This window comes from Cesiribacter sp. SM1, from assembly GCF_020178975.1.
Classification (GTDB): Bacteria; Bacteroidota; Bacteroidia; order Cytophagales; family Cyclobacteriaceae; genus Cesiribacter.
The window spans coordinates 115,343-173,013 of record NZ_JAHXBU010000046.1; the positions used below are offsets into that span (position 1 = coordinate 115,343).

At 48.1% G+C, this 57,671-nt stretch carries 51 protein-coding genes (2 of these 51 running past the window's edge); 18 read left to right on the forward strand and 33 right to left on the reverse strand.

All coding sequences use genetic code 11. The annotated features are described in order from the left end of the window. Positions 1-106, reverse strand: the start of a protein-coding gene (locus KWJ01_RS10580) for a DUF4136 domain-containing protein (RefSeq protein WP_224996409.1). Its footprint begins 485 nt before the window's first position; 106 of the gene's 591 nt are visible here — the first part of the coding sequence; the start codon lies at positions 104-106; its stop codon lies beyond the left edge, outside the window. Positions 107-233: 127 nt separating this feature from the next. Next, positions 234-812, reverse strand: a complete 579-nt coding sequence (locus KWJ01_RS10585) for a DUF4136 domain-containing protein (protein ID WP_224996410.1) — start codon at positions 810-812, stop codon at positions 234-236. A 249-nt stretch (positions 813-1,061) separates the two neighbouring features. On the opposite strand from KWJ01_RS10585, the gene KWJ01_RS10590 reads away from it, so the two are divergent. The 3 genes from KWJ01_RS10590 (at position 1,062) to KWJ01_RS10600 (ending at position 3,668) form a co-directional block, all read left to right on the forward strand. After that, positions 1,062-1,715, forward strand: a complete 654-nt coding sequence (locus tag KWJ01_RS10590; RefSeq protein WP_224996411.1) for a DUF4290 domain-containing protein — start codon at positions 1,062-1,064, stop codon at positions 1,713-1,715. 3 nt (positions 1,716-1,718) lie between these two features. After that, positions 1,719-3,035, forward strand: a complete 1,317-nt coding sequence (gene murA, locus KWJ01_RS10595; RefSeq protein WP_224996412.1) for a UDP-N-acetylglucosamine 1-carboxyvinyltransferase — start codon at positions 1,719-1,721, stop codon at positions 3,033-3,035. A gap of 111 nt (positions 3,036-3,146) precedes the next feature. Then, on the forward strand, positions 3,147-3,668 hold the full coding sequence (locus KWJ01_RS10600; protein ID WP_224996413.1) for a DUF421 domain-containing protein: 522 nt from the start codon (positions 3,147-3,149) through the stop codon (positions 3,666-3,668). Positions 3,669-3,693: 25 nt separating this feature from the next. Here the strand turns inward: KWJ01_RS10600 and KWJ01_RS10605 are convergent, their stop codons facing one another. After that, positions 3,694-4,080, reverse strand: coding sequence for a MotA/TolQ/ExbB proton channel family protein (locus KWJ01_RS10605; RefSeq protein ID WP_224996414.1), 387 nt, complete (start codon positions 4,078-4,080; stop codon positions 3,694-3,696). A gap of 223 nt (positions 4,081-4,303) precedes the next feature. Here KWJ01_RS10605 and KWJ01_RS10610 point away from each other — a divergent pair, with 223 nt between their 5' ends. The 5 genes from KWJ01_RS10610 to KWJ01_RS10630 all read left to right on the forward strand — a co-directional run bounded on the left by KWJ01_RS10610 (position 4,304) and on the right by KWJ01_RS10630 (position 7,901). Further along, the gene (locus KWJ01_RS10610) at positions 4,304-5,440 is read left to right on the forward strand and encodes a sensor histidine kinase (RefSeq protein ID WP_224996415.1); all 1,137 of its coding nucleotides are present in this window, start codon (positions 4,304-4,306) and stop codon (positions 5,438-5,440) included. Further along, positions 5,430-6,137, forward strand: a complete 708-nt coding sequence (locus KWJ01_RS10615; RefSeq protein ID WP_224996416.1) for a LytTR family DNA-binding domain-containing protein — start codon at positions 5,430-5,432, stop codon at positions 6,135-6,137. Before KWJ01_RS10610 ends, KWJ01_RS10615 begins: the two co-directional genes overlap by 11 nt. A gap of 204 nt (positions 6,138-6,341) precedes the next feature. After that, positions 6,342-6,740 (forward strand): heme-binding protein, encoded by a 399-nt coding sequence (locus tag KWJ01_RS10620; protein ID WP_224996417.1) that lies wholly within the window; start codon positions 6,342-6,344, stop codon positions 6,738-6,740. Positions 6,741-6,906: 166 nt separating this feature from the next. Continuing rightward, positions 6,907-7,347, forward strand: a complete 441-nt coding sequence (locus tag KWJ01_RS10625; RefSeq protein ID WP_224996418.1) for a GNAT family N-acetyltransferase — start codon at positions 6,907-6,909, stop codon at positions 7,345-7,347. Between the two features lie 101 nt (positions 7,348-7,448). Beyond that, the gene (locus tag KWJ01_RS10630) at positions 7,449-7,901 is read left to right on the forward strand and encodes a DUF1569 domain-containing protein (protein ID WP_224996419.1); all 453 of its coding nucleotides are present in this window, start codon (positions 7,449-7,451) and stop codon (positions 7,899-7,901) included. Positions 7,902-7,922: 21 nt separating this feature from the next. Here KWJ01_RS10630 and KWJ01_RS10635 read toward each other — a convergent pair whose 3' ends face one another. The 10 genes from KWJ01_RS10635 to KWJ01_RS10680 form a co-directional block, all read right to left on the reverse strand. Further along, positions 7,923-11,252, reverse strand: a complete 3,330-nt coding sequence (locus KWJ01_RS10635) for a right-handed parallel beta-helix repeat-containing protein (RefSeq protein WP_224996420.1) — start codon at positions 11,250-11,252, stop codon at positions 7,923-7,925. 415 nt (positions 11,253-11,667) lie between these two features. Then, positions 11,668-13,218: a right-handed parallel beta-helix repeat-containing protein gene (locus tag KWJ01_RS10640; protein WP_224996421.1), complete on the reverse strand. Its 1,551-nt coding sequence runs from the start codon at positions 13,216-13,218 to the stop codon at positions 11,668-11,670. A 118-nt stretch (positions 13,219-13,336) separates the two neighbouring features. Then, on the reverse strand, positions 13,337-14,119 hold the full coding sequence (locus KWJ01_RS10645) for an SDR family oxidoreductase (protein ID WP_224996422.1): 783 nt from the start codon (positions 14,117-14,119) through the stop codon (positions 13,337-13,339). Positions 14,120-14,122: 3 nt separating this feature from the next. Beyond that, complete coding sequence (locus KWJ01_RS10650; RefSeq protein WP_224996423.1) at positions 14,123-14,956, reverse strand: amidohydrolase; 834 nt, start codon at positions 14,954-14,956, stop codon at positions 14,123-14,125. 42 nt (positions 14,957-14,998) lie between these two features. Further along, the gene (locus tag KWJ01_RS10655; protein ID WP_224996424.1) at positions 14,999-15,856 is read right to left on the reverse strand and encodes a fumarylacetoacetate hydrolase family protein; all 858 of its coding nucleotides are present in this window, start codon (positions 15,854-15,856) and stop codon (positions 14,999-15,001) included. Positions 15,857-15,962: 106 nt separating this feature from the next. Further along, positions 15,963-16,739, reverse strand: coding sequence for an SDR family NAD(P)-dependent oxidoreductase (locus KWJ01_RS10660; RefSeq protein ID WP_224996425.1), 777 nt, complete (start codon positions 16,737-16,739; stop codon positions 15,963-15,965). A 248-nt stretch (positions 16,740-16,987) separates the two neighbouring features. Beyond that, the gene (locus tag KWJ01_RS10665) at positions 16,988-17,584 is read right to left on the reverse strand and encodes an START domain-containing protein (protein ID WP_224996426.1); all 597 of its coding nucleotides are present in this window, start codon (positions 17,582-17,584) and stop codon (positions 16,988-16,990) included. A 1-nt stretch (position 17,585) separates the two neighbouring features. Continuing rightward, positions 17,586-17,777 carry a hypothetical protein gene (locus tag KWJ01_RS10670; protein WP_224996427.1) on the reverse strand — a complete coding sequence of 64 codons (192 nt, stop codon included), beginning with the start codon at positions 17,775-17,777 and terminating at the stop codon, positions 17,586-17,588. A gap of 260 nt (positions 17,778-18,037) precedes the next feature. Continuing rightward, positions 18,038-18,766: a diiron oxygenase gene (locus tag KWJ01_RS10675; protein ID WP_224996428.1), complete on the reverse strand. Its 729-nt coding sequence runs from the start codon at positions 18,764-18,766 to the stop codon at positions 18,038-18,040. A gap of 185 nt (positions 18,767-18,951) precedes the next feature. Beyond that, positions 18,952-19,602, reverse strand: a complete 651-nt coding sequence (locus tag KWJ01_RS10680) for a hypothetical protein (protein ID WP_224996429.1) — start codon at positions 19,600-19,602, stop codon at positions 18,952-18,954. Positions 19,603-19,806: 204 nt separating this feature from the next. On the opposite strand from KWJ01_RS10680, the gene KWJ01_RS10685 reads away from it, so the two are divergent. The 4 genes from KWJ01_RS10685 (at position 19,807) to KWJ01_RS10700 (ending at position 24,197) form a co-directional block, all read left to right on the forward strand. Then, positions 19,807-20,058: a hypothetical protein gene (locus tag KWJ01_RS10685; RefSeq protein ID WP_224996430.1), complete on the forward strand. Its 252-nt coding sequence runs from the start codon at positions 19,807-19,809 to the stop codon at positions 20,056-20,058. Positions 20,059-20,352: 294 nt separating this feature from the next. Next, positions 20,353-22,551 carry a radical SAM protein gene (locus KWJ01_RS10690; protein ID WP_224996431.1) on the forward strand — a complete coding sequence of 733 codons (2,199 nt, stop codon included), beginning with the start codon at positions 20,353-20,355 and terminating at the stop codon, positions 22,549-22,551. 57 nt (positions 22,552-22,608) lie between these two features. Next, a complete protein-coding gene (locus KWJ01_RS10695) occupies positions 22,609-22,857 on the forward strand; it encodes a VF530 family DNA-binding protein (RefSeq protein ID WP_224996432.1) in 249 nt (82 codons plus the stop codon). A 98-nt stretch (positions 22,858-22,955) separates the two neighbouring features. Next, complete coding sequence (locus KWJ01_RS10700) at positions 22,956-24,197, forward strand: DEAD/DEAH box helicase (protein WP_224996433.1); 1,242 nt, start codon at positions 22,956-22,958, stop codon at positions 24,195-24,197. 103 nt (positions 24,198-24,300) lie between these two features. Here the strand turns inward: KWJ01_RS10700 and KWJ01_RS10705 are convergent, their stop codons facing one another. Beyond that, positions 24,301-25,485, reverse strand: coding sequence for a porin (locus KWJ01_RS10705; protein WP_224996434.1), 1,185 nt, complete (start codon positions 25,483-25,485; stop codon positions 24,301-24,303). Between the two features lie 571 nt (positions 25,486-26,056). On the opposite strand from KWJ01_RS10705, the gene KWJ01_RS10710 reads away from it, so the two are divergent. From KWJ01_RS10710 to KWJ01_RS10725, 4 genes are all read left to right on the forward strand, one after another. Continuing rightward, positions 26,057-26,560: a phosphoheptose isomerase gene (locus KWJ01_RS10710; protein ID WP_224996435.1), complete on the forward strand. Its 504-nt coding sequence runs from the start codon at positions 26,057-26,059 to the stop codon at positions 26,558-26,560. Between the two features lie 155 nt (positions 26,561-26,715). Continuing rightward, the gene (locus tag KWJ01_RS10715; protein WP_224996436.1) at positions 26,716-27,105 is read left to right on the forward strand and encodes a VOC family protein; all 390 of its coding nucleotides are present in this window, start codon (positions 26,716-26,718) and stop codon (positions 27,103-27,105) included. Positions 27,106-27,277: 172 nt separating this feature from the next. Further along, positions 27,278-31,015, forward strand: a complete 3,738-nt coding sequence (locus KWJ01_RS10720; RefSeq protein WP_224996437.1) for a metallophosphoesterase — start codon at positions 27,278-27,280, stop codon at positions 31,013-31,015. A gap of 83 nt (positions 31,016-31,098) precedes the next feature. Continuing rightward, positions 31,099-32,436, forward strand: a complete 1,338-nt coding sequence (locus tag KWJ01_RS10725; protein WP_224996438.1) for a sodium:proton antiporter — start codon at positions 31,099-31,101, stop codon at positions 32,434-32,436. A gap of 91 nt (positions 32,437-32,527) precedes the next feature. On the opposite strand, the gene KWJ01_RS10730 is transcribed toward KWJ01_RS10725, so the two are convergent. Next, positions 32,528-33,856 carry an erythromycin esterase family protein gene (locus KWJ01_RS10730; RefSeq protein WP_224996439.1) on the reverse strand — a complete coding sequence of 443 codons (1,329 nt, stop codon included), beginning with the start codon at positions 33,854-33,856 and terminating at the stop codon, positions 32,528-32,530. 479 nt (positions 33,857-34,335) lie between these two features. Then, positions 34,336-36,561 carry an amino acid permease gene (locus KWJ01_RS10735; RefSeq protein ID WP_224996440.1) on the reverse strand — a complete coding sequence of 742 codons (2,226 nt, stop codon included), beginning with the start codon at positions 36,559-36,561 and terminating at the stop codon, positions 34,336-34,338. 355 nt (positions 36,562-36,916) lie between these two features. Between KWJ01_RS10735 and KWJ01_RS10740 the strand changes: the two genes are divergently transcribed. Beyond that, positions 36,917-38,191 (forward strand): outer membrane beta-barrel protein, encoded by a 1,275-nt coding sequence (locus tag KWJ01_RS10740; protein ID WP_224996441.1) that lies wholly within the window; start codon positions 36,917-36,919, stop codon positions 38,189-38,191. Between the two features lie 64 nt (positions 38,192-38,255). Here KWJ01_RS10740 and KWJ01_RS10745 read toward each other — a convergent pair whose 3' ends face one another. The 9 genes from KWJ01_RS10745 to KWJ01_RS10785 form a co-directional block, all read right to left on the reverse strand. Then, the gene (locus tag KWJ01_RS10745; protein WP_224996442.1) at positions 38,256-38,585 is read right to left on the reverse strand and encodes a DUF2493 domain-containing protein; all 330 of its coding nucleotides are present in this window, start codon (positions 38,583-38,585) and stop codon (positions 38,256-38,258) included. A gap of 702 nt (positions 38,586-39,287) precedes the next feature. Beyond that, positions 39,288-40,412: a DNA polymerase III subunit beta gene (dnaN, locus tag KWJ01_RS10750; RefSeq protein WP_224996443.1), complete on the reverse strand. Its 1,125-nt coding sequence runs from the start codon at positions 40,410-40,412 to the stop codon at positions 39,288-39,290. 143 nt (positions 40,413-40,555) lie between these two features. Continuing rightward, positions 40,556-41,497, reverse strand: a complete 942-nt coding sequence (locus KWJ01_RS10755; RefSeq protein ID WP_224996444.1) for a hypothetical protein — start codon at positions 41,495-41,497, stop codon at positions 40,556-40,558. Beyond that, positions 41,494-43,212, reverse strand: a complete 1,719-nt coding sequence (gene gldG, locus KWJ01_RS10760; RefSeq protein WP_224996445.1) for a gliding motility-associated ABC transporter substrate-binding protein GldG — start codon at positions 43,210-43,212, stop codon at positions 41,494-41,496. Before gldG ends, KWJ01_RS10755 begins: the two co-directional genes overlap by 4 nt. Before the next feature lie 8 nt (positions 43,213-43,220). Further along, positions 43,221-43,949: a gliding motility-associated ABC transporter permease subunit GldF gene (gene gldF / locus KWJ01_RS10765; RefSeq protein ID WP_224996446.1), complete on the reverse strand. Its 729-nt coding sequence runs from the start codon at positions 43,947-43,949 to the stop codon at positions 43,221-43,223. Beyond that, positions 43,946-44,872 (reverse strand): gliding motility-associated ABC transporter ATP-binding subunit GldA, encoded by a 927-nt coding sequence (gene gldA, locus KWJ01_RS10770; protein ID WP_224996447.1) that lies wholly within the window; start codon positions 44,870-44,872, stop codon positions 43,946-43,948. Before gldA ends, gldF begins: the two co-directional genes overlap by 4 nt. A 35-nt stretch (positions 44,873-44,907) precedes the next feature. After that, on the reverse strand, positions 44,908-45,600 hold the full coding sequence (locus tag KWJ01_RS10775) for an SDR family oxidoreductase (RefSeq protein ID WP_224996448.1): 693 nt from the start codon (positions 45,598-45,600) through the stop codon (positions 44,908-44,910). Positions 45,601-45,676: 76 nt separating this feature from the next. Then, a complete protein-coding gene (locus KWJ01_RS10780; RefSeq protein ID WP_224996449.1) occupies positions 45,677-46,207 on the reverse strand; it encodes a DinB family protein in 531 nt (176 codons plus the stop codon). A gap of 2 nt (positions 46,208-46,209) precedes the next feature. Continuing rightward, positions 46,210-47,028 (reverse strand): purine-nucleoside phosphorylase, encoded by an 819-nt coding sequence (locus tag KWJ01_RS10785; protein ID WP_224996450.1) that lies wholly within the window; start codon positions 47,026-47,028, stop codon positions 46,210-46,212. 195 nt (positions 47,029-47,223) lie between these two features. Between KWJ01_RS10785 and KWJ01_RS10790 the strand changes: the two genes are divergently transcribed. Beyond that, the gene (locus KWJ01_RS10790) at positions 47,224-47,748 is read left to right on the forward strand and encodes an NADPH-dependent FMN reductase (protein ID WP_224996451.1); all 525 of its coding nucleotides are present in this window, start codon (positions 47,224-47,226) and stop codon (positions 47,746-47,748) included. Positions 47,749-47,944: 196 nt separating this feature from the next. Here KWJ01_RS10790 and ftsZ read toward each other — a convergent pair whose 3' ends face one another. The 8 genes from ftsZ to mraY all read right to left on the reverse strand — a co-directional run. After that, complete coding sequence (gene ftsZ / locus KWJ01_RS10795; protein ID WP_224996452.1) at positions 47,945-49,477, reverse strand: cell division protein FtsZ; 1,533 nt, start codon at positions 49,475-49,477, stop codon at positions 47,945-47,947. Between the two features lie 21 nt (positions 49,478-49,498). After that, on the reverse strand, positions 49,499-50,812 hold the full coding sequence (gene ftsA, locus KWJ01_RS10800) for a cell division protein FtsA (RefSeq protein WP_224996453.1): 1,314 nt from the start codon (positions 50,810-50,812) through the stop codon (positions 49,499-49,501). Positions 50,813-50,823: 11 nt separating this feature from the next. Beyond that, on the reverse strand, positions 50,824-51,567 hold the full coding sequence (locus tag KWJ01_RS10805; RefSeq protein ID WP_224996454.1) for a cell division protein FtsQ/DivIB: 744 nt from the start codon (positions 51,565-51,567) through the stop codon (positions 50,824-50,826). A 10-nt stretch (positions 51,568-51,577) separates the two neighbouring features. Then, positions 51,578-52,990, reverse strand: coding sequence for a UDP-N-acetylmuramate--L-alanine ligase (murC, locus tag KWJ01_RS10810; protein WP_224996455.1), 1,413 nt, complete (start codon positions 52,988-52,990; stop codon positions 51,578-51,580). Then, entirely contained in the window at positions 52,987-54,096 is a 1,110-nt protein-coding gene (murG, locus tag KWJ01_RS10815; protein ID WP_224996554.1) for an undecaprenyldiphospho-muramoylpentapeptide beta-N-acetylglucosaminyltransferase, read from the reverse strand. The genes murC and murG overlap by 4 nt, the downstream gene beginning before the upstream one ends. Before the next feature lie 81 nt (positions 54,097-54,177). Beyond that, the gene (locus KWJ01_RS10820) at positions 54,178-55,332 is read right to left on the reverse strand and encodes an FtsW/RodA/SpoVE family cell cycle protein (RefSeq protein WP_370634711.1); all 1,155 of its coding nucleotides are present in this window, start codon (positions 55,330-55,332) and stop codon (positions 54,178-54,180) included. 11 nt (positions 55,333-55,343) lie between these two features. Continuing rightward, complete coding sequence (gene murD, locus KWJ01_RS10825; RefSeq protein ID WP_224996457.1) at positions 55,344-56,699, reverse strand: UDP-N-acetylmuramoyl-L-alanine--D-glutamate ligase; 1,356 nt, start codon at positions 56,697-56,699, stop codon at positions 55,344-55,346. 5 nt (positions 56,700-56,704) lie between these two features. Then, on the reverse strand, positions 56,705-57,671 hold the 3' portion of the coding sequence (mraY, locus tag KWJ01_RS10830) for a phospho-N-acetylmuramoyl-pentapeptide-transferase (protein WP_224996458.1). The gene runs 269 nt beyond the window's last position; 967 of the gene's 1,236 nt are visible here — the last part of the coding sequence; the start codon falls outside the window, past its right edge; the stop codon is at positions 56,705-56,707.

Genomic DNA, 57,671 nt, shown 5'->3' on the forward strand with positions numbered 1-57,671 from the left:
AATCTACACCTGGCACTTTTGCAGTGTTAACCCCCGGTGTTCTTGAACAGGTTGCCGCCAGCAGCCCAATCATCAAAACAAGAAAAAAGGTGCTTCTTAGAATCATTGTACCTACCTGTATGCACTAACCCAACTGCATCTGCCGAACTGCTGATACCGGTAAAGCAGAATACCGGCGCCTCTGCAGGTAACTAACGCCAATGCAGAAGAAATCAATAAAAGGAGTTAACTCACTAGCCCCGGGGCTCTACCGGATACTCTTCAAAAATATTATCAACATAGGAACGGATAGAACTCTCCAGCTCCATGGGATCTACCGGGGTACTCGACCAGCCTCTCCAGATGATCTGTCCGGTTTCCCTGTTGATTACATCCACCACAAAAGTACCCTCGGTGTACTCCACTTCCTGTATGCCATAGCCGGTAAAGGTAGGGTAATTGGCATAGCCAGGATAGTAATAGGTACCTAAAGTAGCCGGGCTGCGGAAGCCGGCACCATAATAAGGATATGTTGTTGCAACCGGTGTTCTTCTTAATTCCTCCTCCTGCTCGTACATAGATTTGACCAGAACCAGCAGATCGGGATTCTCACGGTCAAGGCGGTAACCCCGCGCCTGCATTTCCTCGTTAACTTCGCGTATTACGGTTTCATCAAACACTACCCTGCTGGAAGCAGTATCGCCGCTTGGCAGATAGGCATAGGTCTGAAAATTAGTGAAGTCAACATCAGCTGCCTCATCTGTGCGTACCGATGGACTGCAGGCAGCCAGTGCCAGTAGAATAAATGCAACAAATCCAGAAAAATACTTCATCACTTTTAGCTTAAAGAACTAACTTCGCCTGTTTATTTGTATTATTTTGTACTGGGCAGGCACTTCCCATCAGTTTCTACAATCCTGTAGCACATAAATTGTTCTTAAATATTAAGAAACTTATTTTGACGTACGCATCAGGTATAGGCTGCCTCCTTTTTACATTAGAAAACCTTTCTTTACCTTAGTAGCGGGTTGCAACAGGTTTTAGAAACCAAACAACCTTGCTGAAAACTGATTATCTATTTTATGATCGAAGCTGTAAAACAATTAAGCTATAATGCCAAGCGCCCCAATATCATCCTGAAGGATTATGGCCGCAACATCCAGAAAATGGTGGAGTGGATTAAGGGGATCGAAGACCGTCATCAGCGCACCCGTTATGCATATACCCTGGTGGAAATGATGAAGCAGATCAACCCCATCATGAAGGAGTCTGAAGAGTATAACCAAAAGGTTTGGGATGATCTTTTTATTGTTGCAGGATTTGACCTGGACATTGACAGTCCGTACCCTAAACCTGCCCCTGAAAACATTGGCCGTAAGCCCCGCCTGCTGGAGTACTCCACTAATAAGATCAGGATTCGCCACTATGGCAAAAACATAGAAGTGCTTATCGATAAAGCCATAGAGCTGGAAGACGAAGCCGAACAGGAAAATGCGGTGGTAACTATTGCCCGCCTGATGAAGAGTTTCCACTACATCTGGAACAAAGAAACAGTTGACGATGCACTGGTACTGAATAACATTGACCAGCTTAGCCGCGGTAAACTTAAGGCCCTTACAGACCGCTTGAAAGAAGAAGGCATGCCACAGCAAAACCAGCGCCGCAGCAATGGCGGCAATGGCAGCAAACACAGTGGCGGAGGTAGAAAGAATTTTTCCAATAAAAGACGCAAGTAAAGAATGTCTGCACTACGAGTTGTAGGGGGGCAGCGCCTAAGTGGCGAAATAGTACCCCAGGGAGCTAAAAACGAAGCACTGCAAATCCTTTGTGCTGTGCTGCTTACCGAAGAGCCGGTAACCATTCATAAAATTCCCGATATTGTTGATGTAAACAAGCTGATTGAGCTTTTGGGCGACATGGGCGTGCAGGTAGAACGGCTTGGAGCCGAGTCTTACCGTTTTACGGCCAAAAGTGTAAACCTGGAGTACCTGGAGTCTCCGGAATACCGCAAGAAAGCAGCTTCACTCCGTGGCTCCATTATGGTGCTCGGGCCGCTTTTAGCCCGTTTCGGCAAAAGCCGCATACCAAAGCCGGGGGGCGATAAAATTGGCCGCCGCCGCCTCGATACCCACTTCCTGGGTTTCCAGAGCCTGGGCGCCAAGTTCAATTACGAGGCCGACAGCCAGTTTTATAACATTGATGCCAGCAACCTTAAGGGCACCTATATGCTGCTCGATGAGGCCTCAGTAACCGGTACTGCCAACGTAATTATGGCAGCCGTGCTGGCACAGGGTAAAACCACCCTCTACAATGCTGCCTGCGAACCATACATTCAGCAGCTTTGCGCCATGCTTAACCGCATGGGTGCAAAAATCAGCGGTATTGGCTCTAACCTGCTGTACATAGAGGGCGTTGAGCGCCTGGGAGGTACCGAGCATACCATGCTGCCCGATATGATCGAGATTGGTAGCTTTATTGGTATGGCCGCCATGACCGGTTCAGAGATTACCATCAAAGATGTACGGATAGATATGCTGGGCATGATCCCGGATGTATTCCGTCGCCTGGGCATACAGCTGGAGATTCGCGGTGACGATATTTATGTGCCCGCACAGGAGCACTACCAGATCGATACCTTTATTGACGGCTCTATTATGACGATTGCCGATGCCCCCTGGCCCGGCTTTACGCCAGACCTGCTCTCCATTGTGCTGGTTACTGCCACACAAGCCAAAGGCACGGTGCTCATACACCAGAAAATGTTCGAAAGCCGCCTGTTCTTTGTAGATAAGCTCATGGATATGGGTGCGCAGATTATCCTTTGCGACCCGCACCGCGCTACCGTAATAGGCCTGGACCGAAAGTATACGCTTAAAGGCATTAAAATGACCTCTCCTGATATACGTGCCGGCGTTGCCCTGCTTATTGCAGCCCTATCGGCCAAGGGAGAAAGCATTATTTATGCTGCAGACCAGATTGACCGTGGCTACTCACACATTGTGGAGCGCCTGCAAAAACTGGGTGCCAAGCTTGAGCGCATCGATGCAGATGCATAAGTTTTGCACAACAAAGCTTTCAAATGATTTTACGCTTTGCATAACAACCGGCCCCAGGGCCGGTTTTTTGTTTAAACAGCTGTCTAATTAGAATAACAAGCATACCAGCCAATGAAAGAAACAGATCCTTTTTCATTTGATGGAGAAATGGTAATATGGGGTTTAGCCAGTGCCTCGCTGGTTTTTATACTTGTTATTGGGCTTACCCGTCTGTTTGGTCTTAGAAGCTTTGCCCGTTTAAGTACTTTCGACTTTGCCTTTACACTGGCCAAAGGTGCACTTATTGCAAGCATTGCCCTGAATGACGACATAGGCTTTTTTGAGGGTGCCGTTGCCCTGCTCACCATCTACCTCTTTGAATGGGCAACGGCTTCACTGCGCAACCGCTTTGAGCTGGTAAACAAACTGGTGAGCAACAAGCCGGTATTGCTCATGTATAAGGGAGAATACCTGATGAAAAACATCAATTCAACACGGGTAAGCCTCGATGATATTCATTTTGCCATGCGGCAGGCCAATGTTCAGCAGTTTGGCGAGGTAAAGGCAGTAATTGCAGAGCCAACCGGCCAGATAAGTGTCCTGACAGGCGAGCCTGCAACTGTAGAAAAGTTATTGGAGGGTGTAGTTCGCTAAGCGAAATCAGGCCGGCGGCTGTTCATCAGCTGATGGTTCCGGTATTGGAGCGCCTGGCTTTAAGATCCAGCACAAACCAGATCAGGTGCGCAATAAGGAAAATGATGACCCCATAAAGGGTAGTTATAGAAGAAACCTTTATTCCACCAGCTAGCATTTGCTGCGAAATCCCTCCTTCCATCTGCGATATATACTTCATTGCCTCATACAAGCCTAACAGTTGCCCAAATACGCCTATCACAAGGGCCAGCATACCAAAGAACCTGATGTAGTATAAAGTAGCGGGATTGTATGCGGCACTTTTACCATACACCTGGGAGATGCCCCTGGCTGCAAAGTAAAACATAACCAATGCCATGATTGTAATAAGGCTCATAAATTCCCATCCACCTTCAATAAAGAGATTAAACATGTTGATAATAGGTTAGTGAAACATTCTTTCACAACTATACGAAAGCCCTTCTAACAATCTTCAGCATGTCGGCCAAGAGCAACAAAAAGTCGATAGATCACCAGCATGGGAGGATGGACTTAAATCCGGGAGATTGCAAACCACCGTCGATAAAGGGCAGCCTATCGACTTTTGATGAATATAAGCTTAAAATTTCGCAAATTAGGAGTAGAACCTATCCTGAATGCCGCAGAAAGCTCTACATCAACTGATAAGCACTCCTGGTGGCAAGCTCCTGCGCGGCAGGCAGCTTGCCCCGCGGCTGCTGCTACACCTCCTTTTCTGGTGTGTAGCGGCGGCATTTCTGCTTTATTTTTTCGGACACTATACCGATAACTACCGCTACACCTCCATATTCGTTTGCCTGCTGATGCCCATTGCCATTGGCACCACTTACCTCATCAATTACTTCCTGATACCAACATACCTGCTTCAGAAGCGCTACCTGCGTTTTGCCTGGTATTTTATATTTGCCCTGATCATCTCTATATGGGGCGAAATGCTGGTGGTAATGTGGGCACTCATAGTTCTGGCCGACTACCAGTACAGCAATATGGCGCCCCTCACCGCAGACATATTCTTTCTGGGTGTAGCACTCTACTTTGTCGTATTGTTCAGCACTTCTGTTAAACTCTTACAATACTGGTACCAGGGCCAGCAACACATCAGCGAGCTGCGCAGCAAGCAGCTGGAGTCGGCCCTGAAGCTGCGGGAAGCTGAGCTGCAGTTGCTCAAGGGCCAGATCCATCCTCATTTCCTGTTCAACACATTAAACAACCTGTATGGGCTGGCGCTGGAAAAATCAGGCCTGATGCCGGATGCCATCCTGCGCCTGTCGGGACTGCTGGATGCCCTGCTCTACCGCAGCCAGGACCAGCTGGTGCCTTTAACTACAGAACTAAAGCTGATAGAAGATTACGTAAGCCTGGAAAAGCTGCGTTTTGAAGACAGGCTGCAACTGGAGTGGCAGGTACAGGGCCCTGTGGATGCTTATGCCATTGCCCCTTTCCTGCTCTTTCCCTTCATTGAAAATGCTTTCAAGCACGGCTTCTCCGAAAACACCGGGCAGCTAGAGCTGCAGGTGGAGGCCCGGGTAGATAAAGGACAGCTCTGTTTCAAAGCCAGCAATTCTGTTGTACCTGCTGCAGTTCCGGCAAATGCTTCTCCCGCAGGTGGCATTGGATTGCAGAATGTGCAGCGACGGCTGGAGCTGCAGTATCCTCAAAAGCACCGCTTACACATTCAGCAGCGGGCAACCAGCTACCAGGTAGAGCTGCTGCTATCTTTAGAAACGCTAAATACCGAAGCCTATGCAAGCTGAACCCACCATACAATGCCTGCTGGTAGATGACGAGCCCATTGCCCGCAGGGTAATAAAGAGCCACCTTTCGAAAGTTGATGGCTTTTCCGTTGCCGGAGAATGTGGCAGTGCAGTGGAATGTTTCAGCTTGCTGCAGCGGCTGCAGCCCCACCTCCTGTTCCTGGATATACAGATGCCCCAGCTTAACGGACTGGTTTTCTTAAGGTCGCTCCGGCAGCAGCCTAAGGTAATCCTGGTATCGGCACACCGGGAGTATGCCCTGGAGGGCTTTGAGCTAGATGTGGTGGATTACCTGCTGAAGCCTGTATCGTTTGAGCGTTTTCTGATGGCCCTGGACAAATTCCGTCAGCGAGTAAGCCTCCCGGGCATAAAAGAAGATGAACCAACAACACCGGAGCATCTCTTCATCAGGGCAGACCGCAAAACGGTAAAGCTGGTACTGGAAGAGGTGCGTTACATAGAGAGCATGAGCGATTATTTGAAGATACACACCCGCGAGGGTATGCTCCTGACCAAAGAAAAGATCAGCAATATTGAGCAAAAACTCCCCTCCCACTTCTTACGGATACACCGTTCATTCATCCTCAACACACAACATCTGCAGGCCTTTACGCACGATACTGTAGAAGTAGCCGGCAAACAGCTCCCCATCAGCCGCAGCTTCCGGCAGGAGGTACTGGATAAGTTAAACCCATGAGTGCATGCAGGAGCAGCCTCACCTTTATCATCAGAAAGGGATCTATGAAGCTTTGAGCAACTAAGGGCCGAGTTTGACCTTTTGCTGTAAAAGAAAAATTACATTCAGCCAACAAAACATGCCCTGCCGTTGTATTTAACTAGCTGACCAACAGCAGCAGCTTTTTTTCATATTCTCAACACTTTACCTTTTACCCTAAACACCATGAACATTACCTTATCACAAGCGGAAAAAATCATTTCAGCAGCCAAAGAGAAAGCTACAGCCATAAACACCCTGATGAACATTGCTGTAGTAGACGCAGGTGCAAATCTGGTGGCATTCGCCCGTATGGATGGTGCCTGGCTTGGTTCTGTAGACATTGCTATAAAAAAAGCCAAAACTGCCCGCTTTTTTGATATGAATACAGGTGATATTGGAGGCCTCTCACAACCGGGAGGTTCTTTATATAATATAGAACATTCCAACAATGGTCTGATTACATTTCCCGGAGGTATTCCGCTTAAAAACGCCTCCGGAGATATCATTGGTGCCATTGGCGTAAGCGGCAGTACCGTTGAGAACGATCATGCTGTAGCAGCAGCCGGTACAGCTGCAATTTAAACTTACCCAACCCATATTGAGAGGTTGGTTAGCATTAACCGTCCTTTTTTTTTGCATTAGCTTTTTAAGCAGACTTCTCCTGCAGATTCACCATATCGCCCCGGCATAAATCTGGGTTAGAATTTTTATATTGCCCTAAGCAAACGGCCAGCAGCATTAGAAAGTCATGATCAGGGAATACACCAGTAAAGATAAAGAGCAGATCCTGGAACTGCTGCGGCTTAACACGCCGCAATACTTTGACAGATCTGAAGAAAGCGACTTTGTGGAGTATCTTGACCTACGTGTGGAGAGCTATTTTGTAGTAGAGGACCAGGGGAAGATCATTGGCTCTGGTGGTATTAACTTCCTTGATGACAATACGGAAGCCAGGATATCCTGGGACATCATTCACCCAGATTACCAGGGGAAAGGAGTAGGCAAACAGCTAACCCTTTTTAGAATTGAAGAGATAAAGAAAATAGATGCTGTACGCCTGATCAAAGTCAGGACCACACAACTAGTCTATCGATTCTATGAAAAAATGGGCTTTAGGCTGGAAAAAATTGAAAAGGACTATTGGGCGAAAGGCTTTGACCTTTACCAGCTTATTATTCCATTACAGTAATCTGAATTACAGGCCTCTTCAGCATCCTGAAGCTGAAAGACTTTCTCTTTTTAATTTGCAAATCCACTGTAAAAGTCAGACATACAAAACACCCCCAGCCAGTGAAGAACATTTTTAAACCTGAAGTTACAGACGAGGTAATAGGCCGTATCAACAGCTTAAAACCAGACTCACAACCCCTGTGGGGCAAAATGAGTGTTGCCCAGATGCTGGCACATTGTTGTGTTATGTACGAGATGGTTTATGAAGATAAACACAAAAAGCCTAACGCGCTGATGAGGTTTATCCTGAAAACCTTTGTGAAGGATGCTGTGGTTAACGAAAAGCCCTATAAGCAAAACGGGCAAACGGCACCAGCTTTTATCATAAAAGAGGATAAAGACTTCAACACCGAGAAGCAACGCCTGATTGGCTACATCAACAGAACCCAGCAACTAGGCGGTGAGCACTTTGATAACAAAGAATACCATTCCTTTGGAAGCCTCACCAGAACCGAATGGAATAATATGTTTTACAAGCACCTCGATCATCATTTAAGGCAGTTTGGCGTTTAGCTGCACCTGGTACCTAAAGGTTTACCTTTTGATCATTCTTATTTGCTCTGCTCCCTGGCTGGTCCTGATGGTAAGGATGTACAATCCCGGCGGGTAATGCCCCGCCAGCGTGAACTGCTGCCTGTTTTCGCCCTCCTGTGTGGCGAATGTTTTGCGGTATACGACATTACCCATTGCATTACACAGCGTAAGCTGCAGGTGGTCGTTAGCGCCGGCCCGTACCCTTACTGTTATTGAGTTTCGGAAAGGGTTAGGATATGCACTAGCAGCACCCAGGCTGGAGATAAAGTTAACAGCTTTCACATCTGAATAAGAAGTACTTCCATCAACATCCTCCTGCTGCAGCCTATAGTAACGGGTGCTCCGCTTTGCAGGCCTGTTATCATTAAAACTGTAGTGCTGTGTTTGTGAGGAATTTGCTGTTTTACTGGCCACAAAGCCCAGGGAATGAAAAGTGCTGCCATCTTCGGAAGCCTCTACCCAAAAACCTTTACTGTTCTTTTCTGCTGCAGTACTCCAGTTCAGCACTACTGTTTCCGCCACCTGGCCTGCACTGAAATAGCTAAGCGTTACAGGCAGCACAAAATTCCTGTTAAATACAGCAAAAGGCGAAAAAGAATTTATGTGCTCCAGGCTGGCCTTGTAGAAACCTTCCTCCGCTGCTGGCTCCGGCAGAGAGGCAGAAAGCCCCGGCTCCGACCAGTTTCCACCTTCATAATGGCTGATGTAGCTGTCGGATCGATCGAACATAGATAACTCATTAGCAGCCTGCCAGTGGAGCCACAGCTTTACATCAGATCCGCCAGCAAGGGCTTCATCTACATGCCAGGTGTAGTTTACAATGCCTTCGGTTAGGCTATCGCCGGTGGCGCCTTCTCTTAAAACACCTCTTGCTATATGCAGGCTGTAGGCATCAGGCACTCCCCTGTTTTCGATGGTGGCAGGTAAGTAGCTTTCTGCAGATCCTACAGGAAATACCCCCTGCCGCTCACCTCCCACTTCCTCATACACCAGGCAGCCTTTACCATCGGTAATAATGTAGCTTCGGGTAGAGGCATCTGTAATAAAAGCCCTGCTGCCTATGGTAAGGGAGTGGTCTTTCAGGTGCAGACTGCTTTGTCCCATTTGCAGCTCCCGGCTCACCCGCACATCAGCACCAAGTACTTTTCGGCCCTTCCCCTTTAGCACCAGCTTGCCGTAGTTACCGGCAGGGATTAGCTGTGGCTGGTTGCTCCTGAAAATTACGGTAGCGTCTTCTGTTGTTTCTACCTCCCTGCCCCTGTATTCACCACCAATCTCAAGGGTGGCTGTACCTTCTATTTCCACCACACTGCTGCTGTTGTTGATCAGGCTTTTGGTCCGGGCCAGCTTACCCTTCCTGATCCTGGGAAGTATTAACTGCATGGGCGGCGTAAGCTTTTTTGGTGGCGCTGGTATCATGGCATCTATCAGGGCAGTGGGAACACAGCTGCTCCAGTTACGGCTGTCGAACCAGTCATTGTTAAGAGCGCCCTCGCCCAGCCATTCGGTGCTGCTTGCCTGCAGCACCTGCACGGTATGATCAACAGTTAGTAATTCATTGCTCCTGCTGGTATAGGTGTAGCGAAGCGCATGATGACCGGGACCTGCAAGGGCCGGATCAAAACTGCCATTGGCCAGCACCCCCGCTCCGCTGTAAGTACCACCAGGCTCCGGCCCAAACTCAAGCAGAATGCTGCCTCCTGCAAGACAAACTTTGCTTTGAGGGGTGGGCTGATGGGCTCCTATACTTAGGTCTTTACGTGCCACAATGTTATTTCTCCAGAAGTCAGTTTTGCCGGCATCGGTACCAAACTGCAAGGCCAGGTCCAGCCCTTTCCCGATTAGTGGCGAGGCCTCCCGCAGCTGGTAGGCCTGCAGTGTGTGTAACTTCACTGGATCTGAAAGGGTACCGCCATTGCCTGCGGCTATTAACGCCGGATCAAGAAAATATCCCCTAGCCATACCACCCACCTTTTCCTGTGTTGTTAGCTCCCGCCATTTATCCAGGGAGTTGTGGAGTGTTTTTCCCCAGCGTACCTTAAAGCTGCCACCGCTTGCCCAATAGTTATTTCCCTCAAAGCGCAGGTCTGTGAGCACATCTACATACACAAGCTCCAGGTTAGCACTAATCTGGAAAATGTTGTTGCGGAAAGAAACATTGCGCACGCCGCCGCTTTGCACAAACACTGCCCTTGGGTTGCCCCTGCCGGAGGGCGTGAGGTAAACGGTATTATTATAGATCTGTGCATCCTGTATACCCCCGTTAGCCCCTGTGGACCAGAGGTGGATCGCTCCGTAATTTCCAACGCGTGCATCGTTTTCGCTGATGTTGTAGCGTACCACAAGCCCCTTCATTACCGGTGCATTGGGGTACTGGGCGATCAAATAGCCGGGGCCTTCATTATCGTGGGCATAATTGTACTGCATGGTGCAGTTGGTGCAGCCACCATCAAGATCAAACCCGCCGCCATCTTTGGCCGTACCTGACCTGTTGTGATGTGACTCATTATATTGTATCACCAGGTTATTGCAGTGATAGCCCCAGATGCCTACTGGTCCGCCTCCTTTCCAGGCATTGAGCCAGCCGTTGTTGTAGGCCTCACAGTATTCTACAGTGGCCCCATCAATACCTCCCAGCATAATACCGCTGCCACTGTGGTGATCGGTTCGTTCAGGCAAACCGGAATTATTGTACACCCTGCAATGAGCCACATAAAAGTTACGGTGCGCCAGCACGGCCTCTGCATAGGTGGCAATACCTGCTTCACCATTATCATGTACCACAGCATTGGTAATGCGCACCCCTTCGAAACCACTACTGCCGTTCCAGCTGCCTATAAGAATACCGGTACGTTGGTAGCCACTAACCTCAACACTATCGATGTGGATATAGGACATGCTGATCCCGGGCAGGTCGAGGTAGAAATCTATGCCAGTACTGCTGTTACGGGTTCTGCCCGAACCTTCAAACTTTAGTCTGCTGATGTGAAAGCCTGCTGTATTATAGGCTTTTAGCCCTGCAGCTTCACCGCTGAAAATGGTAGCCCAACCATTGCCGTAGGAGCTGATGACTAGGGGTTCTGTAGGCGTGCCGGCAGTTGCGGGGCCAAAGAAAAGGCTTCCGGCAAAGACCTGGCCACCTTCGAACAATATACTATCACCAGCCTGGAAAGCGTTAGTGCTGATGTTTGCCACGGAAGCCCAGGCTTGCCCTGGTGAGGTACCTGTATGTTGATCATTTCCTGATGGGCTTACATAGTAAGTTGCTCCCTCCAGGACAAAGGGTGCCAGCACCAGCAGCAAACTGGCAATAGCAGGATGTAGTTTCATGGTCAGTCTTTAGAAGATCTGTTATCAGAGGATTATCTGGCATCTAAATTATGACCGCTCATCAGGATAAAAATGGAGATTTAGGCGGCTACCTTACCCAGCAAGGGTATATTGTGATTTATGAAAATTATGCAAACTACTGATTGAAAGTATATTACAAAAAAGTACCACTCCCGGGCAGGAGTATAATTTATCAAACAGATAATATACCCGGCAAAGGAGAATATTCTCACCTAATCCTTTGAATACCACATAATTCGTTGCGGCAACATTAAAAAATGCTATTTTCCGCCTTGTATGAAATAGAAAAAAAGGCCATCAGGCAGGAAAAGAAACAAGTAAAACATTAACGGAGCACCTATATGTTACACCAGGACTTGCTCCAAATGCCTATACAGCAGTAAATACCCTACAGCTAACGCAACGGGGGCTGGTGCGCACCAATGCTCAGTTCCGAGGGCAGGCTGTTTCCCCAAAAGTCTTTATCTCCTGTCTGTATTTCAAACAGTTCTTCCAGATCAAGTCCTGCACCTCTAAGGGGCGATCTGCCTTTTAGCTGGTAAGCTTTCAGGGTATGCAGCATAACAGGTTCAGAAATGGTTTTACCCCTGCCGGCTCGTTTTAGGCGAGGTTTAACAAAGCAGCCTGTAGCCTTTCCGGCTATTTCTTCCTGGGCCGTTGCCTTGCGCCATTCTTCCAGTGATGCAAAGGTGGTGGTTCCCCAGCGAAGCCTGAAATCACCCCGCTTTACCCAATAGTTATTCCCTTCAAAGCGTACTTTTGCTGTTGTATCTGCTACAACCAGCGGCACTTCTCCACGCGTATGAATAACATTGTTGCGGAAGTTGGCCTGGTGCACCCCTCCGCTCTGTATGTACACTCCTTTGGGCGTAGCGTTTTCAGAAGGCTCAATATAAATGGTATTGTTGTAGATTTCAGCTCCCTGTATGCCACCATTGCTACCGCTAGACCACAGGTGAATGGCACCATGATCACCACTGCGGGCATCGTTTTCGCTGATGTTAAAGCGAATCACCACCCCCTTCATTTCCGGGGCCTCCTGGTACTGCGCAACGAGATAGCCCGGTCCGCTGTTGTTGTGGGCGTAATTGTATTGCATGGTACAGTTGGTGCAGCCTCCATCTATATCGAAGCCACCCCCGTCTTTTGCAGTGCCGGATTTATTATGATGGGATTCGCTGTACTGGATCACGAGCTTATTGCAGTGGTAGCCCCAGATGCCCACTGGCCCGCCTCCTTTCCAGGCATTGAGCCAGCCGTTGTTGTAGGCTTCACAGTACTCAACCAGTGCACCATCTGCCCCACTTACTATAATGCCACTGCCCGTATGATAGTCTGTTCTGTGGGGCAGGCCTGAATTATTGTAGGCTTTTGTATGCGTAATATTGATGTTCCGGTGGGCCAATACTGCCTGCGCATAAGTGTAGATCCCTCCCTGGCCATTATCATGCACCAGGGCATGTCTGATGGTTACACTATCGTAGCCATTACTTCCGTTCCAGCTGCCTATGAGAATACCAAAGAGATGATACCCCTCTACCTCCACCCGCTCTATCAGGATGTGGACAAGCCTTCCTGCAGGCAGGTCCATGTAAAAGTCGATGCCGGAACTTTTGTTTACCAAGCTGCCGGAGCCCCTGAAGATTAGATCGGTGATTGTAAAGCCGGCAGTATTGTAGGCTTTGAAACCGGTAGAATCGCCACTGCTGATGATGGCCTTTCCCTTACCCCATGAGCTGATCAGGACTGGGCTTTCAGCAGTTCCCCTGGTGGTTGAATCGAAGCTGATGCTCCCGCTAAAGGTGCTTCCACCCTCAAATAGTATAGAATCACCTGCCCCGAAAGAGCTGCTGTTTACTTTAGCTATTGTAGCCCACGCACGCGCTGGCGAAGTACCTTCATGGGCATCGTTACCTGCGGCACTGATGTAATAAGTAACTGCCATGGTACAATGAGGAACTATAAACAACAGCAGGCAAACAACTGCAGCATGTATTTTTATAACCATATCTGATGTAACAACACCAAAAGCAGCAGACTGTTAAAGTGTACCAGAACCTGCTTCAGCTTAGGGCACGGTCCAGGTGCACGTAGCCGCCATCTACCACCAGCTGCTGGCCGGTGGTGTGGGCAGAGCGGCCGGAGAGCAGAAAAACTGCTGCATCGGCTATTTCCTCTGCGGTAGTCATGCGTTTGCCCAGGGGTATTTTAGTGACGATGGACTTCAGCTTCTGTTCAGGATTATCAAAAGTATCGAGCCAGCTGCGGTATAGGGGGGTCATAACCTCTGCCGGTACTACAGCATTTACACGAATACCGAAAGGCAGCAGCTCTGCTGCCCACTCACGGGTTAACGCCAGCTGTGCGCCTTTGGATGCTGCATAGCCGGAGGTATTTCCCTGTCCGGTAAGTGCTGTTTTTGAGCTGATGTTCACAATGCTCCCCCGGCTGCTTTTCAGGTAGGGCAAGGCATAATGTGCCATGTTGTAGTAGTGTGAAAGATTAAGCTGCAGAGAAGCCATAAATCTTTCCGGAGATCCGCTCTCAAGGCCTACACCATCGTTCACACCGGCATTGTTCACCAGCCCGTCAATGCGGCCAAAATGTTTTACCGTTTCCTCCACAACCATTGCACAGGCCGAAGCTTCACCTAACTCTACCACAATGTTCAGTACTTTATTGCCAGCTTCGGTCAGTTCCCGGGCCAGTGCTTCTCCTGCATTTCCAGACCTTCCCACAATTACGGGTATGGCTCCTTCGGCTGCCAGGCTCCTGCTAATGGCCTCTCCTATGCCCTTGGCTCCGCCGGTTACGATGATTACTTTATCTTTAAGATGCAGATCCATTGTTTACTCGCTCAAGTTGTAAAAGCTGCGGGCATTCCCACCCATAATTTTTTCCTGTTCTGTTAGTGACAGCTGCTGTATGTAACCTTTCACCAGACCTATTACCCGCTGGTAAGGGGCTGCCAGCAGGCAAACCGGCCAGTCGCTGCCGTACATTAGCCGGTCCGGACCAAAGGCTTCAAAAACAACATCGAGGTAGGGCTTGATCTGATCTTCCTGCCAATGCTGCCAGTCGGCTTCTGTAACCATACCAGATATTTTGCAGTAGAGCTGCGGATGAGCGGCCATCCTGCTGATGTTGGTTTTCCAGGGTTCAAGTTCCCCTGCCCTGACAGGAGGTTTGGCAATATGATCCAGCACAAACTTCTGATCCGGAAACAGCGCTACCAACTTCAGCGCTTCCGGCAGCTGATGATGACCAATGAGAATATCATAGGTTAACCCCAGGGCTTTTAGCGCCGCTATGCCACGCTGAAAACTTTCCTGCAGCATATAGCCCTCCGGCCGCGACTGTACAAAATGGCGCAGCCCTACCAACTTTGGGTGTTCAGCAATCAGATGCAGGTCCTGCTCAAAAGTATCAGCTCTAAAATCGGCCCAGCCTACCACACCCTTTACTACAGAATGCTGTGCTGCAAGCGCCAGTAAAAAACTGTTCTCCTCCATGCTCTCCCGTGCCTGCACGGCAACTGTGGCAGTTATGTTATGCTTTTCCAGCTCCGATGCCAGGTGGTGAGGAAGGAAATCCCTTTTGATGGACTCATGCTCCGCTCCCATCCAGCCAAATTCCACCGAATTGTATTGCCAGTAATGATTGTGTGCATCTACTACTTCCATGTGCTTTGTTGATAGGTTTGGAGAAGGCAGAAGATTAAAACACTAGCCCTGCCAGGCTACCAGCTGCTGCTTTGCAGCGCCCAGGCCTTCTATGCCCAGCTCTACCGTATCGCCAGGCTTCAGGTAAACGGGTGGTTTAAAGCCCAGGCCTACCCCTGCAGGGGTACCGGTAGATATGATATCGCCAGGCAGCAGCGACATAAACTGGCTGAGGTAGCTAACCAGGAATGGAATACCGAACACCAGGTTGGAGGTGCTGCCATCCTGCATCATTTTCTCATTTACCTTTAGCCAGAGGCGCAGCTTGTTTACATCCTCAATTTCGTCTTTTGTAGCCAGGAAGGGTCCCAGCGGCGCAAAAGTGTCGCAGCTTTTGCCTTTTACCCACTGTCCGCTGCGCTCCAGCTGGAAAGCCCGCTCGCTGTAATCGTTGTGCAGCATATAACCTGCTACATAATCCAGTGCTTCGGCCTCAGATACGTAAGAAGCTTTTTTGCCAATCACCACGGCCAGTTCTACTTCCCAGTCTGTTTTTTCACTTCCCTTGGGAATGATGATGTTATCGTTTGGTCCGCAAACGGCCGAAGAAGCCTTGAAAAAGATAATGGGTTCTTTTGGCACCTCCATATTGCTTTCACGGGCATGATCGGAATAGTTAAGACCTATGCAGATGATCTTACCAGGTTTATGAACGGGAGCACCCAGGCGAACCCCATCGGCTACCCCTGGTGCAGATGCTTCGTTCTGCTTGAGCCATTCCGCCAGCCTGCTCAGGCCGTCTCCGGCAAAAAATGCTTCATCATAGTTCTGCACAAAAGCACTTACATCTATTCTTTTACCGGCTGCAGTTATTACACCTGGCTTTTCCTTACCAGCTTCGCCAAATCTGATCAGTTTCATTTGTTAGGTATTAGGTATTTAGTAGTGGGTATTGGGTATGGGGTCGATATTCAATAGCAACAGACCAACACTATCGTCACTTGTCTATCATCTATTGTACAAAAAATCAGGTGTTGAGGGTAACAAAGCCACCATCTATGGGGTAATTGCTGCCGGTGATAAATGAGGCTTCGTCGGAGCAGAGGAAGAGGGCCAGCGATGCCATTTCTTCGGGTGTGCCCATGCGGCCAATGGGCTGTGTTTTAGAGAGTTTCTCAAACATCTCCTGCTCACGGCCAGGATAGTTTTTTTGCAGAAACCCATCCACAAAGGGTGTGTGCACACGGCCCGGGGCTATGCAGTTGCAGCGAATGTTTTTATCTACAAAGTCCTTGGCAACAGAAAGGGTCATGGTAAGCACGGCACCTTTGCTCGTAGAGTAAGCAAAGCGATCCTGCAAGCCAACGCTGGAAGCTACCGAAGCAAGGTTAAGGATAACCCCACCACCACTGGCCAGCATTTTCTCCACACCGGCTTTTAGGCAGTTGTATACGCCCTTTACATTCACGGCATAAATCTTATCAAAATCATCTTCGGAGGTGGTGAGTACATTGCCTATATGGGCAATACCGGCATTGTTCACTAAAATATCGAGCCTGCCGGTCTGCAGGTATATTTTATGAAAAGCATCTGCTACCTCTTTCTGGCTGGCTACATTACAGGCTACGGCATGGGCCCTGCCACCCGCCTGCTGAATTGACTGCACTACAGCATGGGCGCTATCTTCATTTAGCTCCAGCACAAAAACTTCGGCTCCCTGCCGGGCAAACAACTGCGAAATTGCTTTTCCAATACCGCTCCCCCCTCCTGTTACAATGGCTGTTTTATTTGTTAGGCTGAACATGGTATACTATTAGATTTTGATCGTTACGGCCTTAGCTGATTGATAAAAAAACTCACAATCCTGCCAGCCGATTGGTGCTTCTGTTAAAAAAATGTAATAAAGGGTATCTGACCATATTGATCAAATCAAAGCAGAACAAATTTTGCAGGCTTTAAAAAAAACGTTCCTGCCATAACCCTAATGGCATGGCAAAGCCTAAACTTTTTCTGAAAGCGGAGAAAAGCATGATATACCTGCGTTCGCTTGTGTTATTTCGCCAGCAACTGCTTAAGGTTCGTAAAGGAGTTGAAAGGACCGGTTACTGCCGTTGCATTTACAAGCCAGGGCGGAATGCTGCCTGCCGGATCTACCCTGATGGTATATTCGATGTCCAGCGCATCATTCTCCAGCTGAACAACCTTCCAGAATGAATTGGATGATGTTACCCTTACCCTTCCATCTTTTGGGGGCAGAACACCTTCTACCGCATGTGCTTTCAGGAAATAGGTGTTGGGGATGGAGTCTTTTACCAGTTTTAGATGACAGGTAAGATCCCTGTTGCTCACCGGCCAGGGCAGAAAAATTTCGGTGTAGTAAACCATTTCATCGGCACTGATGGGCTTGAGCAGGTCAGATTCTTTGGTGTTGTACACCCACTTTTTGTGGTTGTTTACATCCAGCACCAGTGACTGGAACTTCTGCAGACTGCCGGTACATTTCAACTTTACCCTTACTTCCTTGAAGGGCGAACCTGCCACCTCCTTCATAAAAACCTGTATACCGTCTTTGCTTTTTTTCAAAACCCAGTCTTGCTGTGCAAACAAAGCTGTTGGTATCAGCAACAGCACCATAAAAAAGTACTTCATTTTAATTTTCAATAAAGCGCCAGGGGGCTTCTGACAAATTGTTTAAATAATCTTTTTTACTGCCGAATCTGCGAACCCAGTCTGTTAGCGCTTCAACAGCAGCACCAAATTCAGTTAACGGTTTATAGTTCAACAGCTCTTTTGCCTTTGCAGTATCCATTACAGCATCTTTTGTAACGATATCCAGCATCATAGGTGTGAGCGATTTATGAAACCGGCACTTTGTGTTGATAAGGACCAGGGGGCGTATAACTGCCGGAGACAGTGGTAAAACAGGCAGCTTTTTTCCATAATATACGCTAAATAAATCTCTTAAAACAGATGCTAAACAGTACCGGGGTTCATCGGCAATATTAAGCCGGATCAGGTTTGGCATTAAGTCCGACTTACAGAATAACCCGATTGCCTCCTGTATGTTGCTGATGTGTGTTAAAGAAGTTTTCACCCCCTTCTTCAGGGGAGAAATAATATACGCTCAAAAATTACTTTTTTCACATAGAGCGTGCGCATAAAATAGATGTTGAGCAAAACAATATAGCTGTACCAGCTCCGCCTAAAAAAACCTGCCCTAGACACAAAGCGCGAGAGGTAATCTTTAGCAAAAAGAATATGCCTGGCTTCTTCGATGTTGTACAGTTCGGAAACCTTACGCAGCACCTTGTACACCGATGGATCTTTTCTTAGATAGGTGCCATAAGTATCAGCCATTACTTCTACGGAAAGGCCGGATAGAAACACAGCATCTGATGGCATAAAACGAGCTGTAAAAACACCCACAAACTTATGCATGGCAGTAGGCTTTACCGGCTCCCCACCAAGTCTTAAAATTGCCTGCGTAAACATATCCTGGTGCCGAAACTCCTCGATCAGCTCCCGAAGCAGAAAACGGTACTCCAGCGAATCGGGCATAAGTGTAAGAATGTACCTGTTCATGAACAGGCAGAAGAGACCTTCGCTCCAGGCGTAGGAAAACATCACCTGCACCACCTCATGCCTGCCCAGTTCTAATTTTTGCTGTCTGCTTAAAGTGTCGTAAAGCGGATCGCCATACAGAGAGCTTAATTTTTCGCTAAGGTAAATGTCATTTTCAGAGGGCTCTTCCTGCCAGGGCACAAAAACTTCCGGCAGCAAAGGTTTGGTTTTACTGATCTTGATGAGCCGCTCAATTTGCTCTGCTTGCATTTAATAAAGATGTACATTAAATATAAGAAGATTTTCAGCATAAACAAACTTTTACCCTTAGTACCCAAAACATCAGAGGGATTCAGGAGTTAAACCAGGCCTAAACATAAAAGACAACTGAAGTTCTTGAGGTTAATAAAGTTTTGCAGCAGCCTGATGCGAGATTCCTCAGCTGAATAGCAGCGCTATCTGCGCCGGTAACCAAGCCCCAGCAGCGTATGCATGGCTACATTTGGCACCTGGGCAAAGCCACCTCCTGAGAGCGGCATGCGGGCCCATGCTGCTGTAAACTTGGCCTCCGGGTTAATAAAAAAATGGTCTCCCAGAGCTAACCTTCGGGACACAGTAAACTGCATACTAACTCCCGATAGATGGTAGCCCCCTCCCAGGAAGCTTTTTACCGGGTTAATGGCTTTCCCCCTGATGCGCCCTTCAGGATGCCCGATTACCAGCCCCAGACCCAGCCTGAAAACCAAGGGTGCAGCAGGTTCCGTAAGCATGCGGCTTACATAGGCAAGGTTGTAGCCATGCGATACCTCAAAATGCTCTATTCCCGGTGGCGGATTCTGCAGGTATAACTTATGATGCACCAGCTCAGCACTCCATTGCCTGTAGCCCAGGCGATAGGCATAATAGGGAGAGCCCTTCCAGGGACGGGTGCTGTAGCGGGCTCGAAACTGTAAAGGATCTTCACCAGGCTGCTCAATGCGCAGCGGCATAGGCATACTCCAGGCAGTACCTGCAAATATCTCTGCCGACCAGCTTTGTGCTTTTGCCCGGTATATGGGGCAAATCATAAGCCCGCCCAGCATGCAGCAGCCGGCCAATAAACGCATTACCACAGCTATAAACCTAGTATTTTTTGCCTCCATACAAGCTAAAAGCTATTGTAACCTTTTATGTTTCAGCACTCATACACCAGCAGACAAGTGCGGCTGCAGAAGCAGTCAGACAAAACCAGCCAAATTGAAATCCGTACTAGATGCCTATCATGCTTGGTGCAGCAGCAGCTACACCTAAACCAAACCATAAAGAGCCAGATGGAACAAAGAGAAGTAACCGACCAGGAAGGAACAAGCTGGACCTGTGTCCAGGCATTTGCAGGCGTTTCAGGAGCACTTGCCGAAAAAGCAAAAGAACTTTCAGAGGATAAAAACCATAAAGTACCGGTGGTATGCACCCCCAGGGGCGGCGCGCAGTCGGTAAGGCTGGAGCTAGCAAATGACTGGCTGCAGGAGCTTAAAGATGAAGAACTGATATCGGCTATTGCAAAGGCACAGAGGGAGCAGTAAAGATTGAGCACCCCTTCCGTAGCCTTCTTCTCCTCCAGGAGAGGGGGATTTGGCCGCCACAGCAGGATAAAGCAATGCTTGATTGATGACTGTTCTGGAAGCGCATTTCCCCACAGGAGAGGTAATGAATCTCTCTGCCGTGCTTCCCCGATGTAGAAACACCTCCGCTGGTCGCCCCTTGCACAGAAGTACCATTGCTATGCAGCCCCACAATAATTCCTCAACTGCCAGGGCAATGCTGAACTTAAAGGGTAAATTTGCTGGTTAACCTACAGCGCCCGAAAGAACAAAGCCTTGAGCCAGAAATTACTGCTGATAACGCCCCCTTTTACCCAGCTGAATACGCCCTACCCCGCTACGGCATATCTAAAGGGTTTTCTGAATACGAAAAACATCCCTTCGTACCAGACCGACCTGGGCATTGAGGTAATCCTGGCGCTATTTTCTGCCAGTGGGTTTAAGGCACTGTTCAAAGAAGTTGCCACCAAAGAGGCTACACTTACCCCCAACAGCCGCCGCATACTGGCCCTGCAGAAAGAATACATCCGCACCATTGACCTGGTGATTGATTTTCTGCAGGATAATAACCCAACCCTCGGCCATGTTATCTGCGAAGGCAATTACCTGCCTGAGGCCTCCCGCTTTGAACAGCTCGACGACCTGGAGTGGGCTTTTGGTACCATGGGCACCCGCGACAAAGCCCGGCACCTGGCCACCCTTTACCTCGAAGATATTTCCGACCTGATTGTAGAGGCTATTGATCCCTATTTTGGCTTTAGCCGCTATGCCGAACGCCTGGGGCGCTCCGCTAACAGCTTTGATGAGCTGCACGAGGCACTGCAGGCCTCTCACAGCTTTATCGTAGATATTATGCTGGACCTGCTAAAGCAGAAAATTGAGCAGGAAAAACCTACCCTGGTTGCCCTGTCGGTACCCTTCCCGGGCAATTTGTTTGGTGCATTTAAATGCGGCCAGTGGATTAAGCATCACTATCCCGAAATAAAAATAGTAATGGGCGGAGGCTTTCCGAATACCGAGCTCCGCTCCCTTTCAGAGACACGGGTTTTTGAATATGTAGATTTTATTTGTCTTGATGACGGAGAGGCACCCATATACCACCTGATTGAGTACCTGGATGGCAAACGCCCCCTTGAGCAGCTGAAAAGAACTTTTGCACTACAGGAGGGCAAAGTGGTGTATTTTAACGGCAGTCCGGAAAAAGACTACCCGCAGCGTGAAGTAGGCACCCCCGATTACTCGGATTTCCCACTTGACAGCTTTCTATCGGTGATTGAAATTGCCAACCCCATGCACCGGCTCTGGAGCGACGGTCGCTGGAACAAGCTTACGCTTGCCCACGGCTGCTACTGGGGCAAGTGCACCTTCTGCGATGTTTCCCTGGATTATATCAAGCGCTATGAACCTGTTACCGCAGCCCTGCTATGCAACCGCATGGAGGAGATCATTGCACAAACCGGGCAGAATGGCTTTCACTTTGTAGATGAGGCTGCACCCCCTGCACTGCTGCGGGAGCTGGCACTGGAAATTATTCGGCGTGGCCTCACCGTTGTGTGGTGGACCAACATCCGTTTTGAAAAAAGCTTTACCCGTGATCTCTGCATACTCCTGAAGGAATCGGGCTGCATAGCCATATCAGGCGGTCTGGAGGTTGCCTCTGACAGGCTGCTGACCCTCATTAAAAAAGGTGTTACCATTGCGCAGGTTACGCGGGTGGCCGACAACCTCACCCAGGCGGGTATTATGGTGCACGCCTACCTCATGTACGGCTTCCCTACCCAAACCGCACAGGAAACCATCGATTCTCTGGAGGTGGTGCGCCAGCTTTTCATGAATGGTGTGGTACAATCTGGTTTCTGGCACCAGTTTGCCATGACCGCCCACAGCCCTATTGGCCTGAACCCCGAACTGTTTAAGGTTAGAAAAGCCACTGCAGAGGTTGGCACTTTTGCCAACAATGACATTGTGCACCTGGATAGCATTGGTGCTGATCATGATGCCTTCAGCGAAGGGCTCAAGAAATCGCTCTTCAACTATATGCATGGCATCTGCTTTGAATTTTCGCTCGACAAATGGTTTAATTTTAAAGTGCCCCGTACCACCATACCGCCAAACCATATTGAAAGAATCTTAGCCACCGAAGAAACAGCACTGCCTAAGCCAAATGCCAAAATAGTATGGCTGGGAAACACCCCTGCCATCCGCAGCTTCAGCAAAAGCAAAAAGGGCAAGAGCATCGCCATGGCAGAACTTAGCTTTGTCAATAAGAAGGAAGATTTTAACCTGCAACTGCAGGAGGATTGGGGCCGCTGGTTAGCCGCGCTGCTCCCCGCACTTATGCCCGACGGTTCCCGGACTTATACATTTGCAGAACTGGAAGCCGATTTTCAGCAACAGGAGCTGGGCAGTTTTCATGTGTTCTGGTACAGCAATACCACTAAAGAACTTAGGGAGCGGGGCTTATTAGTGCTGTAATTCCAACAGTTTTTGCTTTGCTTTGTATAATCTATAAGAGCCCGAAACAAGAGAGAAATGTCAGCAGAACAACAACCCAACAACCCCTTACACGGCAAAACACTGGAAGCCATACTCAACGAACTGGTAGACCGCTATGGATGGGAAACTTTGGGTTCTCTGATCAACATTCGCTGCTTTAATGAAAACCCCAGCATAAAGTCCAGCCTCAAGTTCCTGCGTACTACCCCATGGGCCCGGCAGAAGGTAGAGGATCTGTATGTAAGAACTGTAACTACTCCTAAATTCTTTAGGAGAGAATCTTAACATAGCCTTCCCTAGCCGGTATATGATGGCCTTAGAAGGGCACCTCTCGTTAACTAAGCTATGTTAGTGCTATATTTACCATTATTTTTTGATGTACCATGAAGTTTGATGATTACCCCCTGGCCCCCGAAATTAAAAAAAGCCTGGCAGAACTGGGCTTTAAACGGCCTACCGATATACAGTACAAGTCCATCCCTCCTATTGTAAAAGGAGAAGATGTGCTGGCAATTGCTCAGACTGGCACCGGAAAAACTGCTGCTTTTGCCATTCCGGTACTGCATATGCTGCATGAGCAAAAGAAAAAGGCCAGCCGTGAAGATGGTATCAGGTGCATTATTATGGTACCTACCCGGGAGCTTGCCCTGCAGATTACAGAGGTGTTCGAAACACTAGGGAAATACACTAAAGTAAAAACCTACAGCATTTTTGGCGGGGTGGAACAGGATCCGCAGATCAGCAGGCTGGAAAAAGGTTTTGACATACTCGTAGCCACGCCCGGCCGTATGTTTGACCTGGTAAGTCAGGGCCACCTGAAGCTACACCGTATCCAGATCCTGATCCTGGACGAAGCCGACCATATGCTGGACCTGGGCTTTTTGCGCGACATCCAGGACCTGATGCACGTAATACCACGCCAGCGGCAAACGCTTTTCTTTTCGGCCACCATCAATGAAACCATAAAAAAGCTGGCCTATTCGCTGGTGCGCAATGCCATTCGCATCCAGATCTCACCGAAAGATCCGGTTGCCAAAAACATCAATCATGCTGTGGCCTTTGTGGAGATGGACGACAAGCGGTTTTTCCTGGAGCGCGTGATCAATGAAAATCCGGACAAGAAGATACTGGTGTTTGTGCGTACCAAGGTGCGCGCCGAACGGGTGCACAAGGCGCTGGAGCGTATGAACATCAGGAGCATGACCATTCATGGCGATAAAGAACAGCGTGATCGCCTGCAGGTAATGCAGCAGTTCAGAAGCGGAGAGGTAAAGGTTTTGGTTGCCACAGATGTAAGCGCCCGCGGCATTGATATTCCCGGTGTGGATTACGTGGTCAACTACGATTTGCCTGAACAGCCCGAGAACTATGTGCACCGTGTGGGCCGTACCGGCCGCGGCACCCAGAAAGGCCAGGCTGTTTCTTTTTGCAGCACCGAAGAAAAACCCTTGCTGGAGGAAATTGAAAGCTACCTTGATAAGCCCGTCATCCGAATGGACATCAGCAAGGAAGCCTATAAAGAAACCCTTGATTTTACCACCGATGTAGACGATAACTGGAAGGCATTGCTGCGGGAGCAGGAGCAGCTCGAAAACAGCAGCAAAAAGAAGAAAAAAAAGAAGTAGGTGTATGCACCGCATTCTAACATGCCCTGCATACACCCACTTCTATAGCCGGTTAAACACTCTCTTTTAAGCTGTAGCCTGCCTACAGTTAAGCAACTGGCTTTTAGAAGCCTATCTCTACCTGGAAGCGGTACATCAGCTCATTATTTATCTCTTCTGCTCTTAAAAGGCTAATGTCGCTTTGCACTTTAACCGTATGGCCGGCTATATATTTAGAGAGGCCAAGGGTATATTGCCTCAGGTCATCTCGCTGGGTTAACAGCTCTGCATTAATTGAGGTATAACGTCCTGCAATTTCATAGTTATTCTTAAAAACATAGCCTGCCTGAATATTGAAACCTGTACCAGTCTGGAAGGCCCGGGTAACACTGCCAAATTCGTTGGTTTCAACAACAGGGGTTCCTACAGATTCCTTATCGGCATACTCTGCCATGGCAGAAAAGCCCCTGTATTTGAACATGGCATCAGCAAAAAATGCTTTGAGGGTACGCTCCTGGTCAAAGAAACTGCCTAACTGTCCGCCCTGCCTGGAGGCACGGTCGTTGTAATCATAAGATACACCAACAGATAATTTAGGTGTTTTTTCCCTGGCTAAGTCAGCTCCAAAATAATCACCATCTGCTGTAAACTCTCCAAAGGGAAGCACCTCTACCCTGCCCGTATACTCGTATCCCCCCCGGTTATCTACAGCTATGTTACGCCCCTCTCCCATAGAAAGCGCTAGCATTTCGCGGAACACCACATTTCCGGCAGAAAAAGTATGATGTAACTGTACACCGGCATCCCGGTCAATATTGTAGCTACTGTTCAGCAGGCTGCGGTCAACAAACTGAAGCTTTTGGGACGAAATAACCCGTTCACGGTTGCCCGGCAGTTTGGTCTGTCCGAACCAAACCTCAAAATTTGGAGCAAACTGCCAGCGTAAAACAGCATCCAGAATAATATTGGCAGTGTTATTGAATTCACGGCTAATACCGCCACCTATATCTGAGTTACTCAGGCCGAGTTCTATCTTGTACTCCAGGTTTGGGTGATAAGCAAAACCCTCCATTTTAAGGCGGGCACGGCGCACCAGAAAACGATCGCTGTAACTATCCTCCTGCAAGTCTTGCACCCCCATGTACAGGGTTTGTACACGGGCATTCAGCCTGAGCGAGAAAGAAGTGTCTGCAGCTACAAACTGTACACCTTTTCCTACCCTTGATTTATTGACTGACTGTGCATTTACTTTTCCGGGAGCAATCCCTATCAGAAAAGAACAAAAAACAAAAAGAGTAGCTTGCAGCAAAAGCTTTGGCCTGTTACTGCAGAGATTTTTGAATGGGGGCATAATAAGTGTAAAACAGCGACTTAACTTCCTTGATTAATATGTTTTTAACCAGACTACAGGTTTGTTTCAGATCGGGCCGGTTTGTGTGCTATTTAAATAGTGATGCTGGTGGAAATCTGAAGATGATCATACTAAAGCACACTAAGTTTTATAATAAGATTAGCTTCTGGAAGAAAAACTAATGCTTTAGTATCAGGCTGTTCTCAGGCATGGGTTTGATGCATCACTGAGTGTTGCTGATTCCATAACATTTACTTAACAATTTGATAAAATGAACGGCGCAAATTTACTTAATCTATATTATGTAATTGTTAAGTGAGTATTACTTTGCGGTGAAAGATTTCCAGACTCCTTTCCCGTAAAAACCAGCTAGCTTTTAACCTGAAAGAAACAACAGGATATGTGTTTGATGAATCCCCCCTGTTCCTGCAGGCAAAACAAGTTTTACAGGTGTAGAAGAAGTTTTCAAATAGATTTTTAATTTGCAGTCCTGAATAAATAGATCTTTAGTGTTCACAACCCTCAGAGCATGAGCAACGAAAGCAAAAAACAGGAGCTGTTTCAGCAAATGGAAAAACAATTAGAGGCCCAGGGCTTCACCATCGACAGAAAAGACCAGGGCCGCCCCTGGGGTGGTTTTTTTGTAATAAAGGAAGACCAGGCCCAGGCTTTTGCCGACCAGTATTTTGATGGCCTTTCTGTTGATACGCTAAGAATATCTGGCAAATTAAGCCCCAAGATACTGGTGGTTGCCCCTGAGAAAAGACTTTCGTGGCAATACCACCACCGCCGTGCAGAAATCTGGAAAGTGGTGCAGGGCAAGGTTGGCGTGGTTACAAGCGATACCGACCAGGAAGGGGAACTTAAGGAGTATAGTCCCGGCGAGCTGATTACCCTCAAACAAGGTGAGCGGCACAGGCTGGTAGGACTTCAAGACTGGGGTGTACTGGCAGAGATCTGGCAGCATACAGATGCCAGCAACCCATCTGATGAGGATGATATTGTTCGGGTTCAGGATGATTTTGGCAGATAGCACTTCGTCCTGCTCCAACATACCTAAGCATACAAAGCAGGGCCCTGGCCCTGCTTTCTTTTTTAACAATAAGGCTGCTCTTCATTATAAACCTTCAGTTTGTTTCTATATATTATCAGCAAGCATGCTTAAGTATTGGTTTCTGATTTCCTGATATGAAAATTGATCACGTAGCCCTGTGGACATCTGACCTGGAACAGATGAAATCCTTTTATGAAAGTTATTTTGAAGGCAAAGCCAGTTCCCGCTATCATAATCCTGCAAAAAACTTCAGTTCGTATTTTATTTCTTTTACTGACGGATGCCGGCTGGAGCTAATGCACAAACCAGAAATACCGGCGCTGCAACATGCCCCGGGCAGCGAATACAGGGGCCTGATTCATTTTGCCATAAGCGTTGGCTCTAAAGAGGCTGTTGATAACCTCACCAGCAGGCTGGCAGCCTCGGGTTATACCATTGCAGGGCAGCCTCGCACTACTGGCGATGGCTACTACGAAAGTGTTGTGCTTGATCCTGAAGGGAACAGGATAGAAATAACTGAATAAGCCGCAGCCTGGCTGATTTGCCCCGGCACCCGCAGTGAAGCAGGGGATAAACCGATGAAACCTGCAGGTTTGTTGAAATCTAAGGCTGTTTATCCTAGCAGTACTTTAACAGCTAAACATTTAAACAGAGGTGTAGTTTGAGCATGGTAGAACACTGCTCCCGGAACCTCTCATGAAGAAGTTTACTCACTACCTGTTTTTAGGATTACTTATTTGCCAATGTAGTTGCATTACCCGCGTCTACTACAGCCCCGAAACTGCAGACTGGCAGCAGGGCCAGATGCCTGATGAAGCACCCCTTTACACGGTTTATCTCATTGGCGATGCCGGCAGCCCCAACCTGGAAGAACCGGAGCCCACGCTGCAGCTGTTAAAAAAACAGATGGCAGCCCAACCCAACAGTGCACTGGTGGTACTGGGAGATAATATCTATCATGACGGTCTGCCTCCGGAAGGCCACCACGACCGTGAAGAAAGTGAGCAAAAGCTGATTAAACAGCTGAAAGTGGTTGAAGATCATCCAGGAAAAGTGGCTTTTATCCCCGGCAATCACGACTGGAATTATATGCGGGAAGGAGGGCTTTTAAGAGTAAACCTGCAGGAAGCGTTTGTTGAAAAATACCTGGATAAGGGCAACACCTATGTGCCCGATAATGGGTGCCCCGGCCCGGTGGAGATTGAGCTTAGCCCCGAAGTGGTACTGCTCGTTATAGACACCCAGTGGTGGCTGCACCAGCACGAAAAACCATACGGCCGCTTTAGCGGATGTGCTGCTGCCAATGAAGCAGAAATGCTCAGGCTGCTTAGCCAGATGCTGGAGCGTAACAGGAGCAGGCATGTGATTGTAGCAGGCCACCACCCACTCATGAGCAACAGCAATCATGGCGGTTATTATTCCATTTTTGATCACCTCTTTCCCCTTACCCTGGTTCGCGACGAACTCTATGTTCCTATTCCGGTAATTGGTTCCTTATACCCCTTTTACCGCAGGTACGGGGGTGTAGACCAGGATATACCCCATTACCGCTACCAGCTACTCATAGACGAGCTGATGCGGGTATTCAGGCACCACGATAATGTAGTATTTGCTGCCGGCCACGACCACAACCTGCAGCTGCACCGTACAGGAAAACTGATTCATGTACTGAGTGGCTCGGGATGCAAAACAAACCACATAGTAGAAGGCAACAACGCAGAATTTGCGCAGCGGGCAAAAGGCTTTGCAAAAGTTATGTACTACCCCAACTCCGAAGCCTGGATTGAGTACTGGACAGAAGGCACAGATGGCTCCGAGGGTGTGCTAAGCTATCGTACCCGCTTGTACATAGGCAAAAAAGAAACAGACTTTTGCGATCCTGCTGAAGAAAACAGCTTACCTGCCACTGTTACCAAAGCTGCAGACACCGTATCTGCAGCGCGGCTGCAGCTGGGCAAGGCCTTCTATGGCCGCCACTATACCCGCGAGTGGACAACACCTGTAAAAATGCCGGTGATAGACCTGCAGGATACTGTTGGCGGGCTGGCCCCTTACAATACCACCGGATCAGTTTATCATAAATCGCTGAGGCTAAGAAATGCCGCCGGGCAGGAGTTCCTCTTCCGCTCACTCGACAGAAGTGTACTGAAGGTGGTACCGGAAGAGTACAGGCTATCACGCTCACTGGAGAACCAGACCCGCAACCATGTAATGCTGCAGCACCCCTACGCTCCCCTGATGGTTGCTCCGCTGGAAAGAGCAGCTGGCCTGCCCTTTAACCATCCGGAGCTGGTATCCCTGCCAAACAGCGCCTGCCTTGGCCCCTGGCAGCAGAATTTTGCCGGAACGATTGGTTATATGGAGGAACAGGCTGAAGACCAGCACGTGGAGAAACCCGAGAATCTTGCATTCCCCGGGCAGTCTCTTGAGTACGAAAGCCTGATCGATGCCCTGGAAAGAAATCAGAATCAATGGATCAATGAACCCACTTTTGCTAAACTGCGCCTCCTCGATATGCTGGTGGGCGACTGGGACCGCCACGAACATCAGTACCACTGGATAGGCATGCGAAAAAATGGTGGCATTGAGTATTTACCGGTTGCCGACGATCGGGACAATGCTTTTTTCAGCTTCCAGGGACCGCTGCCCTGGCTTATCAGCAGGCGCTGGGCATTCAGGAATCTGCAGAATTTTACTGGAAAAATCAGGGACCTGAAAGGGCTTAACACCTCTGCCCGCACCATGGACAGGCGCTTCCTCACTTCCTTAAGCCGCGAAGACTGGCGTTCCATTGCCAAAGAGCTGCAAACAACACTAACAGACCAGGAGCTGGAAAGAGCGATCAGGCAGATGCCTCCTGAAGTTTTCCCTATCAATGGACCCAAAATCATCAGCAACCTGAAAAGCAGACGCGAGCAGCTGCCCGAGATTGCAGACAGATACTATGAGTTGCTGGCAAAATATGTGGATGTATATGGCTCCGACAGTTCCGAGCTTTTTGTTATAAACCATTTATCCAAACGCCAGACCCAGATCTCCGTTTTTGCACTAGACTCTACAGGAACACAAGGCAGAAAACGCTACGACAGGCTATTTAATCGCAGTGAAACCAGGGAAATAAGATTATACGGGCTGGAGGGGAATGATGTGTTTACCGTTAGCGGCACAGATAATAATAAAATAAAGATCCGGGTTATTGGCGGCAAAGGCCTTGACAGATCCGGAGATACCACGCTTGTTCAGCCATCGCGGGGCAGAACAAAAGTATATGACGAAGGTGAGAACCCTTACGTACTCGATCACACCGCACGCACCAACCTGGATTACCCCTCCGGGGAAATCAGCAGCCAGCCAAGCTCCGACCGCTTCTTTTACAATTACCTGGGGCCGCGGCTGGTGTTTAATTATAACAAAGACGATGGCCTGATGCCTGGCATCGGCTTAACCTACCGCACCTACAAATTCCGCAGCTTTCCTTATGGCACAGAGCACCGCCTGCTCTATCACTATGCCTTTGGTACAAATTCCGGACGAATATCTTACACCGGTAATTTCAATAAGCTGATCAGGAATTACGATCTGGTGGTTACCGGCTGGGGCTATACCCCCTATTACGTAATGAACTACTTTGGCTGGGGCAACGAGAGTAGCCCCGCGGCAGATACACCTGATGAATACTACAGGGCCCGCCTCCATAACAGCTACATCAATGTATCTCTCAACAAATCTTTCGCAACATTTTTTACTGTAGGCCTGGGGCCCAAGTTCGAGTACTTCCGCCTAAGCAACTGGAGAGGCAAATATTATACAGACAGGGAAAGCGATCTGGAACAAAGCCCTTTTTCATCCAAAAAGTATCTTGGCCTGAGGGCTTTTATAGAAACCAACATAAAAGACAATATTTACAACCCTACCAGGGGCCTTGTACTTAAAGCCGAAGCAAACCTGCACGAGGGAGTAAGCAAAAACACTCCTAATTACAGCAACTACTCCTACCAGGTAGGCTATTATATGAGCCCAAGCTGGCCATTCCAGTTAACATTTGCCGGCCGTCTGGGAGGCGCATTCAACACAGGCACCTACGAGTTTTACCAGGCTAATATGTTGGGTGGAGGCACCCTGCCTGACCTTACCCAAAACCTTAGAGGCTTTCCCAAAACCAGGTTTATTGGTAAAAGCAGCCTTTACACCAACCTGGAGCTGCGACTCTCTTTAATCCAGTACCGACTTTATCTGCTGCCCGTTAAAACCGGTGTACTGGGCTTGTACGATGCCGGCCGTGTGTGGGCCAGTGGAGAAAAGTCAGATACCTGGCACCGGGCATACGGGGGTGGTGTATGGATTTCCATTCTTAACCGTATCACCATCTCTGCTACCATGGCCCACTCGAAAGAGGGAAATTTTATAAACATTCAAAACGGATTCTTCTTCTAACCTTAGGGTAAAGCGTATTTTTTTATATAACTCCTTCTGAATGAAGGTTTTTTCAACATTTCAAACGCTTTACATTTATTGATATGGATATAGAAGAAGCCTTCAAGGCATTCGAACATTATGATTTATGGCTTATTATCATTGGCCTGGCCGTTTTGGCTACCGCTGTGCTACCACGGCTTCTTGCAAAATACCCCCTGACCCTGCCCATTGTATTGCTCGCACTTGGGTATGCCGCTATTGCCCTTCCTTTAGGGTTAAAAACACCTGACCCAAAAGAGCATGGCAGTATTGCCGAGCATCTCACAGAATTAGGAGTAATTATAGCAATTATGGGCGCCGGCCTGAATATTGACAGGAAGCCAAGCCTGAAGGGCTGGAACGGAACCTGGCGGCTACTGACCATTACGATGATATTATCCATTGCGCTTGCTGCCCTGGTAGGCTGGTGGTTAGCCGCTTTTGTACCAGCCACTGCTGTACTGTTAGGTGCTGTAATTGCGCCCACAGATCCTGTACTTGCTTCTGAAGTGCAGGTGGGTGCACCCGGAGAGGGTTCAGAAGATGAAGAAACTGAAGATACAGACCAAACCGGGCATGGTGAGGAAGACGAAGTACGTTTTTCGCTTACATCCGAAGCCGGACTTAACGACGGGCTGGCTTTTCCTTTTACAAATATGGCAGTTGCCATGGCCCTGGCTGGGGCACACCCCTCTAACTGGATAGAAACATGGCTCCTGATGGATGTGTTGTATAAGTTGGGTGTGGCTGCAGTTATTGGGCTGGGGCTGGGCTATTTACTTGCTCGGGTAATATTCTCGATGCCTGCAGAAACCTCTCTGGCTAAATCGATGATAGGGCTTGGTGCGCTTGCTGCCACACTTTTGGTCTATGGCGTAACGCAGTACCTGGGTGGCTATGGCTTTATAGCTGTGTTTTTAGGTGCCGTGGTAATCCGCAACTACAAACGCAAACATGAATATCAAGATTACCTGCATACACTCACAGAAAAAACAGAGCGTTTGCTGACAGCTTTGATACTCCTGGGGCTTGGTGGTGCCATTGCCGGCGGTTTGCTGGAACCGCTCAACTGGCAACTGGTTGTAAGTGCCCTCATCATCATCTTCATTGTACGTCCTGTTGCCGGAATTATAGGCCTGATTGGCTTTAAGAGGGCTCCCTGGCGTGATCGCCTGGCTATTAGCTTTTACGGCATGCGTGGCATAGGATCACTCTACTACCTCTCCTTTGCCCTGAACGAAGAAGATTTTGAAGGCACAGAAGAAATATGGGCACTGGTTACCCTAGTGGTTGTTCTATCAATTTTCATACATGGTATCACAGCCACCCCTGTTACCAGCAAGCTGGATAGACTAAGGGAACAGGAGAATGGGAACAGGCATCAAAAAAATAGGAAGTAGCCCCTAAATCGGCTACTTCCTACATCAGACACCCAAAACAGAACTTCATTATCCCTTCAGATTCAGAAAATTAATCCAGGAGAATTACCCCTTAAAGAGGTTCCACTGCTGTAGTTCTGTCAATGAACAGGAAAGCATCGTAGCGTTCAGGCAGTATACTGGGCACATAATTACCCTGCTCCTGCTCGGGGTTATAAACTACACCAATGGCTCTGTGCCCGCGCTCGCTCATAAAAGCACTATTCTCCCGCAGTTCTTCCAGTAACAATATTTTATCGCTGGGCGCCATACTGTGCATAATGGCCTCCCAGCTGTTTGCCCTGGCAGCGGGCACCTGCATGGTTTGCACAGCTGCACCCCACCTGGGGGCTGCCAGTACAGTACCCTGGTAAGAACCAAAACCAACTATGTAAACCTCTTCCTCGCTGTGCTGCTCACGCACCAGCTGGCCTACGTTCACCATTCCTGCACTGGCCATGTCTGTAGCACGAGCATCTCCTACATGAGTATTATGCTCCCAGACTATAATTTTGGCACTACTTCCATGATAATCAATAAGGTTATTGATAGTTTCTGTCATATGACGGTCGCGTATGTTCCAGGATGCAGCATCATTTTGTAGTGCGGTAGTATAATAGCGCTCTGCATTTACAGCCACCAGTGTATTTTGCTGCAGGTTCAGCTGGGCTTCGTTTCCGGCCGATGCACTTACCTCCTGCTGCACACGCGCTAACAGTGCTGCTAGTTCATCTGCACAGCTGTTTTCGTTATTTGTTGCTGCTGCCTGTGCATAGGCCCATTCATCTTCGTTGTATGGCGCAAAACATGCCAGCGCTTCTCTTGCCTGCTGTGCTGCAGCCGGGTCTCTGGTATCCAGGTAAGCAATAACTTCCTCTAGTGAATCCCAGAGGCTGTAGACATCAAGCCCATAAAATCCAAGCTGCTCATCAGCTGGCTGGTTCTGGTTATAATTGCGCAACCATTCACCCAGCGCTGCTACTTCTTCATTCGCCCACATCCAGGTGGGCCAGCGCTCCTGCTGCCTTAACACTGCTGCAGCACTGCTACCATAGGCATTACTCCCTTTTATATACTGATTTAGCCTGTACATATCGGGCCAGTCGCCTTCTACAGCAATTATGGTAAAACCTTTCTCCTGTATCAGTCGCCTGCTTATTTCTGCCCGCCAGCTGTAATATTCTGCAGTACCATGAGATGCTTCTCCCAGCAACACATAGCGGGCATCACCAATATCATTCAGCAAAATATCGAGATCATCGGCTGATTCCAGGGCAGTAATTGCACCGGCAGGCACCTGGTTTATAAGGTTGTTTTCACTTTCACTTAAATCCTCCTGTTGTTTACATGAAAAAATTGTTACAAGCAGAAGAATGCTCCATAGGTAATTAAACTTTAGCATGATCTTAATTCTATAATATTAAAAAATTTAACAGACAGGGTTAAAAAATTACCAGGTCAGCCGTTCAGCTCAACCTGCTACGCCCTGTATATCAGCCTATTCAGGAGATATATTATAGACTACGGGAAAAATTATCAGAGGGATGTTCTAAATATTGGAATAATATTTATTACAGAAAATTGAAGTGACTAATGAAAAGGCATTAAGAATTTCAGGAGTGGAGCAGTTATAAAACATCCATGTTTGAGCGCAGCTACAGGGCCGCCGGAGCGGTTTTGGAGGTTTTCAGCGTAATGAACTGAAATTTAGCCTTTTCATCACAGCCTACATTTTTGATACATTTGTGTCAGGACAATAGTAAAAGAAGCTAAAATTGTCGCACAAATACATCTACCAAACACCTCTTGATAGAAGCTTAATTGGCAACTAAGCCATAACTCACGGTAAACCTAAACTGCTGCAGAAAAGCCTCATCATCATCAGAGGATCTGCTTTTCTTTGTTTGTATTAACAAAAAGAATCTCTCCCAAATCATCATAGCCCTCAAACACATCAGCTTCTTTATGCCTGATCAGCTCATGCCTGAAGCCCACAATTGTTAAATCAGCATCTTTTGAAAATTCATTGATGATAAGCCTGGGGTCTTTGTGTACTTCCTGCATCATGAACTGAACATTATTAGGTGAAATAGGCAACCTGCCGGAATTGATCAGCGACAGGATCCTGTCACGCTGTACCTCTGCCTCCTCTTCAGGAGAAATAACAAATATTTTAATACTCCCCTTCTTCCATTCCGGATGCCCCAGTATGATATAGGCCATCAGTATCATCAGGTTGGCGTTTTCATAATCCTGTGCCGTAATCCAGATGTTGATCTGTCTCTTAAGGCCAAACTTCCGGTCAGAACAGCCTAGTATGCAGATATCAAAATCCATTGATTTGATCAGCTGAATATTATCCACGATATCTTCCAGGTTGTCGGGCTGGTGTTTAGAATATTCGAAGAGTATCATGTTGTTTTCCTTACCTGAAATGCCCGGCAGCTGTATTACCTGTGCAATGGCAGAAGTGTAGGATGGACTGATGAGCGTATCGAGGTAAACATTGCTTTTGGAGACCTCTGAGATCCTGATTAACCTGTTCATGACCTCCTGCGATTCTATGTGGGAATCCCGGGACAAATAGCCATCTAGGCGGTGAATGTAAGTACCAAAACCATATTTATAGGAGATCCAGCGCAGGAGATCAAAAGCAGTAAGGCGTTTGAAGGTACTGTTGGTAATACAAATTACCGAGGGACGCCAGTGCCCCAGCGATGTTTCTTTTTCTGTTTTTTGCAAATAAACCTGCAACCTGCGGCTAAGCTGAAAGATAGCTCCCTGAAAGATTACTGACAGTCCTTTATTATCTTCCCGGGTGCGGGTTAAACCAATAAAGATCATCACCATCAGAAAGATTGCCATAATCGCATAGCGGGCATTCATCTGGAACATAAGCCAAAGACACAAAAGCGCACCCATCAGCGATAAATACCAGCGGGATTTAAATGATGGCCGGTAAGCCGGATCTCCTGCAAAATGTTCGAGAAAAGAGATCAGGCATATTGCACCATAGGTAACCATAAAAAACATGGAGATGATCTCTGCCACAAAGTTCACATCGCCTACACTTACAAATAGTATTGCAATCACAGAGGTTACCAGCGTTGCGTTAAAGGGTTCATTGGTTACTTTTTTTCCCCTGGCTAACCAGGTATTTAGTTTGCCTGCCGGAAAAATCTTATCGCCTGCCAGGGCCTGCAGGGTGCGGGGAGCCACCAATATGGAGCCCAGCGCCGAAGAAACAGTAGCAGCAGCCAACCCTATGGGTATAATAGGCCCCCACAGGGCAATCCTGCTCATGATGAGCTGATCTGCGGCCAGGTCTTCGGCACTTGCTGATACATATAATTTGTACACAATAAAAAAGTAGATGAACATGCCGGTAATGGTTGCCCCCAGCGTACCCAGTGGTATAGCCTTCCGTGGCTCTTTCAGATCTCCTGATAAGCCAACACCGGCTGTCATGCCTGTAAATGCAGGAAAGCAGATAGCAAACACATAAAAAAAAGAATCCGGGTTCTCTACTGTTTTGCCAAATTCAAAATCATCGCCGGTGCCGGCATAACCCGTACTGCCCAGAAAGAACATCACCAGTGACAGAAACAAAATACTCACCACCAGGTACAGCACCTTAATGCCCAGATCTGCCCCCTTGGTGGTGACAATCAGGATCAGCAGTAAAGTAGCGGGAATACTCACAATACGGTCGTCATAAACCAGGATACCATACTCTTCCAGCAAAAAATCGAAAACCGGCTGAAAGGCCTGCGCAAATGCAATTATATAGAAAGCAACACTGATGGCCTGTGAGAAGAACAGTGCTATGCCTATGGAAGCGCCAATGTTAAGGCCAAAGGAGCGTGAAATGATGAAATATTCTCCGCCGCCCTCTACCTTTTGATTGGTAGCAATTTCTGCTATGGCCATAGCCGTGGGAATGGTTACCAAATGGCCTATGAGCACTATAGCAAGGGTTCCTAACATACCCACGTGCCCCACTGCATACCCAAAGCGCAGAAACATAATGGCACCCAGAATGGTGGAGATGGCTGTTAAGAATACAGGGGCCGTACCCAGCCGTTTACTGCCAGAGGTTGCTGACATGTTTTAAAATTGAAATTTGATAATATGTATGCTGCGCAAAGGTCAACGGTAATCAGTTAACCCTGCTACCTCCCTCATAGTTATGAAATAAATGTGGAGCACTGCTGAAGAAGATACATACAGGCAAAAAGAATCCTGCTGTTTGTACTCCGGGTTTGATAAAATACAGGAAAAATTTAAAACCCGGTACCGGGGAATGACAGCCGAGGTTTTTCTGCCCACAACCAAACTACTTTAACAATAGGTTTATCAAAAGAATATTGAATGTTATATTTGATTCTGATTCCCTGCCAGTTCAGGACCATGAATTTCTATTTTTTTTAACCAAAACAACATTTGCTTACCTTTTTACCCGATGGAGAACCAGTATTCAACCAAACTACCTGCATTTGTACAAAACCTGATGATAGCCAGCGGCCTGCCTACCCTGGTATCACTACTCTTGATTCTTGGCCTGCAATCCTCCGCCTTTGGACAGCAGGTAAAAAACAGGCAGTCATATATTATTACCGTAAGTAGAGATACAATTTATGGCACCATCAAACCACTTGCCGGGGATGGTGGCAAACAGATTTCCTTCAGAGCTGCTAATGGAAATCAGTATACAAACTACAGTCCTGCAGCCCTACAGGCATTTGTAATTGAAGGCAACACCTACAAAGCGGTAGATGTGCCTGTAGCAGAAAACAAGACAGAAAGAACTTTCATGTTTAGTCTGGTAGAAGGTAAAATGAGCCTGTACAAACTCATTGACGTCTTTTACATCAAAACACCTGGAGATACCCTGATAAAACTTGAAAAAAGGGATGTGCGGGCTACAATCAATGACAATAGTAATGGCCGGCAAGTGATGGATATTGAAAGAGGCAACTACATCAGAGAAGACAAAAAATATATAGGCACATTACTGTTCCTGATGTCGGATTGCGAGCAGATTGCTTCTGATATCAGCAGAACAGACTTTACAGCCAAAGCGCTAAGCAAACTGGTGCAGCAATATAATTTATGCATATCTCCGGCAGAAAGCGTAAACTCGGCTAAAAACCCTTACCAGCTAACTACCCGATTTGGTGTAAGAGCTGGAGTTGTCAGCAGTACGTTCAAATATGCAGCACCAGGATATAGTTTACAGAGACCTGTCTATTTTGATTTCAATCCTGAAACAAATTTTACAGCAGGCATTTTTCTGGAGATGAGTCACCGGAATCGGGTTTCGATTCAACCAGAAATAAGTATCACAAAAAAAGGTGGAAGCGGAATAGCACCATTCAACCACAGCATCAACTCACTGGCGGAGTTTTCATTCACCTATTTGCAAGTACCCATATCTGTTTATTATAACCTTACTAAAACCCGCATCAGACCATTTATTTCTGCTGGAGGCGTGTACAGCAGGCTATTGAATTACCATGCACAGGTTAAAGCAACAGACTATAACAGATGGAGAGATGTATCTATGCAAAAGTATGGCCTGGGTGTACGAGCCGGGGCAGGATTAAGCTTTGTATTGACACCACGCAACAGAGTAGGCCTGGAATATACCTGGGAAAACACCCTCACAAATCGTTCAGAGTCAATCTTCAACATGACCCAGATATCTCATGGTATTAGCCTGAAGGCCACTTTCTAATCTTACAAGTTCATTGAAAACAAAGCCCTGTTCTATGGCATTTGCTATGGTTCAGGGCTTTCAGTTAAAAGTACTTTATTACAACCTTCTTTCCCTTTTGCCGGGCATATTTTAGTAAATCGCCGGTACCGGGACTTTTACCATCCCAAAAGGCTATTACCAGTTGAGCTGCGCTGATGATGTTGTAGGTACGGGAGGCATTGGAAGTTTCCGGATGCTCTGTATGCGGAATGATCTGCAGGGGAATATTCTTTTCCTCCGAATACTGCTCTGCCAGTTTATCAGCCCCTGTATCTCCACCAGATACTATTTCTGTAATGTGAATGCACCTCAGGGTACTCTTCAGAAGCTCATAATCTGAAAATGTTCTCGATCCAATCACTGCTACTTTCAAATCTTTTCTTTCCTCCTGGTTTACAATGGTTTTATTTGTTTAACGAAACCAAAGCATAAGTGATATAAAAAAATCATTTCACCCAACTAAGCTACTTTATTTCAAGAAGCCTTTTCAGGCACTGACTACACAAAGGCACAAATAGCAAACTAATATCGATGGTGCCACATTAATACATATGTATATACGACAAGCTTAGGGGAAAAGCAAAAAGAAATAGGCATTATTAACAAAATCAACACAGCAACAATCCCGCTTTATTGATTTTAATATATAAAATAATAAATAAATTATATTTCATAAATAAAGGTGTACTACCAGAGCCTAAGCCTATAAAATCTTCAGCCCCGGGCTCTCATTATTCAAGACAGCCAAAGACCTGAATCGAGATTACAAAGGCCTCTTTGGGAGGCCTGGCAGGCATACAACACCCCTGGCAAAGTTTATCTGCTGAAGATGGAATCAGCATGATTGAAAGCGTAGACAACAAATTGCCGGAAGAACTACAGGCAGCGGAAACAGAACTGTAGCATCAGTATCAGCAGACAGAAAAAGCAGACGGAAGCATCCTGCGGTGCATCCGTGAGCTAGATCGGAGAAGTTTGATGCGATAGTTTATCTATTCTTAGAAAGCAGAAAAAGCAGCCTCTCTCGGGGCTGCTTTTTCGGTTTTATGTTTCTTCTTTCTGTATCAGTAAACCACTACACGTAATTGTTCAGCATCACCGGCATTACCAGCATCAGGATGTCTTCATTTTCATCCTTATCGCGAGGGATCAGCAGACCTGCACGGTTTGGTTTGCTAAGGTTCAGCTGCACATCTGTAGAGTCCAGGTTGTTGAGCATCTCGATCAGGAAGCGGGCATTGAAGCCAATCTCGATATCCTCGCCATCGTGGTCGCAGCTGAGGCGTTCCATGGCTTCGTTAGAGAAATCAAGGTCTTCTGCACTGATCTGCAACTGGTTACCTGTTATTTTAAGACGCACCTGATGGGTGGTTTTGTTGGCATAAATGGCAATACGCTTCAGCGAGCTAAGCAGCTCCATGCGGTTAATCACCATTTTGTTGTTATTATCTACCGGAATTACGTTCTCGTAATCAGGAAAACGCTCATCAATCAGGCGGCAGATCATCTTTATGTTGTTGAACTTAAAGAAGGCATTAGAGGCATTAAACTCTATAGTAACAGGGGTAGCGCCAGAGGGCAGCGTTGTGCGCAGCAGGTTCAGGGCCTTCTTCGGGATAATGATGTTGTTGTCCATATCGGCAGCAACATCTACCCTGCGGTAACGAATAAGACGGTGACCGTCTGTAGCTACAAAGGTGGCATTGGTATCGCGCAGCTGAATGTAAACACCCGTCATGGCCGGACGAAGCTCATCGTTGCTCACTGCAAACAAGGTATTGGCAATGGCATTTTGCAGCGTATCAGCAGGTACATCAACACCATAGGGATCATTTACCTCCGGCGTGCGGGGAAAGTCTGTTGCATTCTCGCCAGAAAGCTTGTAACGGCCATTGTCGGAGCTGATCTCAATAGTGTAGGTTTCTTCATCTATGCTGAAGGTTACCGGCTGTTCCGGCAGGTTTTTCAGCGTATCCATCAGGATGCGGGCCGGTACGGCTATGTTACCGCTTTCGCGGGCTTCCACATCCATTTCAGTAATCATGCTTGTTTGCAGATCGGAAGCTGTTACTTTCAGCGCCCCGTCGTTGATCTCAAATAGAAAATTCTCCAGAATCGGCACTACCGGATTTGAGGTAATTACCCCGCTGATAGCCGAGAGTTGCTTTAAAAGGGCGGAGGAAGAAACGATAAACTTCATATGCAGCGATGAAAAGTCTTGTTGGTTTTTGCGGCCTAAAGTTAAAAAAAATTACACAAGCACCTAAAGGCAGTTTAACAAGAAAGCGGGTTTTTTCCAAGCTTTCTTCCAGATCAAACGGTTTAGGAGCTTAAGTACACAAATTACTGTTCCAAAAGCAGATCATGCCTGCGAATTAGCATTGCCTGGGCAAGCCTTTCGTCCAGCAGCACGGCCTCTTTTTGCCTGGGCAGATAACCCAACCGCTGGCGCCTGCCGGGCAGTGGCGGGTAAAGCTGCAGCTCCAGCCCTTCTGAATTTCCAACGGTTTGCATCCTGAAGAGCGCCATCGGCTGTGTTTGCAGCAGGCTATCATAGGCAGGATCTTCGCCAGGTGTTAAATAGCCCGAGATCTGCAAAGGCTCATAGATCATCATGTACTGAAAGAGCACTGAGCTATCTGGTCGCAGCAGGTTTTCTACCCCCAGCATATTATTCTGGTAACGAATACTAACATTTTGGGCAGTATCGGCAGGGTACACCACATCCAGCCCCTGGAAGTTCATGCTGTTGAGGCTGGTAAGCATTTTATTCCGCAAATCGCTCTCCTTCAGGTAAAAGATACCACTGATGTAGCTGGAGTAGCCTGGCAGCTCCATCACATATGCCTTTTCATCGCGGGCAAAGTATGAAATGCGCTGCCCTTCCGATCCACCCACCATAAAACGTGCAGGACTTGCGCCTCCCTCCAGTTCTACCTCTACTCCTTCTTCGGTTAACTGCCGGAGAACGGCCTCCTGCTGGCTGCGGGCAACAGGCCTTTTCACCTGCACCTCGTTCAGCACGCTTAGCAGCACATTGATAATGGCCGGATCGGCCGCATGATTCTCGTTAAGCAACCAGTAACCGTTGCGCTTCTGCATGGTCTGCACCCTGCCATCGGGCTGGCGCAGGGTTATTTTTTCTATAGCTGCAGTATCTGCTATGGTAAACAGGTTTCTATCGACCTGCTGATTACCGGCAGGCCCCTTACTGCTGATCATCACAGCAAAAACTGCCGTTAGAATAAAGAATATGATCGCTAGTGCCCAGTTCTTTCTAGTCATGCTTCTGTAGGTTTAGCGAAGCGGGTGTATTTACGTTTGCGCCAGAAATAATGGCCTACGCCTAAAAGCACCACCAGTAGCACAGGCACCAGCAGGTTAAGGGTTTGCCACCAGCTCTTTTCGGCCTCTACCCGCACAGGATCCAGCGGACGGATGGCTATTTCTTTGTTCCTGGCCAGTATGAGCCCGCTTTCGTTGGTAAGGTAAGCCAGGGCATTCTGAATAAATTCACTGTTGGCAAAAATTTGCTGCGTAAAAGGTGCTGCACCCAGGGGTAACGGCTCGCGGGTGCGGCGGTTTACTTCGTTGATGGGAAAATCGCCATCGCTCACCACCACAATCTTTCCGCCCTGGCTGTCTGCCACAAATCCCTGTTCATCTACACCTTCGGGCAAAAACCTGTTCTTATAGAGCGAAGTAAACTCACCCTCCAGCAGGTAAGCAACCGGCTGCGGACCGGCATTGTAACTCTCCGGGCGCACATCCCGCCTAAGGTCTTCCACACTCACCCGCACCGGTGCATTAAACAAGCGGCTATACTGGGAGGTAAGGATGAGCGGTGTTTTACGCACACCTTCTGCCTTTACAGTATCCAGGCTACTCACAAAGCGGGCATAGGTAGCATCGAGGTTGCGCACAATGGGGTGAGCAGCATAGTTATTCATGACCGGGAAAAACGGCCAGCGCAGCATCCGTACCTGTGGCTGATCACCCATATTACCCACCACAATGGGATAGGCACCTGAGCTTAAATCCTGCACCAGGTTCTGGTTCAGGCGCAGCCCCCAGCGGAACAGTAACTCCTCCAGCCCAAGCGGCTGTGGTACTGCAATGGTTCCTCCCTGCCCCAGGCTGTCCATGTTTACCCGCACGGCATCCAGGAACATGAGCAGGTTGCCGCCACGCATTACGTACTGGTCTAACAGAAAGCGCTGCTGATCGGTAAACTGCTGGGTTGGGTTAGCTATGACCACGGCAGCAGGCTGCTGCCCGGCAAGTGCTTCGGGGCGCATTCTGCTAATATCGTACTGTTCCTGAAGTGTTTGCATGATGCTGCCCACCTGTATGGAATCGGCTTCGCCATTACCAACCAGCCAGCCCACCTGTGGTTTGCCCTGCTGGGTTAGCTCACGAATGGCAGAAGCCAGCTCATACTCTACGCCTTCCACAGACTGGTTGAGGCGCTCTTCAGGCGTAGCAGTCATGTTCCCTTTAAGGAGCATTACCCCACGCTCCTGCCCGCCATAGCTCACTACCGCGCCGGGAAACACCAGCTTCTCGGTACGTTTGCCCTCTTCGGTATCGAAAATATTGGTAGGCTGAATGCCTTTGGCTGCCAGGTTGCTGTAAAATTCGTTGCGGGCATTCTGGCTTACTGCCGTAGATGGATCTATAAAATTGTACTGGATGTTGCCACCGGCATAGGTCCTGAATTCATCCAGGGTTTCACGCACACTGCGCTGCAGGCGCTTAAAGCCTGCCGGCACATCGCCCTCCAGGTATACATCTACATATACCACATCTTCCAGCTCCTCCAGCACGGCTGTGGTAGCCGGGGTAATGGAGTAGCGCTTGTCTTCTGTAAGATCGATGCGGAAGAAGTTATCTGAGGCCCATACATTCAGAATAAGCAACAGCATCAGGCCAATGCCAAACCAAAGCAGGTCTTCTATTTTCTTTGGTGTTCCGCTATGTTGTGTTTTACGTATCTGCATACCCTTATTTACCATTTGCGGCTGCTTAGCACCAGTTTAGTGAGCATGAGCATCAGCACAATCACAGTTAGAAAATAAATCACATTGCGTGAATCGATGAGGCCTTTGCTCAGGGCATTATAGTGGTACAGGATACCGAGCTGCTGCACCACATAACCGCTGCTGCTCAAAACATCAATAGTAGCCAGTGAGCTAAAGCCTGAATAAAGAATAAAGCACAGGAACAGGGCTACCAGGAAGGAAACAATCTGGTTTTCTGTAAGCGAAGATGCAAACACACCAATGGCCGCAAAAACAGATCCCAGCAAAAAAAGCCCCAGGTAAGAGCCTGCCACAGCAGCCGTATCGATATTACCGGGCGGGTTACCAAGCTCGCTCAAACTGTAATAGTAGAGCAGGGTTGGAATAAGGGCCAGCAACAGCAGAAAAAGGCTGCTGAAGTACTTGCCCAGAATTACCTGCCAGTCGGTTAACGGGCGGGTGTAGAGCAGCTCCAGCGTGCCCGCTTTTTTCTCCTCGGCAAAGGTACGCATGGTAATAGCCGGCAGCAGAAACAGGAGCACATAGGGTCCAAAGGAGAAGAGGGTTTCCAGGTCGGCATAGCCCCACTCCAGCACCGATGTTTCGGGAAAAACCCACACCAGCAGGCCTACCCCAACCAGAAATACGCTTAATACAATATAGGCAATCAGCGAGTTGAGAAAGCTGTTTACCTCTTTCAGAAATACTTGGATCATGCTACAGGCTGTTGTTGGGTTAGCTCCCTGAATACTTTCTCGAGCGAGTTCTCCTCCAGGCGCAGTCCCACCAGGGGCAGATCGTTATCCGCTGCCAGGCGAAAGATGCGGGAGCGCACCCCCAGGTCTTCGGTAGTGTGGAGCAGGTACTGGGCTGCATTGACCTCTTCTACCTTTTTGATGCCATCTATTCTTTCAAAGAGCAGCGGGTCTACTGCTGCTTCAAACTCTACCCTGATGAGCCTGCCACCAGCAGGCTGCTGCTGCAGCTGACTCACGGGACTATCGGCCACCACCTTGCCCCGGTTAATGATTACCACCCGGTGGCACAGGGCCTGTACCTCCTGCATGATATGAGTGCTGAAGATAACGGTTTTGCGGCTGCTGATGCTGCGGATCACGCCCCTGATTTCTTCAATCTGGTTAGGGTCAAGCCCAGTGGTGGGCTCATCCAGGATCAGCACCGTAGGGTCATGCACCAGCGCCTGGGCAAGCCCTACCCGTTGCCGGTATCCTTTACTCAGGGCTTGTATTTTTTTATTCTGCTCACGCTCCAGCCCACAAAGACTCACTACCTCTGCCACCCGCTGTTTCAGCCGCTTTCCCGAAAGTTTATGCAGAGAACCAATAAAGCGCAGGTACTCATGCACATACATATCCAGGTAAAGTGGGTTGTGCTCAGGCAGGTAACCAATTTGCTGGCGAACCTTCAGCGGATTTTCCAGAACATCCAGGCCGTTGATGAGCACCGTACCGGAGGTGGGTGGCAGATAGCAGGTGGCTATTTTCATGGTGGTGGACTTACCGGCTCCGTTTGGCCCCAGGAAACCCAGAATTTCACCCTGTGCTACAGCAAACGATACATCGTTCACTGCCCACTGTTCTCCGTATTGTTTGTATAGATTTTTTACTTCCAGCGACATGCTGTCTTTTTAACGGCGCAAAGATAATAAAATTATTAGCCTTTGGGCTTTAAGGGTCTCATCTCCACATCTACAATATGAAAATTCTTATGTGTTTTAATGCAATGCAGAATGGTGTCGGCCACATCCTGCGGGCGCATCATGTGCTCATGGGCTGTTACACTGCCTATCTCATCAAAAAAATGAGTGTTTGTAGAGCCAGGATAAATACAGGTTACTTTGATACCTTCATTGCGCACCTCTTTATATAATGAATGTGAAATACCCCTTACTGCATGTTTACTTGCTACATAACCACTCATGCCGGCAATACCGGTTGTGCCGGCAATGCTGCTTAGGTTAATGATGTGGCCTTCTCCCCGCTCCTTCATCAGGGGCAGTACCAGCCTGGTACAATAAAATATGCCGTTTACATTTACATCTATCATGGTGTGCCACTGTGCCGGGTCCATCTCATCGAGCTTACCCTCGTAACCCAATCCTGCATTGTTGGCAAGTACGGCTATATCAGCACCAAAGTGTTCAAGGCTTGCACTAAAAGCCTGCTGTACCGATTCCATATTCCCCACATCGCACTGTTGCCAGAAAAAATTATCCTGTTTCAGGTCTGGCTCCGATCGGCTCCAGCCGGCCACCTTCATGCCCGCCGCCAGTAACTGACGGCACAGTTCGAGGCCTATTCCTTTACTTGCCCCTGTTACTATTGCTACCTTATTCTTTAATTCCATTTTTTATCTTTTAAAAAAATTGCCTGAATAGTATTTCATACCCAGGCAATACAATTTTGTTTATGTAAGGCTTAGCTTAGGGCTTTGCCACCACCAGCTCCGGAAAATAGCGCTCTTTTAAAATTCTGAAATGATGCAGCTGATGCCCCGCTATAATATAAGCCAGCGCTAAAACTGTAATGGGATTATCATTGGCGATGCCCCTGCGGCGAAAAGCAGATTCGTCGAAATTCTGGAACAGGCAGAGGGTAGACTTACGCACCACCTGGAACTCTGTCCTCAGATCTGCAATGGTTCGATATTGGGTGTGGGCAATGCGGGCATAAGAATTTTCATCGAAGCCCGGCAGCGGTGTTGTATCTCCCCTTGCAATGGTAAGGGCTCGGTAGGCCATGATACGTTCCGTATCTATTGCATGCTGCAGCAGTTCCTTTACCGACCATTTGTCGGGGGCATACCTATAATCTCCTTTTGCTTCGGAGAGTAAAGCTAAAAAGCGTGGAATTTCTTCTGCAGCTTTTTCCAGTGCCGGAATAGGTTCAGTCTGAGGCACCTGCTCGATATAAGCCTTGTAAAAGGCTGGATATTCGTTTTCCTGTGGTCTCATAACTAAATGGTTTGTAGGGATACTAATTCTTCAACAAGCGCAGTTAGCTTTGGTTCTGCCATGGCAGCTGCGGCCAGCACTTTTTCAATGGTTACATGTTCCAGCGCCTCAGGAGTACACAGATCGGTAATTACCGACACTGCAAATACCGGCAGGTTCATATGTCGTGCCACCAAAGCCTCCGGTACGGTAGACATGCCAACAGCATCGGCCCCAATTACGCGCATGTAGCGGTATTCTGCAGGAGTCTCCAGGTTTGGACCGGTAACTGCAGCATAAACACCTTTGTGCAGCCTGAAGCCTAGTCTGGCAGCAATATCCCCGGCCTGCTGCAGCAGGGTTTCGTCATAAGGCTTGAACATATCCGGAAAGCGGGGACCGAATTCATCAAGGTTTTTACCCCTTAATGGATTTTCCGGCAGCAGATTGATGTGATCGTTCAAAGCCATCAGGTCTGCGAGCTTATGATCGGGATTAAGCCCCCCGGCAGCATTACTGATGTAAAGTTGCTTAATTCCAAGCAGTTTCATCACCCTTACCGGCAGGGTAATCTGCTGCATATTATAGCCTTCGTAATAATGAAACCTGCCCTGCATCACCACCACCTGCTTGCCACCCAGCTCCCCAAAAATCAGCCTGCCGTTGTGGCTCTCTACCGTAGAGATCGGGAAATGGGGTATATCATCATAGCGAATACTATGCTGCACTTTAACTTTGTTTACCAGTTGGCCCAGGCCGGTACCGAGAATTATGCCAATTTGTGGATCGAAGGAGATTTGTTTACGAATGGCAGCAACTGCCTCTTGAATTTGTTGTAGCATGAAATAGAACTTTAAAAATTGTTCATTGGTCTTTTCAGAAAGGGTTGTAAAAATCGGTCAATCCTTAGCAGTTAAACTATGATTTACATCAACCCTTTTAAAAAGTCAGTGTTCAATACTAATAAAAATTTAGGTGGATTTGCAAGATGCGGGCAGGAACCGCATCTTGCAGCTATACATTCTTAAGAATAATCAATGATTGAGATAATTTCAGGCACCAACAGGCCGGGAGCAGTATCTGCAATGGTAGCCCAGTGGTACCAGGCACTGCTGCAGCAAAAAGGTGTAGAAAGCCAGATACTTGATTTAATAGAGCTGCCCGAAGATTTTACCGTATCTGCACTCTATGACAGCAGCGGTACTAACAAGGGCTTTAATGCCCTGGCAGAACGGCTGCGCCATGCCAGCAAAATGGTATACATAGTACCAGAATACAACAATTCCTTTCCCGGGGTGCTCAAGGCTTTTATCGATGGCATGGACTATCCCAGTCCTTTCAAAGGAAAGAAGTGTGCACTGGTGGGTGTATCATCAGGGGTACAGGGTGGTGGTATGGCCATGAGCCACCTTACCGATGTATTTAACTACCTGGGCATGCACGTGCTTGCCCAAAAGCCCCGCCTGGCGCAGATAGAAAAAAACATGGCCAATGGCCAGCTCACCAATACCCTTTACAAACAACTGCTGGAGGAGCAGGTGGAGGCGTTTGTGCGGTTTTGATGATAGTGCTTGCTACAGCGCTTTCCTGAACATTAGGCACACATTTGCTGTAAATACATAAAACCAAAAAGCCAGGGTACTAATCCTGGCTTTTTGGTTTTGGTTGAAATTTGAGAGAATAAGGCAATAAAGCCTTAATCTGTTACTATTCCAGTCCGGCAGACCGAAATCCATTTGACTTTAGTCAACTTTGACACTAGTCAACATTATCGTGCAGAAACTTATTGTTTCCTAAGATCTGGTTCTCGTCGTTGAGGTTGTAGCGCGATACGTTCTTTTCTGATGAATGGGGAACATCCTTCAGGCGAACATTCTTGCGCAGATAAGCCGGTACATCCAGCATCTCTTTCAGGTCCTCGGGTTCATTTACATTAGTAGTAGGGCGAAGACCTTTGATCCTGCGAACACGGTCTTTAGCCTTATCAATCAGGAGCTGGCGTTTCTGGCGAAGGTCCTCTTCGTACAGAAACTCCTCATCCTCCACTTCATCTTCCATTTCCGGACCCGACACAAACTCATATTCAGGTTCGGCATAAGGTTCTGGTTGTGGTTCTGGTTTAGGGGGGGTAGGTGCTGGCTTTTCAAAGGCATAGCCACGCCCTGCCTCAGGTTCGCGCTCCTGTGGTTGAGCCTGAGGCTTTGTAAAAGAAACAGGCTTGTTCTCGATGGTCCTGTTAGACTCAAGATCAATCACGCGCTTCTTTTCCTGGAAAGGATCTTTGCTCTGGAAGGGGTCCTTGCTGATGGGCTCCTCTTCGGCAATAAAGCCTGTAGCAATTACGGTTACCCGTATGCTGTTGCCTAATTCCGGATCCACACCGTGGCCGAAGATCATCTCTGCATCTTCGCCGGCTTTCTCCTGGATGTATTCGGTAATTTCGGTGAGCTCGTCCATCTGCAGCTCTGCCTCTTCGCCGGAAATAATGGAGAGCAGGATTTTCTGCGCACCATGGATGTTGCGGCTGTTGAGCAGCGGAGAAGATATGGCCTCCTCTGCAGCACGGCGTGCCCTGTTTTCTCCTTCTGCAAGAGAAGAACCCATTACGGCTGCTCCGCTGTCTTTCATAACGGTTTTCACGTCTTCAAAGTCAACGTTCACATAGCCGGGAACGGTAATGATCTCTGCAATACCTTTGGCTGCAGTAGTCAGCACGTTATCAGCCTGGGCAAATGCATCACGAATGGGCAGGTTGCCGTATATCTCGCGCAGTTTATCGTTCAGGATAACGATTACTGTATCGCAATTATCTTTCAGCAGGTTTATACCGTGTGAGGCCTGTGCCAGCTTCTTTTTACCCTCCCAGGCAAAAGGAAGTGTAACGATGCCTACGGTAAGTATGCCAAGCTCTTTGGCTACCCTTGCCAGTTCAGGGGCTGCACCGGTTCCGGTTCCGCCGCCCATACCGGCAGTGATGAACACCATTTTGGTGTCTTTGCTCAGCAGTTCTCTTATTTCTTCCTTGCTCTCTACAGCGGCATTTCTTCCTTTTTCAGGGTTAGCGCCGGCACCCAGACCTTCGGTAAGGCCGGTACCAATCTGCAGGCGGTTAGGGATCGGACTGCTTTTTAAAGCTTGAGAATCAGTATTAACAACCACGAATTCAACATCGCGAATGCCCTGGTTGTACATATGGTTTACGGCATTACTGCCGCCCCCGCCAACACCAATCACCTTAATAATAGAGCGGTGGTGTGAGGGTAATTCAAATTGGTATTTGTTTTCAGGCATGATGGCTTTCTTGTTAATGGGTTAGTACAGATCCTGGTCCTCCATATCATCAATAAGCAGGTTACGGGTACGGTCAATGATGTTCTTAAAGAACCCACCACCTGACGGCCGCTCCTTCTTCACCTGTTTGCTCGTAATCTGTTGCTGCGGACGTCGCTCGTTGTATTGGTTCTCACGATCGTCTATTGCTTTAAAGCCTGAAAGTACAAGACCCACCGAAGTAGCGTACATCGGGCTTTTCACCATTTCTACTTTGCTTTTGCCAAGGTGCTCATTGGGGTAGCCAATGCGGGCATCCATGCCAATCATATATTCATATAACTGACGGATACCAGCCAGCTGTGAACCACCACCTGTGATCACAATGCCGCCTGCCAGGCGGTTGTCGTAGCCACTGGAAATGATCTCGGCATGTACCAGTTCAATGATCTCCTCCATACGCGCCTCAATGATGTGAGACAGGTTGCGGATAGAGATCTCTTTAGGCGGACGGTTGCGCAGGCCGGGAATGGAAACAATTTCGTTTTCACTGGCCTCCTCGGCAATGGCACGTCCGAATTTAGTCTTCAGCAGCTCGGCCTGGTGTTGCATTACCATGCAGCCCTGCTTGATATCGGAAGTAATAATATTACCACCGAAAGGAATTACTGCCGTATGCCTAATGATGTTGTCGTGGAAAATGGCAATATCGGTTGTACCGCCACCAATGTCTACCAGGCAGACACCGGCTTCTTTTTCCTCGTCTGTTAACACCGCCAGGCTACTGGCAAGAGGTTCCAGTATCAGATTTTCAATCTCTAGATTGGCCCGGCGGACACACTTATTAATATTGTTAATAGCGTTGGTCTGAGCCGTGATAATATGGAAATCAGCCTCCAGTTTCACACCCGACATGCCAACAGGATCTTTGATCCCATCTTCATAATCGACGGTGTAGCTCTGGGGCATGACGTGTATGATCTCACTTCCCGGAGGAATCACGATGCGGTACATATCATTGGTGAGGCGGTTCACATCCTCTACCGTGATTTCATCATCGGCAGAATTACGCGTAATGCTGCCATGATGGATTGAACTTTTGATATGCTGGCCGGCAATGCCAACATTTACTACGCGGATGTCTATTCCGGATTGCTCTTCTGCCTCTGCAATAGCTTTTTGGATACCTGTTACCGTTTTATCAATATTGGTAACAATACCCCGAACTACCCCGTCAGAAACAGCTTTCCCCATCCCCATCACTTCGAGTTTGCCATACTCGTTCCGGCGTCCCACAATAACGCAGATTTTAGTGGTGCCTATGTCTAAGCCTACAACGATTTTATCTTCCTGCATGCCTGCGTGGTTTATTCACAAACAATTTGATTACTATATTTCAAACTCACCCGGTCATATGTATTCCAGCCTTTAGCAGGCAATATGCGGGTATAAAAAATCATTAACTTCTTAAATTTCTCTTCAATATTTTCTGCCTTACCAAACTCTACCACCTGACGGGTTACCTGTGGATAAAGCCGTATGTCTCCATTTCGGTTAATGCTAACCTCCGCAATTTGCGCCTTCCAGAAAGGATCCTGATCAATATACAGCAGCAACTCTAACAACTGTTGACCGTAAGGAGTCTCCTCCAGGTTGTCGAGCCACAACTTGCGGGTGTAGTCTCCGCTAAGGAGCACCACCCGTGCTGTGTATTTTTCTGAAAGCGGTAGCACCTGGCCGATATTACTTACATAAGCTCCCGGCCCGTCTTGCCGCAAGATTCGCGCTATAGGCTTGCTCTGGGTGATACTGACGAACAAGTTACCCTGAAAGTCTGTAGATACCTCAGTATTACTTACAAACTTATGATTCTTCAGCCGATTTTCAAGTATTTTTAAGCTTAAGTTTTCTACATTCGCCCCTACTATCTTTTCTTCGCCTCCGTCTGTAAGCAGCTTTAAAACATCTGCCTCATCCAGAAAATAATTATTGATCTGGTTGTCAATTTCAACCACAACCTTACGTATCACCCTGCTGTCGTTGCGGAAGCTTATCCAGCTTATGCACACGGCAATAAGCAGTGCGCTCAGCCCCCAGGGTAGTGTACTCAAAAACCTCTGCTTATCCATTCGCCTCTTCTTTCTCTTTTTTCTCCAACAGGCCTTTGATCTGTGGTATCAGCGTGTCAATACTGCCTGCACCTACGGTCATCAGCACTTCGTAAGTACCCTCTTCAAGTAATGCTGGAACCTCCTGCAGCTTAACCATCTTCTTCTCTTTAGCTGTCAGCAGGTTATAGATTATTTGAGACTCCACACCCTCCAAAGGTTCTTCACGGGCAGGATATATGTTGGTGAGAATTACCTCGTCTGCAAGACTCAGTGACTCTGCAAAGCCTTCGTGAAAATCGCGGGTCCGGGTGTACAAATGCGGCTGAAAAACAACCGTCAATTTTTTTTCGGGGTACAAGGCCCGTACAGATTTCAGAAAGGCCCGTATCTCTTCCGGGTGATGCGCATAGTCATCGATCAATACAGAATTACCTCCTTTATATACCAGCTCAAAGCGGCGCTTCACTCCCCGGAAGGAGGCAAGTGCTTTCCTGATATTATCGGTAGAGATCTTCAGCTTCAGGGCAACTGAAATAGCCGCCACTGCATTTTCCACATTGTGAAACCCTGGTATGCCCAGCTCCAGGTCCCTGATCTCCTCCTCCAGCCCAACATAATCAAAGTAAAAGGCACCATTTTCCACCCTTACATTTTCGGCTCTGCAGCTTGCATCTGTCGCCAGGCCGTAGCTAAGTACCTCAACCCCTTTACCTGCCCCATTGGCAATAATGGCATCGCAATTTGAGTTGATAAAAACAGTGCCACCAGGCTGTACCCTGCCCACAAAAAGCATGAAAGCCTCCACTACCTTTGCTGCATCACCATAAATATCCAGGTGATCTGCATCTGTAGCCGTTACAACAGCCAGCTCAGGCTCCAACCACAGAAATGAACGGTCAAACTCATCTGCCTCTGCAACAATCACCGGCTCTTCGGGCCCGTTGTGCAAAATGAGATTGCTGCCATAATTGGCTGTAATACCACCCAGAAAAGCAGAAACAGGCTTGCCTGAGTCTTTCAGCAGGTGGGCAATCATGGAAGAAGTGGTGGTTTTGCCATGGGTGCCTGCTACAGCAGCCGTGTGGCGGTTGTGGGTAAGCATGCCCAGCACTTCAGCCCTTTTCTTTATCGTGTACTCCTCGAACCTGAGGAAACTCCAACCCAGGTGATTCTTAGGAATTGCAGGTGTAAGTATTACCAGCGTGCGTTCGCGCTCCTCCTTAACCCAGGCAGGCATGGCATTCAGGCTGTCTTCAAAATGAATGGTAACACCTTCCGCTTCAAGCTCAGTGGTTAAAGCTGTAGGCGTGCGGTCATAGCCCCCCACCCTGAATCCGTTTTTGCAGAACCAGCGGGCCAGTGCGCTCATACCTATGCCGCCTATACCTAAAAAGTAGATGTTATGGTAGTCCGCCAGCTTCACGCAATTAAGGATATTATTTCGTTTGCAATATTTTCTGCCGCATTGGGCTTTCCAAGGCGGGCAATATGTTGACTTAGCTCCTGTTTACGGGCTTCGTCGTGCAGCAGGGCCAGGGCCTCGCGCACCAGGGCTTCATGTGCCTGTACATCCCGCACCAGCACTGCGGCATTTTCCTTTACCAGGTTAAGTGCATTTTTTGTCTGATGATCTTCTGCCACGTTGGGCGAAGGCACCAGTATGGATGGCCTGGCTGCCAGGCATAGTTCCGATATACTTAAAGCACCGGCTCGCGACACCACCACATCGGCAGCGCCATAGGCCAGTGGCATTTCCTTAATGAAAGGCATAATCCTGAGCCTGTCGCCCTGTAAGTGTTTTGTAGATTCGTTAAGGGCATCGTAATATACTTTACCTGTTTGCCATAATACCTGCACCCGCTGCGCCTGCAGTTCCTCCAGTCCTTCCAAAATACTTTGGTTAATGGTGCGGGCACCCAGGCTGCCGCCAATTATAAGCAGTGTTTTCAAATCTTCCCTGAACCCGAAAAAGCTTAAGCCTTCCCTGCGCAGTTGCTGTGCCTGAAGAATATCCTTCCTTACCGGGTTGCCGGTAAAGACAAGCTTGTTTGCAGGGAAATAGTTTTCCATTCCGGGGTAAGCAACGCAAATCTTTTTTACATACTTAGCCAGGAGTTTATTGGTTAGGCCTGCATAACCATTTTGCTCCTGCAGCAAGCCGGGAATTCCCTGGCGGGTAGCTGCAAAAACAAGGGGTCCGCTGGCATAACCACCAACACCAACAACAGCATGGGGCTTAAACTCCTTAACCAGGGCTGTGGCCCTGGCAACACTGCTGATCACCTTTAAGGGGAAAGCCAGGTTATCCAGCGTAAGGCGACGTTGCAGACCACTGATCCAGAGACCTTCGATATGATAGCCTGCCTCCGGTACTTTCTGCATTTCCATACGACCTTTTGCACCTACAAACATGATCTCGGTTTGTGGGGCAATGCGACGCAGGGCATCTGCTATGGCTATGGCAGGGTAAATATGACCACCCGTGCCGCCACCGCTAATAATTACTCGATATGGTTGTGAAGAGGAGATAGCTTAACAATTTTCAACTATTAATGTACAAGTATTTAATGGTATTCAGTAAAGATAAATCATAATAATTTATCCACATACCTATGCTGTCTTGGCGTAGTTTCCTACATCTTTTGGCGCTGTAGCAATATCTTCCACATCTCCCCTGCTTACACTAAGAATAATACCAAGTGCTAAGCCATTGAATAGCAAAGAAGTACCCCCCATACTGATCATTGGCAGGGGCTGCCCTGTTACCGGCAAAATACCAACGGCAACTCCCATGTTCACAAATGCCTGCAGTACCAGCGCAAAGGCCAATCCTGCAGAAAGCAAGCCCCCGAAGGCCCGCTCACTTTGCGAGACAGCCTTCATACCCCGGTAGAGCAGGGCCAGGTAGAGGAAGATTACCAGGATGCCCCCGAACAAACCATATTCTTCTATGATGATTGCATAGATAAAGTCAGAATACGGGTGCGGCAGCAGGTTACGGCTATCGCTGTTGCCCGGGCCTTTTCCGGCAATACCACCAGTTGCTATGGCTATGTAGGATTGTTCTGTTTGGTATGATATTTCTCCGGGACTTGTATAGCTTTCGATACGGGAGAGCAGGGTACCACCCCGCTGACCGAAGGCAAATGCCAGGCCACCGCCAATCGCACCGATCAGGATCAGCAAAAAGAGGTACTTAACCGGCACGCGACCAATGAACATCAGCAGCAGACAGGTAGCGAACAGCAGGCCCGCAGTAGAGAAGTTGGAGAGCGCAATCAAACCGCAGATCAGGCCAATCCAGAACAACACAGGCGTTAGCAGCTCCTTATCGGTAATGTTCTGCTGCCGTTTGCTAAGCATGGCTGCCAGGTTGGCAATAAGCGCAAGCTTGGCCAAGTCGGAGGGCTGAAAGGTTTTATTGATCAGCGGAATTTCTATCCAGCGGCTGGCTTCGTTCAGGTTGGTACCAAAGAAGAAGGCATACAACAGGAGCGGTACAGAAAGTATCAGCGCAAAACGGGAGAGCCTGCTGTAGTAGCGGTAATCCACCCGGTGCGCCACCCACATGGCACCCAAACTCAGGAACATAAGCAGGGAGTGGTTTATAAGGTACTGCTCTACCTCCACATCACGCTTATAGGCAAGTGTACCGGTGGCACTGTAAACGGCTGCCACGCTTAGCAATGAAAACATGAATACAATGATCCAGATCACGGGATCACCTTTCAGGTTCTGCTGCATCCAAAGTTTAACTGAGTCTATCATCCTGCCTCCTATCTGCTATTCTTTATTTCGTCTACTTTCTTCCGGAACTGATCACCCCTATCTATATAATTCTTAAAAAGATCGAAGCTTGCACAGGCTGGCGCCAGCAACACAACGTCTCCCGGCAAGGCAGCCTCTGCAGCTTTCTGCATGGCTTCCTCCAGGCTGTGGGTGTCATACAAAATAGGCACTATACCATTAAAATACCTCAGGAGTTTTTCATTATCTTTTCCCATACACACCAGGGCCTTTACCTTCTGGCGCACAAGGGCCTGGAGCTGGTCATAATCATTTCCTTTGTCAGTACCACCTGCAATCCACACCACTGGTTTCTGCATGGCATCCAGGGCATACCAGGCCGCATCTACATTGGTTGCCTTTGAATCATTGATCCATTCCACACCCCCTGTCTCGCCCACTTTTTCCAGACGGTGCGGAGCATTTTTAAAGCTTTGCAACGACTGGCTGATAGAGGCTTCAGAAACCCCGGCCCTGTAAGCAGCCAAAACAGCACAGGCGGTATTCAGGTAGTTGTGGCGTCCGCGCAGCACAATATCAGAATGCGGGTAGAGCGTATCCCTTACAGGCCCTTTGATCCTGATCCAGTCAGGATCAAGGTTAGCGGCCGCCTCTTTACCACTAGCAGCCACCGGCAACATCTGCGCTTTGATATCATACTGCCGGAGGGCCTCTGCTATCACTGGATCCTCCGCATTGAAGATAAGAGCGTCATCATCGTGCATGGAGCTGCAGAGCTGCATTTTGGATGCCACATAGTTCTCGAATCTATATTCGTAGCGATCCAGGTGGTCGGGGGTAATATTGAGCAAGATACCCGTATAAGGCCTAAAGCCGGGCATTCCATCGAGCTGAAATGAACTAACCTCCAGCACCAGCCAGTCGTAGCTGTTTCCGGCAGCCAGCAGCGCAGCCAGGCTGTAGCCAACATTACCTGCCAATCCTACCTTTAGCCCGGCTTCTTTCAGCAGGTGATAAGTGAGCAGCGTAGTGGTGGTTTTACCATTGGTACCTGTAATGGCAATTACTTTTGCCGGGGTATAGTCAAGCGCGAAGGATAGCTCGTCTACCACCGGCACCCCTTTTTGGCGCAGCTCGGCTACAATAGGTGCATTATCCGGTATGCCGGGGCTTTTGATCACCTTATCGGCATTCAGAATTTTTTCAAGGGTGTGGCCTCCCTCTTCGAAGGGTATTCCTCTTTCCACCAGTTGCTGGCGATAGGCATCAGCAAGCTGTGTTTTTTCAGACAGAAAGACAGCATAGCCTTTATGAGCAGCAAGCAAAGCAGCACCAGTGCCGCTTTCGCCACCACCCAACACAACAATCTGTTCTTTCCTGTTCATAGTCTTTAGCGAAGTTTAAGCGTAGTTAGGGTAATAATTGCCAGCAGAATACCAACAATCCAGAAGCGGCTCACTATTTTACTTTCGTGGTAATCCATCTTCTGATAGTGGTGGTGCAGGGGCGACATTTTAAAAATACGGCGGCCTTCTCCATACTTCTTTTTGGTGTATTTGAAGTAGCTTACCTGCAGCATTACCGACAGGTTTTCTACCAGGAAAATACCGCACAGAATCGGGATCAGCCATTCTTTACGCAGGGCAAAAGCCAGTACTGCAATAATGCCACCCAGGGAAAGGCTACCTGTATCGCCCATAAATACCTGCGCCGGGTAAGCATTGAACCAGAGGAACCCGATACAGGCTCCCACAAATGCCGCACAGAAAACCACCAGTTCACCCGTGTTTGGCAGGTACATAATATTGAGGTAGTCTGAGAAAATAACGTTGCCCGATACATAGGCAAAGATGGCAAGTGTTAGCCCTATGATGGCCGAGACCCCGGCAGCAAGCCCGTCGATACCATCGGTAATATTGGCCCCATTCGATACGGCCGTAACGATAAAGATCACGATCAGCACGTACACCACCCAGGTATAATCCTGAAATTCTGCTGGCAGTATGTCACTGTAGTCGAATGAATTATTCTTGGCAAAAGGAATGGTAGTGAGCGTGCTCTTGATATCCTTGTATGGCGTTTTGGTTGTGATGGGCTCCGGCTCAGGCTCCTCCTCTACGGCTACCACCAGCGGGTCGCGTACAAATTCCCTGATCACCACATCGTTGTGGAAATAAAGCGTAAGGCCAACGATCAGGCCCAGGCCAATCTGACCCACCACTTTAAACTTACCGGCAAGGCCTTCCTTATTCTTGCGGAACACCTTTATGTAGTCGTCCAGAAAACCAATGAAACCCATCCAGAGGGTAGCAACGATCATCAGGATCACATAAATATTATCCAACTGAGCAAACAGC

Bases quoted from the DNA above. Each gene is read 5' to 3' on its own strand.
- KWJ01_RS10585 (WP_224996410.1), bottom strand. From the start codon at position 812: ATGAAGTATTTTTCTGGATTTGTTGCATTTATTCTACTGGCACTGGCT.
- KWJ01_RS10590 (WP_224996411.1), top strand. From the start codon at position 1,062: ATGATCGAAGCTGTAAAACAATTAAGCTATAATGCCAAGCGCCCCAAT.
- murA (WP_224996412.1), top strand. From the start codon at position 1,719: ATGTCTGCACTACGAGTTGTAGGGGGGCAGCGCCTAAGTGGCGAAATA.
- KWJ01_RS10600 (WP_224996413.1), top strand. From the start codon at position 3,147: ATGAAAGAAACAGATCCTTTTTCATTTGATGGAGAAATGGTAATATGG.
- KWJ01_RS10605 (WP_224996414.1), bottom strand. From the start codon at position 4,080: ATGTTTAATCTCTTTATTGAAGGTGGATGGGAATTTATGAGCCTTATT.
- KWJ01_RS10610 (WP_224996415.1), top strand. From the start codon at position 4,304: ATGCCGCAGAAAGCTCTACATCAACTGATAAGCACTCCTGGTGGCAAG.
- KWJ01_RS10615 (WP_224996416.1), top strand. From the start codon at position 5,430: ATGCAAGCTGAACCCACCATACAATGCCTGCTGGTAGATGACGAGCCC.
- KWJ01_RS10620 (WP_224996417.1), top strand. From the start codon at position 6,342: ATGAACATTACCTTATCACAAGCGGAAAAAATCATTTCAGCAGCCAAA.
- KWJ01_RS10625 (WP_224996418.1), top strand. From the start codon at position 6,907: ATGATCAGGGAATACACCAGTAAAGATAAAGAGCAGATCCTGGAACTG.
- KWJ01_RS10635 (WP_224996420.1), bottom strand. From the start codon at position 11,252: ATGAAACTACATCCTGCTATTGCCAGTTTGCTGCTGGTGCTGGCACCC.
- KWJ01_RS10640 (WP_224996421.1), bottom strand. From the start codon at position 13,218: ATGGCAGTTACTTATTACATCAGTGCCGCAGGTAACGATGCCCATGAA.
- KWJ01_RS10645 (WP_224996422.1), bottom strand. From the start codon at position 14,119: ATGGATCTGCATCTTAAAGATAAAGTAATCATCGTAACCGGCGGAGCC.
- KWJ01_RS10650 (WP_224996423.1), bottom strand. From the start codon at position 14,956: ATGGAAGTAGTAGATGCACACAATCATTACTGGCAATACAATTCGGTG.
- KWJ01_RS10655 (WP_224996424.1), bottom strand. From the start codon at position 15,856: ATGAAACTGATCAGATTTGGCGAAGCTGGTAAGGAAAAGCCAGGTGTA.
- KWJ01_RS10660 (WP_224996425.1), bottom strand. From the start codon at position 16,739: ATGTTCAGCCTAACAAATAAAACAGCCATTGTAACAGGAGGGGGGAGC.
- KWJ01_RS10665 (WP_224996426.1), bottom strand. From the start codon at position 17,584: ATGAAGTACTTTTTTATGGTGCTGTTGCTGATACCAACAGCTTTGTTT.
- KWJ01_RS10670 (WP_224996427.1), bottom strand. From the start codon at position 17,777: ATGATGCTGGATATCGTTACAAAAGATGCTGTAATGGATACTGCAAAG.
- KWJ01_RS10675 (WP_224996428.1), bottom strand. From the start codon at position 18,766: ATGCAAGCAGAGCAAATTGAGCGGCTCATCAAGATCAGTAAAACCAAA.
- KWJ01_RS10680 (WP_224996429.1), bottom strand. From the start codon at position 19,602: ATGCGTTTATTGGCCGGCTGCTGCATGCTGGGCGGGCTTATGATTTGC.
- KWJ01_RS10685 (WP_224996430.1), top strand. From the start codon at position 19,807: ATGGAACAAAGAGAAGTAACCGACCAGGAAGGAACAAGCTGGACCTGT.
- KWJ01_RS10695 (WP_224996432.1), top strand. From the start codon at position 22,609: ATGTCAGCAGAACAACAACCCAACAACCCCTTACACGGCAAAACACTG.
- KWJ01_RS10700 (WP_224996433.1), top strand. From the start codon at position 22,956: ATGAAGTTTGATGATTACCCCCTGGCCCCCGAAATTAAAAAAAGCCTG.
- KWJ01_RS10710 (WP_224996435.1), top strand. From the start codon at position 26,057: ATGAGCAACGAAAGCAAAAAACAGGAGCTGTTTCAGCAAATGGAAAAA.
- KWJ01_RS10715 (WP_224996436.1), top strand. From the start codon at position 26,716: ATGAAAATTGATCACGTAGCCCTGTGGACATCTGACCTGGAACAGATG.
- KWJ01_RS10720 (WP_224996437.1), top strand. From the start codon at position 27,278: ATGAAGAAGTTTACTCACTACCTGTTTTTAGGATTACTTATTTGCCAA.
- KWJ01_RS10725 (WP_224996438.1), top strand. From the start codon at position 31,099: ATGGATATAGAAGAAGCCTTCAAGGCATTCGAACATTATGATTTATGG.
- KWJ01_RS10730 (WP_224996439.1), bottom strand. From the start codon at position 33,856: ATGCTAAAGTTTAATTACCTATGGAGCATTCTTCTGCTTGTAACAATT.
- KWJ01_RS10735 (WP_224996440.1), bottom strand. From the start codon at position 36,561: ATGTCAGCAACCTCTGGCAGTAAACGGCTGGGTACGGCCCCTGTATTC.
- KWJ01_RS10740 (WP_224996441.1), top strand. From the start codon at position 36,917: ATGGAGAACCAGTATTCAACCAAACTACCTGCATTTGTACAAAACCTG.
- dnaN (WP_224996443.1), bottom strand. From the start codon at position 40,412: ATGAAGTTTATCGTTTCTTCCTCCGCCCTTTTAAAGCAACTCTCGGCT.
- KWJ01_RS10755 (WP_224996444.1), bottom strand. From the start codon at position 41,497: ATGACTAGAAAGAACTGGGCACTAGCGATCATATTCTTTATTCTAACG.
- gldG (WP_224996445.1), bottom strand. From the start codon at position 43,212: ATGCAGATACGTAAAACACAACATAGCGGAACACCAAAGAAAATAGAA.
- gldF (WP_224996446.1), bottom strand. From the start codon at position 43,949: ATGATCCAAGTATTTCTGAAAGAGGTAAACAGCTTTCTCAACTCGCTG.
- gldA (WP_224996447.1), bottom strand. From the start codon at position 44,872: ATGTCGCTGGAAGTAAAAAATCTATACAAACAATACGGAGAACAGTGG.
- KWJ01_RS10775 (WP_224996448.1), bottom strand. From the start codon at position 45,600: ATGGAATTAAAGAATAAGGTAGCAATAGTAACAGGGGCAAGTAAAGGA.
- KWJ01_RS10780 (WP_224996449.1), bottom strand. From the start codon at position 46,207: ATGAGACCACAGGAAAACGAATATCCAGCCTTTTACAAGGCTTATATC.
- KWJ01_RS10785 (WP_224996450.1), bottom strand. From the start codon at position 47,028: ATGCTACAACAAATTCAAGAGGCAGTTGCTGCCATTCGTAAACAAATC.
- KWJ01_RS10790 (WP_224996451.1), top strand. From the start codon at position 47,224: ATGATTGAGATAATTTCAGGCACCAACAGGCCGGGAGCAGTATCTGCA.
- ftsZ (WP_224996452.1), bottom strand. From the start codon at position 49,477: ATGCCTGAAAACAAATACCAATTTGAATTACCCTCACACCACCGCTCT.
- ftsA (WP_224996453.1), bottom strand. From the start codon at position 50,812: ATGCAGGAAGATAAAATCGTTGTAGGCTTAGACATAGGCACCACTAAA.
- murD (WP_224996457.1), bottom strand. From the start codon at position 56,699: ATGAACAGGAAAGAACAGATTGTTGTGTTGGGTGGTGGCGAAAGCGGC.